Annotated in this window: 63 protein-coding genes and 1 tRNA gene (2 of these 64 cut by a window edge); 19 read left to right on the forward strand and 45 right to left on the reverse strand. The window is 62.7% G+C overall.

Translation table 11 applies throughout. The features are described from left to right. Positions 1-718, reverse strand: the 5' portion of a protein-coding gene (locus ACZ51H_RS01480) for a TSUP family transporter (protein ID WP_464802227.1). The gene continues 29 nt to the left of window position 1, outside the view; only the first 718 of its 747 coding nucleotides appear in the window; the start codon lies at positions 716-718; the stop codon falls past the left edge of the window. 124 nt (positions 719-842) lie between these two features. Beyond that, the gene (locus ACZ51H_RS01485) at positions 843-1,883 is read right to left on the reverse strand and encodes a polyprenyl synthetase family protein (protein WP_464802228.1); all 1,041 of its coding nucleotides are present in this window, start codon (positions 1,881-1,883) and stop codon (positions 843-845) included. Between the two features lie 96 nt (positions 1,884-1,979). On the opposite strand from ACZ51H_RS01485, the gene ACZ51H_RS01490 reads away from it, so the two are divergent. Then, on the forward strand, positions 1,980-2,264 hold the full coding sequence (locus ACZ51H_RS01490; protein WP_196225472.1) for a chorismate mutase: 285 nt from the start codon (positions 1,980-1,982) through the stop codon (positions 2,262-2,264). 159 nt (positions 2,265-2,423) lie between these two features. Here the strand turns inward: ACZ51H_RS01490 and ACZ51H_RS01495 are convergent, their stop codons facing one another. From ACZ51H_RS01495 to ACZ51H_RS01510, 4 genes are read right to left on the reverse strand one after another with little or no spacing between them, the layout of a single operon-like run. After that, entirely contained in the window at positions 2,424-3,314 is an 891-nt protein-coding gene (locus ACZ51H_RS01495) for a DMT family transporter (protein WP_464802229.1), read from the reverse strand. Further along, positions 3,311-3,958 carry a heme exporter protein CcmB gene (locus tag ACZ51H_RS01500; RefSeq protein ID WP_464802230.1) on the reverse strand — a complete coding sequence of 216 codons (648 nt, stop codon included), beginning with the start codon at positions 3,956-3,958 and terminating at the stop codon, positions 3,311-3,313. The genes ACZ51H_RS01495 and ACZ51H_RS01500 overlap by 4 nt, the downstream gene beginning before the upstream one ends. After that, positions 3,955-4,557, reverse strand: coding sequence for a heme ABC exporter ATP-binding protein CcmA (gene ccmA / locus ACZ51H_RS01505; RefSeq protein ID WP_464802231.1), 603 nt, complete (start codon positions 4,555-4,557; stop codon positions 3,955-3,957). The genes ACZ51H_RS01500 and ccmA overlap by 4 nt, the downstream gene beginning before the upstream one ends. Then, a complete protein-coding gene (locus ACZ51H_RS01510) occupies positions 4,554-4,961 on the reverse strand; it encodes a metallopeptidase family protein (RefSeq protein WP_464771958.1) in 408 nt (135 codons plus the stop codon). The genes ccmA and ACZ51H_RS01510 overlap by 4 nt, the downstream gene beginning before the upstream one ends. 40 nt (positions 4,962-5,001) lie before the next feature. On the opposite strand from ACZ51H_RS01510, the gene ACZ51H_RS01515 reads away from it, so the two are divergent. Next, a complete protein-coding gene (locus ACZ51H_RS01515) occupies positions 5,002-5,295 on the forward strand; it encodes a 4a-hydroxytetrahydrobiopterin dehydratase (protein WP_464802232.1) in 294 nt (97 codons plus the stop codon). A gap of 13 nt (positions 5,296-5,308) precedes the next feature. Here the strand turns inward: ACZ51H_RS01515 and ACZ51H_RS01520 are convergent, their stop codons facing one another. From ACZ51H_RS01520 to ACZ51H_RS01530, 3 genes are all read right to left on the reverse strand, one after another. Further along, positions 5,309-5,767 (reverse strand): hypothetical protein, encoded by a 459-nt coding sequence (locus tag ACZ51H_RS01520; protein ID WP_464802827.1) that lies wholly within the window; start codon positions 5,765-5,767, stop codon positions 5,309-5,311. After that, complete coding sequence (locus ACZ51H_RS01525; protein ID WP_464802233.1) at positions 5,736-8,129, reverse strand: patatin-like protein; 2,394 nt, start codon at positions 8,127-8,129, stop codon at positions 5,736-5,738. The genes ACZ51H_RS01520 and ACZ51H_RS01525 overlap by 32 nt, the downstream gene beginning before the upstream one ends. A gap of 190 nt (positions 8,130-8,319) precedes the next feature. Beyond that, the gene (locus tag ACZ51H_RS01530) at positions 8,320-9,015 is read right to left on the reverse strand and encodes an endonuclease/exonuclease/phosphatase family protein (RefSeq protein WP_196225479.1); all 696 of its coding nucleotides are present in this window, start codon (positions 9,013-9,015) and stop codon (positions 8,320-8,322) included. 147 nt (positions 9,016-9,162) lie between these two features. Between ACZ51H_RS01530 and radA the strand changes: the two genes are divergently transcribed. Both radA and ACZ51H_RS01540 read left to right on the forward strand, forming a co-directional pair. Continuing rightward, on the forward strand, positions 9,163-10,530 hold the full coding sequence (gene radA, locus ACZ51H_RS01535) for a DNA repair protein RadA (protein ID WP_460987591.1): 1,368 nt from the start codon (positions 9,163-9,165) through the stop codon (positions 10,528-10,530). A 10-nt stretch (positions 10,531-10,540) separates the two neighbouring features. Beyond that, positions 10,541-11,059, forward strand: coding sequence for a CvpA family protein (locus ACZ51H_RS01540; RefSeq protein WP_464791751.1), 519 nt, complete (start codon positions 10,541-10,543; stop codon positions 11,057-11,059). A gap of 3 nt (positions 11,060-11,062) precedes the next feature. Here the strand turns inward: ACZ51H_RS01540 and ACZ51H_RS01545 are convergent, their stop codons facing one another. The 6 genes from ACZ51H_RS01545 to rplU all read right to left on the reverse strand — a co-directional run bounded on the left by ACZ51H_RS01545 (position 11,063) and on the right by rplU (position 15,818). Continuing rightward, positions 11,063-11,977, reverse strand: a complete 915-nt coding sequence (locus tag ACZ51H_RS01545) for an NAD-dependent epimerase/dehydratase family protein (RefSeq protein ID WP_464802234.1) — start codon at positions 11,975-11,977, stop codon at positions 11,063-11,065. A gap of 5 nt (positions 11,978-11,982) precedes the next feature. Next, complete coding sequence (gene proB / locus ACZ51H_RS01550; RefSeq protein ID WP_464802235.1) at positions 11,983-13,113, reverse strand: glutamate 5-kinase; 1,131 nt, start codon at positions 13,111-13,113, stop codon at positions 11,983-11,985. A 54-nt stretch (positions 13,114-13,167) separates the two neighbouring features. Further along, positions 13,168-14,262: a GTPase ObgE gene (gene obgE, locus ACZ51H_RS01555; RefSeq protein WP_460987595.1), complete on the reverse strand. Its 1,095-nt coding sequence runs from the start codon at positions 14,260-14,262 to the stop codon at positions 13,168-13,170. A 110-nt stretch (positions 14,263-14,372) separates the two neighbouring features. Next, positions 14,373-14,948, reverse strand: coding sequence for a GNAT family N-acetyltransferase (locus ACZ51H_RS01560; protein WP_464802236.1), 576 nt, complete (start codon positions 14,946-14,948; stop codon positions 14,373-14,375). Positions 14,949-15,221: 273 nt separating this feature from the next. Further along, entirely contained in the window at positions 15,222-15,491 is a 270-nt protein-coding gene (rpmA, locus tag ACZ51H_RS01565) for a 50S ribosomal protein L27 (RefSeq protein ID WP_007683600.1), read from the reverse strand. Positions 15,492-15,521: 30 nt separating this feature from the next. After that, positions 15,522-15,818, reverse strand: a complete 297-nt coding sequence (gene rplU / locus ACZ51H_RS01570) for a 50S ribosomal protein L21 (RefSeq protein WP_340265563.1) — start codon at positions 15,816-15,818, stop codon at positions 15,522-15,524. A 239-nt stretch (positions 15,819-16,057) separates the two neighbouring features. Here rplU and ACZ51H_RS01575 point away from each other — a divergent pair, with 239 nt between their 5' ends. Beyond that, positions 16,058-16,408: a hypothetical protein gene (locus tag ACZ51H_RS01575; RefSeq protein ID WP_460987597.1), complete on the forward strand. Its 351-nt coding sequence runs from the start codon at positions 16,058-16,060 to the stop codon at positions 16,406-16,408. Between the two features lie 212 nt (positions 16,409-16,620). Beyond that, positions 16,621-18,261: a YbaL family putative K(+) efflux transporter gene (gene ybaL / locus ACZ51H_RS01580; RefSeq protein WP_460987598.1), complete on the forward strand. Its 1,641-nt coding sequence runs from the start codon at positions 16,621-16,623 to the stop codon at positions 18,259-18,261. A gap of 74 nt (positions 18,262-18,335) precedes the next feature. On the opposite strand, the gene ACZ51H_RS01585 is transcribed toward ybaL, so the two are convergent. From ACZ51H_RS01585 to ACZ51H_RS01620, 8 genes are all read right to left on the reverse strand, one after another. Next, positions 18,336-20,084: a DEAD/DEAH box helicase gene (locus tag ACZ51H_RS01585; protein ID WP_460987599.1), complete on the reverse strand. Its 1,749-nt coding sequence runs from the start codon at positions 20,082-20,084 to the stop codon at positions 18,336-18,338. Positions 20,085-20,314: 230 nt separating this feature from the next. Continuing rightward, positions 20,315-21,013: a 50S ribosomal protein L1 gene (gene rplA, locus ACZ51H_RS01590; RefSeq protein WP_196225489.1), complete on the reverse strand. Its 699-nt coding sequence runs from the start codon at positions 21,011-21,013 to the stop codon at positions 20,315-20,317. Between the two features lie 4 nt (positions 21,014-21,017). Further along, the gene (gene rplK, locus ACZ51H_RS01595) at positions 21,018-21,449 is read right to left on the reverse strand and encodes a 50S ribosomal protein L11 (protein ID WP_037464038.1); all 432 of its coding nucleotides are present in this window, start codon (positions 21,447-21,449) and stop codon (positions 21,018-21,020) included. A gap of 215 nt (positions 21,450-21,664) precedes the next feature. Then, on the reverse strand, positions 21,665-22,201 hold the full coding sequence (nusG, locus tag ACZ51H_RS01600) for a transcription termination/antitermination protein NusG (RefSeq protein WP_449471400.1): 537 nt from the start codon (positions 22,199-22,201) through the stop codon (positions 21,665-21,667). 58 nt (positions 22,202-22,259) lie between these two features. Further along, entirely contained in the window at positions 22,260-22,466 is a 207-nt protein-coding gene (gene secE, locus ACZ51H_RS01605; protein ID WP_449471402.1) for a preprotein translocase subunit SecE, read from the reverse strand. A 168-nt stretch (positions 22,467-22,634) separates the two neighbouring features. Beyond that, positions 22,635-22,710: transfer RNA gene (locus ACZ51H_RS01610), tRNA-Trp, on the reverse strand. A gap of 57 nt (positions 22,711-22,767) precedes the next feature. Continuing rightward, positions 22,768-23,991 (reverse strand): dihydroorotase, encoded by a 1,224-nt coding sequence (locus ACZ51H_RS01615; RefSeq protein ID WP_464771966.1) that lies wholly within the window; start codon positions 23,989-23,991, stop codon positions 22,768-22,770. Beyond that, positions 23,988-24,983 (reverse strand): aspartate carbamoyltransferase catalytic subunit, encoded by a 996-nt coding sequence (locus ACZ51H_RS01620; RefSeq protein ID WP_449471404.1) that lies wholly within the window; start codon positions 24,981-24,983, stop codon positions 23,988-23,990. Before ACZ51H_RS01620 ends, ACZ51H_RS01615 begins: the two co-directional genes overlap by 4 nt. 81 nt (positions 24,984-25,064) lie before the next feature. On the opposite strand from ACZ51H_RS01620, the gene ACZ51H_RS01625 reads away from it, so the two are divergent. After that, entirely contained in the window at positions 25,065-25,496 is a 432-nt protein-coding gene (locus ACZ51H_RS01625; RefSeq protein ID WP_464794363.1) for a DUF488 domain-containing protein, read from the forward strand. Positions 25,497-25,500: 4 nt separating this feature from the next. Here the strand turns inward: ACZ51H_RS01625 and ACZ51H_RS01630 are convergent, their stop codons facing one another. The 4 genes from ACZ51H_RS01630 to ACZ51H_RS01645 form a co-directional block, all read right to left on the reverse strand. Further along, on the reverse strand, positions 25,501-26,259 hold the full coding sequence (locus ACZ51H_RS01630; RefSeq protein ID WP_464795035.1) for a TIGR02186 family protein: 759 nt from the start codon (positions 26,257-26,259) through the stop codon (positions 25,501-25,503). 2 nt (positions 26,260-26,261) lie between these two features. Continuing rightward, entirely contained in the window at positions 26,262-27,176 is a 915-nt protein-coding gene (locus tag ACZ51H_RS01635) for a sulfite exporter TauE/SafE family protein (protein WP_464802237.1), read from the reverse strand. Positions 27,177-27,236: 60 nt separating this feature from the next. Then, complete coding sequence (locus ACZ51H_RS01640; RefSeq protein WP_464802238.1) at positions 27,237-28,010, reverse strand: hypothetical protein; 774 nt, start codon at positions 28,008-28,010, stop codon at positions 27,237-27,239. A gap of 293 nt (positions 28,011-28,303) precedes the next feature. Next, positions 28,304-29,689, reverse strand: coding sequence for a glycosyl transferase family protein (locus ACZ51H_RS01645; RefSeq protein WP_464802239.1), 1,386 nt, complete (start codon positions 29,687-29,689; stop codon positions 28,304-28,306). Positions 29,690-29,962: 273 nt separating this feature from the next. On the opposite strand from ACZ51H_RS01645, the gene ACZ51H_RS01650 reads away from it, so the two are divergent. Beyond that, positions 29,963-30,142 (forward strand): hypothetical protein, encoded by a 180-nt coding sequence (locus ACZ51H_RS01650; protein WP_464802240.1) that lies wholly within the window; start codon positions 29,963-29,965, stop codon positions 30,140-30,142. A gap of 13 nt (positions 30,143-30,155) precedes the next feature. Here ACZ51H_RS01650 and ACZ51H_RS01655 read toward each other — a convergent pair whose 3' ends face one another. Next, on the reverse strand, positions 30,156-30,554 hold the full coding sequence (locus tag ACZ51H_RS01655; RefSeq protein ID WP_449471410.1) for a low affinity iron permease family protein: 399 nt from the start codon (positions 30,552-30,554) through the stop codon (positions 30,156-30,158). Positions 30,555-30,615: 61 nt separating this feature from the next. Between ACZ51H_RS01655 and ACZ51H_RS01660 the strand changes: the two genes are divergently transcribed. The 4 genes from ACZ51H_RS01660 (at position 30,616) to ACZ51H_RS01675 (ending at position 34,076) form a co-directional block, all read left to right on the forward strand. After that, positions 30,616-30,948 carry a hypothetical protein gene (locus tag ACZ51H_RS01660; protein ID WP_464802241.1) on the forward strand — a complete coding sequence of 111 codons (333 nt, stop codon included), beginning with the start codon at positions 30,616-30,618 and terminating at the stop codon, positions 30,946-30,948. 142 nt (positions 30,949-31,090) lie between these two features. Then, positions 31,091-32,290 (forward strand): ADP-forming succinate--CoA ligase subunit beta, encoded by a 1,200-nt coding sequence (sucC, locus tag ACZ51H_RS01665; RefSeq protein ID WP_464802242.1) that lies wholly within the window; start codon positions 31,091-31,093, stop codon positions 32,288-32,290. A gap of 110 nt (positions 32,291-32,400) precedes the next feature. Continuing rightward, positions 32,401-33,150: an electron transfer flavoprotein subunit beta/FixA family protein gene (locus ACZ51H_RS01670; protein WP_464802243.1), complete on the forward strand. Its 750-nt coding sequence runs from the start codon at positions 32,401-32,403 to the stop codon at positions 33,148-33,150. After that, a complete protein-coding gene (locus ACZ51H_RS01675) occupies positions 33,147-34,076 on the forward strand; it encodes an electron transfer flavoprotein subunit alpha/FixB family protein (RefSeq protein ID WP_464802244.1) in 930 nt (309 codons plus the stop codon). The genes ACZ51H_RS01670 and ACZ51H_RS01675 overlap by 4 nt, the downstream gene beginning before the upstream one ends. A 62-nt stretch (positions 34,077-34,138) precedes the next feature. Here the strand turns inward: ACZ51H_RS01675 and ACZ51H_RS01680 are convergent, their stop codons facing one another. From ACZ51H_RS01680 to uvrA, 10 genes are all read right to left on the reverse strand, one after another. Beyond that, positions 34,139-34,477 carry a glycine zipper 2TM domain-containing protein gene (locus ACZ51H_RS01680; protein WP_449471418.1) on the reverse strand — a complete coding sequence of 113 codons (339 nt, stop codon included), beginning with the start codon at positions 34,475-34,477 and terminating at the stop codon, positions 34,139-34,141. 222 nt (positions 34,478-34,699) lie between these two features. Next, positions 34,700-34,939: a hypothetical protein gene (locus ACZ51H_RS01685; protein WP_464802245.1), complete on the reverse strand. Its 240-nt coding sequence runs from the start codon at positions 34,937-34,939 to the stop codon at positions 34,700-34,702. A gap of 258 nt (positions 34,940-35,197) precedes the next feature. Continuing rightward, on the reverse strand, positions 35,198-35,407 hold the full coding sequence (locus tag ACZ51H_RS01690; protein ID WP_464802246.1) for a hypothetical protein: 210 nt from the start codon (positions 35,405-35,407) through the stop codon (positions 35,198-35,200). Between the two features lie 64 nt (positions 35,408-35,471). Further along, the gene (locus ACZ51H_RS01695; protein ID WP_449471421.1) at positions 35,472-35,684 is read right to left on the reverse strand and encodes a cold-shock protein; all 213 of its coding nucleotides are present in this window, start codon (positions 35,682-35,684) and stop codon (positions 35,472-35,474) included. A gap of 290 nt (positions 35,685-35,974) precedes the next feature. Next, positions 35,975-37,003, reverse strand: coding sequence for a hypothetical protein (locus ACZ51H_RS01700; RefSeq protein ID WP_464802247.1), 1,029 nt, complete (start codon positions 37,001-37,003; stop codon positions 35,975-35,977). Between the two features lie 295 nt (positions 37,004-37,298). Next, a complete protein-coding gene (locus tag ACZ51H_RS01705; protein WP_464802248.1) occupies positions 37,299-37,571 on the reverse strand; it encodes a type II toxin-antitoxin system RelE/ParE family toxin in 273 nt (90 codons plus the stop codon). Continuing rightward, positions 37,571-37,747: a type II toxin-antitoxin system RelB family antitoxin gene (gene relB / locus ACZ51H_RS01710; protein WP_464802249.1), complete on the reverse strand. Its 177-nt coding sequence runs from the start codon at positions 37,745-37,747 to the stop codon at positions 37,571-37,573. Before relB ends, ACZ51H_RS01705 begins: the two co-directional genes overlap by 1 nt. Before the next feature lie 39 nt (positions 37,748-37,786). Beyond that, positions 37,787-38,344 carry a TIGR02391 family protein gene (locus tag ACZ51H_RS01715; protein WP_464802250.1) on the reverse strand — a complete coding sequence of 186 codons (558 nt, stop codon included), beginning with the start codon at positions 38,342-38,344 and terminating at the stop codon, positions 37,787-37,789. Then, complete coding sequence (locus tag ACZ51H_RS01720) at positions 38,325-39,017, reverse strand: hypothetical protein (RefSeq protein ID WP_464802251.1); 693 nt, start codon at positions 39,015-39,017, stop codon at positions 38,325-38,327. Before ACZ51H_RS01720 ends, ACZ51H_RS01715 begins: the two co-directional genes overlap by 20 nt. Before the next feature lie 149 nt (positions 39,018-39,166). After that, positions 39,167-42,103 carry an excinuclease ABC subunit UvrA gene (uvrA, locus tag ACZ51H_RS01725; RefSeq protein WP_464802252.1) on the reverse strand — a complete coding sequence of 979 codons (2,937 nt, stop codon included), beginning with the start codon at positions 42,101-42,103 and terminating at the stop codon, positions 39,167-39,169. A 480-nt stretch (positions 42,104-42,583) separates the two neighbouring features. On the opposite strand from uvrA, the gene ACZ51H_RS01730 reads away from it, so the two are divergent. The 6 genes from ACZ51H_RS01730 to ACZ51H_RS01755 all read left to right on the forward strand — a co-directional run bounded on the left by ACZ51H_RS01730 (position 42,584) and on the right by ACZ51H_RS01755 (position 45,864). Next, positions 42,584-42,949: a UrcA family protein gene (locus tag ACZ51H_RS01730; protein ID WP_464802253.1), complete on the forward strand. Its 366-nt coding sequence runs from the start codon at positions 42,584-42,586 to the stop codon at positions 42,947-42,949. 190 nt (positions 42,950-43,139) lie between these two features. After that, the gene (locus tag ACZ51H_RS01735; protein ID WP_449471427.1) at positions 43,140-43,373 is read left to right on the forward strand and encodes a hypothetical protein; all 234 of its coding nucleotides are present in this window, start codon (positions 43,140-43,142) and stop codon (positions 43,371-43,373) included. Between the two features lie 107 nt (positions 43,374-43,480). Beyond that, complete coding sequence (locus ACZ51H_RS01740) at positions 43,481-43,729, forward strand: hypothetical protein (RefSeq protein WP_196225513.1); 249 nt, start codon at positions 43,481-43,483, stop codon at positions 43,727-43,729. A 43-nt stretch (positions 43,730-43,772) separates the two neighbouring features. Beyond that, positions 43,773-44,138, forward strand: coding sequence for a winged helix-turn-helix domain-containing protein (locus tag ACZ51H_RS01745; RefSeq protein ID WP_464802254.1), 366 nt, complete (start codon positions 43,773-43,775; stop codon positions 44,136-44,138). Positions 44,139-44,646: 508 nt separating this feature from the next. Continuing rightward, complete coding sequence (locus ACZ51H_RS01750) at positions 44,647-45,195, forward strand: hypothetical protein (protein ID WP_449471430.1); 549 nt, start codon at positions 44,647-44,649, stop codon at positions 45,193-45,195. 159 nt (positions 45,196-45,354) lie between these two features. After that, a complete protein-coding gene (locus ACZ51H_RS01755; RefSeq protein WP_464802255.1) occupies positions 45,355-45,864 on the forward strand; it encodes a DUF1993 family protein in 510 nt (169 codons plus the stop codon). A 52-nt stretch (positions 45,865-45,916) separates the two neighbouring features. Here ACZ51H_RS01755 and ACZ51H_RS01760 read toward each other — a convergent pair whose 3' ends face one another. Beyond that, positions 45,917-46,783 carry an SDR family oxidoreductase gene (locus ACZ51H_RS01760; protein WP_460987619.1) on the reverse strand — a complete coding sequence of 289 codons (867 nt, stop codon included), beginning with the start codon at positions 46,781-46,783 and terminating at the stop codon, positions 45,917-45,919. Between the two features lie 71 nt (positions 46,784-46,854). Next, entirely contained in the window at positions 46,855-47,721 is an 867-nt protein-coding gene (locus ACZ51H_RS01765) for a hypothetical protein (protein ID WP_464802256.1), read from the reverse strand. Positions 47,722-47,824: 103 nt separating this feature from the next. On the opposite strand from ACZ51H_RS01765, the gene ACZ51H_RS01770 reads away from it, so the two are divergent. Beyond that, positions 47,825-49,135 (forward strand): SLC13 family permease, encoded by a 1,311-nt coding sequence (locus ACZ51H_RS01770; RefSeq protein ID WP_464802257.1) that lies wholly within the window; start codon positions 47,825-47,827, stop codon positions 49,133-49,135. Here the strand turns inward: ACZ51H_RS01770 and nhaA are convergent. The 5 genes from nhaA to metK all read right to left on the reverse strand — a co-directional run. Beyond that, complete coding sequence (gene nhaA, locus ACZ51H_RS01775) at positions 49,113-50,309, reverse strand: Na+/H+ antiporter NhaA (protein ID WP_464802258.1); 1,197 nt, start codon at positions 50,307-50,309, stop codon at positions 49,113-49,115. The genes ACZ51H_RS01770 and nhaA overlap by 23 nt on opposite strands. Before the next feature lie 53 nt (positions 50,310-50,362). Continuing rightward, positions 50,363-50,620, reverse strand: coding sequence for a hypothetical protein (locus tag ACZ51H_RS01780; protein ID WP_449471437.1), 258 nt, complete (start codon positions 50,618-50,620; stop codon positions 50,363-50,365). Beyond that, positions 50,621-51,316, reverse strand: a complete 696-nt coding sequence (gene trmB, locus ACZ51H_RS01785) for a tRNA (guanine(46)-N(7))-methyltransferase TrmB (protein ID WP_464802259.1) — start codon at positions 51,314-51,316, stop codon at positions 50,621-50,623. A gap of 321 nt (positions 51,317-51,637) precedes the next feature. After that, on the reverse strand, positions 51,638-51,817 hold the full coding sequence (locus tag ACZ51H_RS01790) for a hypothetical protein (RefSeq protein WP_449471440.1): 180 nt from the start codon (positions 51,815-51,817) through the stop codon (positions 51,638-51,640). A gap of 182 nt (positions 51,818-51,999) precedes the next feature. Next, positions 52,000-53,142: the 3' portion of a methionine adenosyltransferase gene (gene metK, locus ACZ51H_RS01795; RefSeq protein ID WP_464802260.1), read on the reverse strand. The gene runs 63 nt beyond the window's last position; only the last 1,143 of its 1,206 coding nucleotides appear in the window; its start codon lies beyond the right edge, outside the window; it ends in the stop codon at positions 52,000-52,002.

Here is a 53,142-nt window from a genome sequence, read left to right on the forward strand (position 1 = left end):
TTCCCGGATCGAGCAGCATCTTCGCCGTCAGCCCCAGAGACATGATGATCAGCAGGGGCCGTATCAGCTTGCTGCCGAATCGCATGGCCAGACGCGATCCAATTTGGCTGCCAGTGATGCTGCCGACGGCCATGGTCAGTCCCGCAATCCACATGACATGGCCGCCGAGCATCATCGTCAACAGGCCCGCCACATTGCTAGCCAAATTGGCGGCCTTTGTCTGAGCCGTCGCGCGGACGAGGCCGAGGCCCCCCAGCACGAGGAAAATGGTCGCGTAAAATGCTCCGGCACCGGGTCCGAAGAAGCCATCATAAAAGCCGATAGCGCCGATCAACAGGCTCAGTCCCGCCAGTCCCACCCGGCTGTGCCGGTCCATTTCGCTGATTCGGGGGGAGAAGGTGAAATAGCCCGCCAGCGCGATCAGCAGCGCGGGCATCAATCCGGCCAAAATGGCAGGGTCCACCCGCTGGATCAGCCAGGCGCCACCCACTGACCCTATAAATGCCGCAATAATGGGCCAGCGATAGGCTTTAAGGTCCATGTGCCCGGCGCGTGCATAAGCGACGCAGGCGCCAAAGGTGCCTAGCGATGATTGCAGCTTGTTGGTGCCCACCGCCGCAACGGGCGGCACGCCCGCCGCCAGCAATGCGGGCAGGGAGATCAGCCCGCCGCCGCCCGCCATGGCGTCGATGCACCCGGATATCAAAGCCGCAGCCATCAGGAAGGCTAGCGTCTCGGGAGAAAGGATTAAGTCCAACGGCGCCTCACCTCAGCTATCCGCCGCGCCACTTGGCGTCGATGCGCGTCGAGCCTGCTGCCTCTGGAACAGGAGGCGGCGTGGCTCAATAAGCGCGGGCGATAGCGAACTCGACGGCTTCGGTCAGCGCTGCCTTCGCCTTGCCGGTATCGAACCGGCCCAAAGCATCGATGGCGCGCTGGCCATAGAGGCGCGCCCGTGCGAGCGTATCGTCAATCGCGCCGGTCTTGCGAAGCAGCAGCGTCGCATGCGCCAAATCCTCGTCGCTCACCCGATTGCCTGCGATCGCCTGCTTCCAGAAAGCGCGATCCTCTTCCGATCCGCGCGCATAGGCCAGGATCACCGGCAGCGTCACCTTGCCGTCGCGGAAGTCGTCGCCTGCATCCTTACCCATCGTCGCGCCGTCGGATTCATAATCGATGGCGTCATCGATCAGCTGGAATGCGATGCCCAGGTTCCGGCCATAGACGTCTAGCGCCTTTTCCTCGGCCTCGTCCCGATCCGCGACCACGGCGGATATGCGGCAGGCGGCGGCGAACAGGGCGGCAGTCTTGGCGCCGATAATGTCCAGATATTGCTCTTCGCTCGTGTCGATACGGCGCTGGGCGGTCAACTGATTGACCTCGCCCTCGGCGATGACCGCCGAAGCGTTGGACAGGATCTTCAGGATCTTGAGCGACTCGGCCTCGACCATCAGCTCAAAAGCGCGGGAGAACAGGAAGTCGCCCACCAATACGCTGGCGCTGTTGCCCCAGATGATGTTCGCTGTCTTGCGGCCCCGGCGCAGACCAGACCCATCGACCACATCATCATGCAGCAGGGTCGCGGTGTGAATGAACTCAACCGCCGCCGCCAGCTTGTAATGGCGGCTGCCCGCATAGCCGACCAGCTGCGCGCAGGCGAGGGTCAGCATCGGCCGCATCCGCTTGCCGCCGCCCGCGATCAGATGGCCTGCCAATTCCGGGATCAGCGGAATGCGCGACTGCATCCGGTCCAGAATCACCGCATTGACCTGGTTCATGCCGTCGGCAACCAGCGTCATCATGGGGGTGAGCGACGGCGCGCCGTTGGCGCGGCCGATGGGGTGGACGTTCCCGGAGATGGGGCCGGAGGCAGGTGCGGTCATGACCCGGCCCATGTGGCGGTGCAAAATGCAGTTGGCAAGCGGGAATAGCTTGCACGGAGCGACGGATGGAGCAAAAAGCGCGCGGATATTTGGAGGATGAGCGTGGACGACACTTTGAAGCGGTATCGCGAGAGCATCGACAACATCGACGCTGCCCTCGTGTTCATGCTCGCCGAGCGCTTCAAGATCACGCAGGCTGTCGGCGAATATAAGGCGACGCACGCACTGCCACCCGCCGATCCGGGCCGGGAGGAACGACAGATCAGCCGCCTGCGCCAGCTCGCGACGGACGCCAATCTCGATCCCGACTTTACCGAGAAATTTCTGCGCTTCATCATCGATGAGGTGATCCGCCATCACGAACGGTTGCGGGACGCCTAAGGGAATTTTTTTCTCCCCGTTCGCCCTGAGCTTGTCGAGCCGGAGGCCGGCGAAGCCAACGGTCTTACTTCTCTTCGGGAGCAAGTAAGGCCCTCATGCCGAATGCAAGGGCTCTGTTGGAACCTCACTGTTGATCCGACGCCCGAAAGGCGCCGTGCCTCAAGCCGGTTCGCTGACCGTTTCCCGCTTCCCTTGCGATCGCCCCAGCAGCACGCCCGTCAGCGCCAGCGCAAAGCCTGCCAACTGAACCGGCACCAGCTTTTCGCCGAACAGCAGCCAAGCCTCCACCGCGGCAAGCGGCGGCACCAGCAGCAACAGCATCGACATCCGCGTCGGTCCCTGCGTCCGCACCAGCCAAATCAGCAGCGACAGGCCGCCTGCCGACAGGCCCAGCACTGACCAGGCCAAGCCCAGCCATAATAAGGGCGCGCCATCCCAACGGGCCTCCCCCATAATAAGCGCCGCCGCAATCGGGACAATCGCACCGCCTGCATTTTGCACCGCGCCGGAAATCCAGATGCCGTCACCTGCTATGGAGCCGCGTTGCACCAGCGTACCCGCAGCCATGGCGACCACCGCAAGCATTCCAGCGATCGCAGGCAAAATCGGCACCGCCCCCGCGCCCGACTTCTCGATGGCAGGCAGCAGCACGCAAACCACGCCCGCAATGGCGATCGCCAATCCCGTCCATCCGCGCGCCAGCAGCCGATCGCCGAGCAGGAACGCGCCCGCCACCGCCACCATCAATGGTTGCAGCGCGCCGAGCAGCGACATGATGCCTGCAGGCATGCCGTTATACACCGCCCACCAACTGACGGTCAGGTAAACGCCATGCAGCATCGCGCCCGCCGCCAGGTGCAGCATCAGCCGCTTGCCCCGTGGCAACCTCTGACCCGCCCGCCAGGCAACGAAGCCCAACAACAGCGCCGTCAGCGTCATGCGCACGCTCAGGATCAGTTCCGGCGCGCCATGGGGCACTGTCCCACGCGCGACGATGAACCCTGTCGACCAGATCAGGACGAACAGCAGCGAAGCGCCGAAACCGATCATTCCCGCCCGGCCCGTATCGCCGCCCCCGCTGCAAAGGGCGTGATCGCGACGAGCAGCAGCGACGCAGCGCCCAGGAACTTCAGCGCCGCTCCGCTCCCATCGCCCAGCGTCCCCGCGCCAAATATCAGCAACGGCACCGCCAACGGCAGCGCCAGCAATCCGGCCAGCGCCCCGCTCGACCGCAGCCCCGCCGTCAAACTCGCCACCAGCAGCCCCAGCGCCGCCAGCGCTGGCGTGCCGATCAGCAGCCCCAGTTCCAGCATCCCGACCGTCGCGCCATCCAGCTTCAGCAGCGCGCCAGCGGGCAACGTCGCGATCATCAGCGCAGGGCCAAAGCCAAGCCAATGCGCGATCAGCCGCGCCAGCATCACCATTTCATCACCCACGCCGCGCAAGGCTATCTGGTCAAGCACCCCCGCATCCCGATCAGGCGCGACCAGCCGGTCCACCGGCAGCAGGCTCGCCAGCAGCGCCGCGATCCACAACATCCCGCCACCCGACCGCCGCAGCAGCGCAGCGTCCGGCCCCACTGCAAAAGGATAAAGGCTCGCCACCAGCAGCAGGAAAGCCACCGGCAGCCACAGTCCCGCCGACTGCCACGCCTGCCTCAAGTCCCGCGCAACCAGCAGCGCCACCACCCTCACGCCGCCTCCTCCGCGACATAAGCGCAAAGGTCGATCACCACGGGCGAAGCCATCGGCAACGGCTGGTGCGACGCCGCAACCACGATCCCGCCTCCCGCCAGATGCGCCGCCACTGCCGCGCCAAGCAGCCCGAGCGACGCATCGTCCAGCCCATTGCCCGGCTCGTCCAGCAGCCACAGCCTAGCACCACTAGCAATCACCCGCGCCAGCGCCGCCCGTTTGCGCTGCCCGGTCGAGAGCATCCGCACCGGAATCCCGCCAAGCGGCCCCAGTGCCATCGCCTCCAATGCCCCATCCAGCGCACGCGCATCCGTTCCATCCAGCCGCGCCCAAAAGCCCAGCGCCTCGCGCAAAGGCTCTTCCAGATCCAGCGCCAGCCGCTCATCGGCCAGCGCGATCCTGCCCCGCCGCTCGATCGTCCCTGCCATCGGCCGCAGTAGCCCCGCGCAAATGCGCATCAGGCTCGACTTGCCGATCCCGTTCGGCCCACGCAGCAGGGCGCTGCCCCCCGGCTCCAGCGTCAGGTCGACGCCCCTGAACAACAGCCGCCCGCCACGCGCGCAGGCGATGCCCGACAGGCGCAGCGCCGCGTCGCTCATGGCGCGACCATGTCCTCCAACACGTGCATATCGATATCGGAAAGGCCGAAATGATGGCCGATCTCATGCACCACCACATGGGTGATCAGCGCGTCGAGCGGCACGCCCGTTTCCACCCATTCGTCCAGTAACGGCCGCCGGAAAAGATGCACCATGGGTGGGCCGTCGCCCGTCTGCTCGGGCTCCCCCACCGGCCGCCCGGTATAAAGCCCGGTCAGACCGAACGGGTCGTCAATCTCCATCTCTTTCAATATCCGTTCGTCGGCAAAATCCTCGACGAACAGGACCACGTTGGACAGATGGGACCGGAAAGGATCGGGCAAGCGCCCCAGCGCCTCGAGCGCCAGTCTTTCAATCTGCGCTACGGTTGGCGCGAAAAGAGGGGGTTGACCGGCGTCTGACATGGCTGCGACATAGGCGAAACAATATTATGAGGATAGAGCCATGATTGGTAAACTGTCCGGCGACGAACGGGCGCAGGAGCTTGCTTCTCTTGCCGATTGGACGCTGGTGAATAACCCTGAAGGCATCAAGCGGCGCTTCACCTTCGCGGACTTCAATGCCGCGTTCGGCTTCATGACCCGCGTCGCGCTTCTGGCTGAGCAGGCGAACCACCATCCCGAATGGTTCAACGTCTATAACCGGGTGGACATCACCCTGACGACGCATGACGCCGACGGCCTGTCGCGCCGTGACATAGATCTCGCAAAGGCGATCGACGCGCTGCTCACCGCCTGAGCGGACGGCTCGATCAGGGTTGCGCTTCGATACGATCCTCATAACCATGCAGCGCAGCGGTCACTGCCGGGTCACCGGCATAGAGGCGGCGCAGCATGGCGAGTTTCGCATCGGTCCCGGTGCATAGTTCGGCGATGCTTTCCATCAGGAACACGCGCCTTTCCCCATCATAGGGTTTCTCGCCCCGGAAATGGTCGCAACTGTCCCGATCGACCATGAAGCTGGTGACTTCTTGCGGGAAGGGCGTCGCCAGCGCAGCGTCGGGAGAGGGAGGGAGATCCAGCGATCCACGCGGTGCGGGCTGCGCCTGCACGGTTACCTCGGCCGAGGGGCGCTGCGGCGCCGCGACCACCTCGATCGGCTCACCCTCGATAGCGTTGGCGGAAAGCACGGGCTCTGGGGCAGTCGCATTGTCCGCAGACGCGGCATCGCCAGACGCGTCACGGCAAGCCGCGGTCAGCGCCAGAATCATCACCAATGGAACCAGCCCCACCCGTGCGCCCACCGATTTCCTCCCGCAAAATGGCAATGAGATCAGCGACATGCGGCAGCCGCTGTTCCTCCTCATCGAGAATCGCCATGAATGCGGCTTGCCTATAATCGCGCACGCGTTCTTCCGAAAGGCGGCTTGCCGCGGGTAATGCGGAAATTACGATATCCAGCAGCCGTTCGACACCATGAAGGCGTCCCCACAAATAGTCATTCTCCCGATAGGCTCTGCTGAAAAATGCACCGAAATTATTGAATTCAATACCTTTTAACGTGGCTTCGGCCCCGCCTGACCGGATGGCGCTGCAATCCTCCGGGGAAATCCGGTCCACCTTCACCGGATCATATTCTTCCATGGCGTGGCCCTGGAGCAACGGTAGGGTGGCGATGTCGTAAAAGGGGAAGCCGAGATAGGAGAGCAGCATGATCCGCCGCTCCGCCTTGGGAAGTCCCGCGAGCGCGTCGGCCAGCATCATCTCCGCCACATCATCCCGCGCCTTCAGGTCGCGTGCCTGTGCGATCGCGTCCAGCGCCGCCGCCGGGTCGGACGGCACTTCCCTGGCAGCGGCCCGGATCGCGCCATTGTAGAAATCCGTGCCTTCGCATTCGGTATAATGCGCCATCGATTCATAGATGGCGTCGTGCATCTTCTGGATCGCGGCGTCGCCAGCCTCAGAATCGACCTCCAGCGTGTCTGCCAGCCGCCGGGCCAGAAAGCGCAGGCGGCGGATGCGAAAACTCAGGTCATGGGTGCGGAAGAAGGCGACCGGCGGGGATCCCGGCCCGACATCCTCGATCAGCTTGTCCGCGCCGATCGTCCGGACATGCGACCACAGCGCCTGCCGGAAATTTTCCCGCATCAACGGGCTGTCCTCATCACTCAGGCGGAACAGCAAACCGGCCAGATCCTCGACGATGCCCGACAGCTTCAGATGACCATAGGCCGGAAAGGCGAAGCCTGCCGAGTTCGCGGCCCGCAGCTGCGCCTTCGCACGCCAGGCGGACAGCCGCGCGGGCGTCGGACGGTCCAGGAACAGCATGCCGCCAATCGTGTTTTCGACCTCCGCCTCAATCCCCGGCCTTAAGGCATTCAGAATGCGTACCATCCGGCGAATGCGCGAAGAATGGCGATCGATCGCTTCCAGATTGTCGCGGATCGGTTGCTCGCGCGGAATGTCGCTGAGCGCGCCGAAAATCGTGCGGAAAAAACCGGGCAGCTGAGCCTTGTCCTCTGGCGTTGCGTCTTCCTGCTCGCCCTCCCGGTTCAGCCGGATCGATCGACGGCCCGGCTTCGGATCAATATAGACGAAGCGCCGATCGACCTCGCGCCGCGACGGACGGTTGCGGAGAGCGCCGATCGCCTGTGCGAAGGGTGCGTTGGCCAGCACCGATCCGTCGATCAGTATCGCGTCCTCTGCGTTGCCGCGCGCCCAATGACGGGGCAGGGCATGGGCCAGAAACGCGTCCCGGGTCGGCCATGCGCGGTGCCGCTGTTTCAGCACCCGATCCAGTTCGCGCACCGTGAAGGGGGGGAATGCGCCGGGGAAGCTCGCCGTCGCCCGCGCGGCGAATACCAACTCGGCCGGGTCGGCGAACAGCCGGTCGCCACGCCCCCGCGCGTGGAAACCGATGGAAAGGCGATGTTCGGTCTCCACAACCTGAGGAGGGCTATTGAGGTTCAGGCTTTGCGGATGGCCTTCGAAATCCGTGACGGTGACGAACAGGTCCAACGGGTGCCCCTCGGGCAACAGCGGCGGCCCGCGCTCGGCCGCTTCCATCGCATCGAAGGCGTCAAGCATCATCGCCGTGAAGATTTCGCCACCAAAGGGCGGTTCAAACCATCTGGACCGGATGAAATTCGACAGCTTGTGCCGCACCTCCTCGCGCGTATCGGGTGCGACGGTTCTCTCCACTGTGTCGCCGGGCCGCCGCGCGGCCATCCACACCAGCGGCGTTGCCCAGAATTTGCTGATCCGCCGCGCTGGACGCGCATCCGGGTCCAGCAACTGCTCCACATCGGCATTTTCCAGCCACAGATCGGTCAATGGCTCGAGCGACTGCCCGGTTTCGATCGCCTGCGCCAGAAATATGCCGTTGATGCCGCCCGCGCTCGCCCCGGCGATGATGTCGGGCATTACGCGCAACCGGATGCCGCTTGCCGCTTCCAAGTCTTCCAGCAGCTTCCTGTAAACCGCTTCGCTGCCCTTGCTGCTCGGGGTGCCGTCATGGAAACCCCGGCTTGCCCGCGCCAACCGCCAGATTTCCTTGGTGATACCGTGCATATAGACGGCCAGACTGATCCCCCCATAGCAGACCAGCGCCAGTCGAAGTTCGCGCTCCTTCATACGGCGCGCCTCCCAGCCGCCGGACCATAATCTGCCCCGATCAGCCCCAAACCTCTCCCCCGTTCGCCCTGAGCCTGTCGAAGCCTGTCCTGAGCGCCTGCTGCAAGCAGGCAGTCGAAGGGGGCTTCACTTGTCCTTGATACCACAGGCAAAGGCTTCGTCAGGTCCAGTCCGAACGAAAACACCGAACTCACAACCGAAACTCCGCCCAGATTGGCAAATGATCCGAAGCCTTGCGCGACGCCGCACTGTCATGCACGCCGCTGTCCACCAGCTTCAATTGCCCGCAATGCATGATCCGGTCGAGATGCGCCACGGGCCGCCGCGCGTGAAAGCTCCGTCCGCAAGGCGCGAAACTATAATGGCGCGCAAAGTCCGCCAGACACCCCCGATTGGCGCTCCATTCGTTGAGATCGCCCATCAGCACGGTCGGCATAGCGTCGCGTTGCGCCGCCGCGTGTATGACCGCCGCCGCCTGCTTGCGTCGCCACAGGCCCGACAGGTCCAGATGCATGCCAAATACGCGCAGCTTCGCCTTGCCCAGTTCAACCTCCGCCATCGTCGCGCCACGCGGTTCCAGGCAGGGCAGGTGCAGCACGTCATGGGTGCGGATATCCGCCTCCTTCCGCACCAATATCGCGTTGCCATGCCAGCCCATCGAATCGACATGCACGTTCAACGGCACCGGCTTATACTGGCTCATCGATTCCAGCAGCCACGGCGGGATGGCGGCCGATCGAACGCCAAATCGGCGATCCGCTTCCTGCAACGCGATCACGTCCGCGTCCAACTCTCCCAGCACCTCCAGCACTCGTTCGGGGCTGCGGCGGCGGTCGGTGCCAATGGCTTTGCGGATATTATAGCTGGCAACGCGTAACGACTTCATGGCGAGACAATGCGCCACATCCGCATGAGTTTCCAGCGCTCTTGGACGGTATCCAAACTTCTTCGCCATAAGGCGGGAGGGGAGAGGGGGTCGATCCATCCGTTCTTTGTTCTTGAAACGTTCACCGTGGCAAGTCATAGCTCCCGCATGGCCAAGGCAAAGCGCAAATTCGTCTGTCAGCAGTGCGGCACGCTCTCTTCTCGCTGGCAGGGGCAATGCGATGACTGCGGCGAATGGAACAGCATTGTAGAGGAAGCGTCCGAAACCATCTTTTCCGCGCGCCATGATCTGCAAAGCGGCGGACGCGCCCTGACACTGGTAGGCCTGAACAGTCAGGTTGAACTGCCTCAGCGTACCAGCACCGGCATCGCGGAGTTCGACCGCGCCTTGGGAGGCGGCATCGTTCCGGGCTCCGCCACGTTGATCGGCGGCGATCCGGGGATCGGCAAGTCCACCCTGTTGCTTCAGGCGGCCGCCCGCATTGCCGCGCGCGGCCTTTCCGTTGCTTACATCAGCGGTGAAGAAGCGGCGGATCAGGTTCGCTTGCGGGCGCAGCGCCTCGGCCTTGGCGACGCGCCCGTGCAACTCGCCAGCGCAACCTCCGTCCGCGACATCCTGACCACGCTGGGGGAGGGGGAGCCGCCCGCGCTGCTCGTCATCGACTCCATCCAGACGATGCACAGCGACCTTATCGAAGGCGCGCCGGGCACCGTCAGTCAGGTGCGCGCATCCAGCCAGGAACTCATCCGCTTCGCCAAGCAGCGCGGCACAGCCGTCATCCTCGTCGGCCATGTGACCAAGGATGGCAGCATCGCCGGGCCGCGCGTTCTTGAGCATATGGTCGACACGGTGCTGAGCTTCGAAGGCGAGCGCAGCCATCAATATCGTATCCTGCGCGCTATCAAGAACCGCTTCGGCGGCACCGACGAGATCGGCGTATTCGCGATGGTAGCGGAGGGGCTGGAGGAAGTTTCCAATCCCTCCGCTCTGTTCCTCACCCATCGCGACGAAACAGTGACCGGCGCGACCGTCTTCCCTGCCTTGGAGGGCACGCGGCCCGTGCTGGTGGAGATACAGGCGCTTGTCGTCCGCCTTTCCAGCGGCGCCACACCACGGCGCGCGGTGGTGGGCTGGGACAGCGGCCGCCTCGCCATGGTCCTCGCCGTACTGGAAGCGCGCTGCGGCCTCAGCTTCTCCACCTGCGAAGTCTATCTGAACGTCGCTGGCGGCTACCGCCTGTCCGATCCCGCCGCCGACTTGGCGGTTGCCGCCGCGCTCATATCGGCGCTCGCGGAACGGCCGGTGCCTGCCGATCTGGTCCTCTTCGGCGAAATCGCGCTTTCGGGGGAAATACGCCCCGTCGCTCATGCCCCGCTGCGCCTGCGCGAATCGGCCAAGCTTGGCTTTGAACGCGCCTATGTTCCCTCAGCAGTCGCTGACGGGGTGAAGGGAATAGCGGTCAGCGGCTACCGCGCGTTAAGCCAACTGGTTGACCAGATGCTCGGCCGCGGATAGCCCGGCGCTCATGAACGCCGTCGATATCCTCGTCCTTCTCGCCATCGGCGGGTGCGCCGTATTGGGCTTGCTTCGTGGTTTCGTTCTTGAAACCCTCTCGCTCATCGCCTGGGTCCTCGGCATCTTCGCCATCCGCCTCTTCCACCCCTCCGCCACCGAACTTCTCACCCCTCTGGTCGGAACCACCGGAGGCGCGTCAATTCTCGCATTCCTTCTTGTTTTCGGCATCACCTTCGGCGCAGGAAAACTCCTCGCCCACGCCATCGGCCGCCGCACCCGCCAGTCGATTCTTGGCCCCATCGACCGCGTCCTCGGCGGCGGCTTCGGCGCCATCAAGGGATTGATCGGCGCAACGCTGGTCTTCCTCGCATTCAGCCTGACCTACGACACCTTCTACGGCAGCGGAGAGCGTCGCCCCGATTGGTTGTCCGACGCCCGCACTTATCCGCTACTGAACGCCAGCGGCCAGGCGATCAGCGAATTCGTGGCCGAACGCCGCGCCAGAAAGCCGGACGCCGAAAGCGATTGATCGCTACAGCCAGCCCTTTGCGCGGTAAGCGTCCGCTGTTGCTTTCAATCCCTCTTCGGTAGCAACTTCGGGCACCCACAATTTTTTGGGAGGTTGCTTGCGCTTTGTGACCACCCAATCGGGATGGCAGAAATAGCTGACCCTATCCTGCGTGAGTTTCGCGCCTTTGCCCCGCAGCATGCGATCCAGCCGCGCGCCGAGGCCCAGTGCCCAGTTGGGCGTGGAAAAAGTCCGCACGGGCCTTCCGACCGCTCGTCCGATCGCCTGTCCAAAGTCCAGATGGTCCCATCCGCCCGGCGTGCCGTCGTCCGCTTCATAACTGTGAGCAAGGCTCATCTCCGTCTCGCCGGCAAGCCGCAGCAGCAACCGACTGAGGTCGCTGACCTCGATCAGGGATAGCCGTCCACCCGGGGGTAGTAGCATGATGCCCCGCTTGGCCATCCGGAACAGCTCCAGCATTTCCCGATCACCCGGCCCATAGATCGCAGGCGGGCGCACGATCGTCCAATCCAGTCCGCTCGCCTTGACGTGACGTTCGGCGAGCGCTTTGGACCAGCCATAGTCGGACAGTTTCGGTTCCCGCGCGGCAAGCGAGGACACATGGATCAACCGCCGCACCCCGCGCTGCCGCATGGCGTCGATGACCGCCATCGTCCCACGCGCGTTCCCGGCCTCGAACCCGTCGCGATCGGCCGCGTTTACGACGCCTGCAATATGGACCACCACGTCGGCGTCGCGTATCAGTGTGTTCAGCGCCGCACGGTCCTCAAGCGATCCGGGCACCCACTTCAGCCGGGCGCGAGGCGGCTGCGCCTTTCGTGTGATGGCTGTCACATGATGCCCAGCGTCCAAAGCCTGATTGAGCGTTTCGGCGCCGACAAAACCTGTCGCGCCGGTCATGGCAATGCGTAATTTCATGGGGATCAGACCATGGCCATCTGGTCGCGATGAACGAGTACGGATCGGGGCAGGTGGCCCAGCAAAGCCGCAATATCCTCACTGCGTTTGCCTGCGACCCTCGCCGCTTCCTCGCTGTCATACTCGCTTAGCCCACGCGCGATCACCCGGCCATCCGGCGCGACGATATCAACGACATCACCTCGCACGAATGCGCCTTCTATCTTCGCCACACCCGCAGGCAGCAAGCTGTTCCCGCGTCCCAATGCTTTTTCCGCACCGGCATCGACGATGATGCGCCCGCGAACGGTCAAACGCCCGGCAAGCCATCCCTTCCGCGCCCGCTTGGCAGGGGCCGCGAGGAAGATCGATCCTTTTCCGCCATTGATCCAATGTGACAGCGGAGCATCGACCTTGCCGGAAATGATGGCGAGATGCGCTCCAGCCCCTGTCGCGATCCGTGCCGCCTCGATCTTGGAGGTCATGCCCCCCGACCCCATTCCGGACGCAGATCCGCTGTCCGCCATATTTGCGATTCGCGCGTCAATGCGCTCGATTGTGTCTACCAACATGGCGCTCGCATCGACATGCGGATTGGCGGTGTAAAGCCCATCGACGTCGGAAAGCAGCACGACCGCGTCGGCCCGTGCTGCCTGTCCGATACGTGCCGCCAGCCGATCGTTATCGCCAAAACGGATCTCCGCTGTGGCGACGCTGTCATTCTCATTTACCACCGGCACCACATTGAGTGTGATCAGGCGTTCCAAAGTCGCAGACGCATTCAGATAGCGCCGCCGATGCTCAAGATCGTCCAGCGTCACCAGCATCTGCGCGGCGGTGATCCCCTTGTCCTGCAACAACCGAGCCCAACATTGCGACAGTGCGATCTGTCCCGTTGCCGCTGCGGCCTGAGCGTCTTCCAGACTGCCACGCCCACCCTTTGGCAGCTTCAATCGACGTGCGCCCAGCGCAATTGCGCCTGATGAAACGATAATGATCTGCTGCCCGGCTGCCTTGCGGTCAGCGACATCTTCGACCAAGGTTCGGAGCCACGCTTCGCGAACCTCGCCATTCCCATCGACCAGCAGGGCTGAGCCGATCTTGATGACCAGTCGCCGAACTTGAGAGGGGGGGAAGCCTGAAAGAGAGGAAGTCACGGGATCAGTTCCGTTCGCCTGGAACGTGAAGAATAAGTGGCGATTGATGAATGTTCAGATCGGCGACCATGAAGCGTCGCCTTCGTCACTGGCCTCTTCCTCCATCGGTCTGCCGTCCGCAAGCAATGGCAGGACAGCATCCAGCAGCGGTTGCACACCTTCGCCAGTCGCGCCCGAGATGATGAATATCTTCTCCACGCCAGCCTCGCGCCGGAGCTGGGCGGCGATGTCCTCCATCAATTCCGGCCCGAGCAGATCGCCCTTGTTAAGCGCGACGATCTGCGGTTTGTCGGCTAGCCCCTCGCCATAGGCTTCCAATTCATCCTGCACGATCCGGAACTGTTCGACCGGATCGTCCCCAGTGGCATCAACGAGGTGCAGCAGCACGCGGCAGCGCTCGATATGACCAAGGAATCGGTCGCCGATGCCAGCACCTTCGGCTGCACCCTCGATCAAGCCGGGAATATCTGCCAGGACGAATTCCTTGTCACGGTGTGTGACGACCCCGAGCTGCGGTTTGGTGGTAGTAAAGGCATAGGCCCCCACTTTGGCCTTGGTATTGGTCACCTGATTGATGAAGGTCGACTTGCCAGCGTTCGGCATGCCGACCAAGCCGACGTCGGCAAGCAATTTAAGCCGCAGCCAGACCCACATTTCCTGTCCCGGCCAGCCCGTTCCATGCTGTCGCGGCGCACGGTTGGTGCTTGTCTTGTAAGACAGGTTGCCCCGGCCGCCATCGCCGCCGCGCAACAGGACCAAGCGTTGCCCTACCTCTGTGAAGTCGGCGAGAAGCTCCTGATCTTCATAGTCGGGATAACCATCCTCGTCCTCGGTGCCCTCGATAGGCTGGGGATCGGACAGGATCTGCGTTCCCACGGGCACCTTGACGACGAGGTCGTTTCCGCCTGCGCCGTAACGATTCTTTCCCGCACCCGGCATCCCACGCTGCGCCTTGAAATGCTGGGTGTAGCGGAAGTCGATGAGGGTATTGAGGCCAGCTACGGCTTCGAAGATGATATCTCCGCCCTTGCCGCCATTGCCGCCATCAGGGCCGCCGTATTCGACATATTTTTCACGCCGGAAACTAACCGCGCCGGGGCCACCCCAGCCGGATTTTATGTATATTTTCGCCTGATCCAGAAAATGCATGGGCTGGCCCATAGCCGCTTATGACGCGGAATTAAACCTCGCCGTCTGCTATCGCTCGAAACTCACCTTTTCCATGCGGGACGGCGTCTGCCGACGCCGTCCTTCTTCGTTCAGGCCGCGAGCGCGGGCATGGCGTCGTGATAAAGGTCCATTGCAGGATCAATCATCATGCGCCCGGGCACGCCTTCTTCAAAAATCAGGCATTCAGCCGCATTTCCACGCGCCGGACTGTAACGTTGCTCCGCCCGGCCGGTGTAACGAAAGCCGATTTTCCGAAGCACATTGCCTGATGCCGGATTGTCAGCGAAATGCGCCGCGCGAATCCCGCTGACGCCCGCTGCTCGGGCCATGCCGTACACCGCGCTGGCGGCCTCCGTCGCAAAGCCCAGCCCCCAATAGGGACGCGCTATCCAATAGCCGAGTTCAGGCGTGCTATCCTCGGTCAAATGGATGCCGCACCCGCCGACCAGACGTGGGGCACCGCGAGTGCGGGAAAAAGCCAGAAGACGCGGCAGGCGTGTGTCCTGCGGAAGGGCAAGGAAGCTGCGCGCGTCATCAATGCCATAGGGCGCAGGCACGCGGACAAGGTTGCGCAGGACCGCCGGATCGCCAATCGCTTCGGCCAGCGCGGACGCGTCTTCCATCCAGCCGGGTCTCAGAAGCAGGCGGGGGGTACGGGCGAACATTTGAAAATCTCTCCTCTGATCGACACGCCAATGGCCGTAAAAAGTTACGGCTTGACGACTTCTTTCCTCTGGCTGTGCCCCGCCCGCATGACGCGTGAGAAGGCTCAGGGTTCCAGAGGTTTGAGGGAAAATGAGGGGAGGTGTCGCCGAACGGAAAAAGGGGCGCTCCCGGATGGGGCGCCCCTTTTTCCCTCGGATTATCAGAGATGGTCCAAGACCATCTTCCGGAAGGATCGCCCCAATGATGAGGGACGATCCGTCATTGATCGTCCGTTATTCGGCTGCTTCAGCCATGGCATCGACCGACACATATTTACGGCCGAGCTTGCCAGTATGGAATACCACACGACCTTCGCCCAGGGCGAAGAGGGTGTGATCCTTGCCCATGCCAACATTGCGGCCGGGATATACGCGCGTGCCGCGCTGGCGAATGATGATGTTGCCGCCGATCACTTCCTGACCGCCGAACTTCTTCACGCCAAGGCGCTTCGATTCCGAATCGCGACCGTTACGCGATGAACCGCCAGCTTTCTTATGTGCCATGACTCAAACTCCTCGAAACTGGACTGCGGCTCAGGCGATCGACACGATCTTCAGGATCGTGTGGTTCTGGCGATGGCCGTTCTTGCGACGGTAATTGTGACGACGGCGCTTCTTGAAAACGATAACCTTTTCGCCCTTCGCCTGCGCGATGATTTCGGCGGCGACGGTCAGCTTGCTGGCGTCCTTCACGTCGCTGCCTTCGCCGGCGAACAGGACGTCATCCAGCGTCACCTTGTCACCAGCCTCACCGGCCAGCTTCTCGACGACGATCTTGTCTCCGGCGGCGACGCGATACTGCTTGCCGCCCGTGCGCACGACTGCGAACATGGCTCTTCTCTTCTTGTTCAAATCTGCTTTACGCAAATCGCCGAGGACATGACGTCCTGTTGACCCGCGCGGGAATGTGGCCCGGTAGTGGACTGACTCGCTTATGTCAACCGGGAAGCCCCCTTCTTAGGGGTGGTTTTTGCGCAGGTCAGTGCCTATCTTCCCGTCTCGAAGGGAACCCGACGCGCATGATGCCGACATCGTATAGTACTGGCAGCATGAGAGGCAGGCTTCTCTTCATGCTGACCCTGTGGATGGCGATCGGTGTTGCGTTATTAAGTGCCCTGACGCCATTGGGGCCGCCGTCCAGCATAGCAACGGGCTCGGCGTTCAATCCCGCCACCACAGGCGTGGTGCTGAAGGCCCGGACCCAATCGGCACCGGCCGACTACCGCCTGACCCAGCCCGATGGTTCGGGCGACAACCCCTTGTTATCGCCATTGATGCCATGGTTGGTATCTGTAGCGGGCCTGTTGGCCGTCGTGGGGTGGTCGCGATCTAATCCCTCATATGTCCGCACCCGCCCCTCGCTCTTGCGCGGGGGTATTTCACACGCCTTTCACGCTCGCGCTCCGCCTGCCCTGACTTAACGCCCACTCCGTTAATCGTCAGGCAGGAGAGATCCATGACCCGCAGACAGTCACGCCGCAGCAACCGACGGCCGCCATGGTGGTTCATACCCGCCGTGTTCACTGGGCTGGGTGCTGCCGTCAGCCGCTATGCTAGCGGTCGCAGAATGAAAATATGATAGGCTGCCGGTGAAGGTTCAGAGGGCCGCACCGGCAGACAGGGAAGGACGTCCATGCCTCATCACACGCCCCTGATCGGAACAATCGTCGCGGGCCTCGTTGTTGCTTTCATAATGGGTGCCATTGCCCATCGTCTCAAACTTTCGCCGCTTGTCGGTTACCTTATCGCGGGGATCATGGTTGGTCCTTTCACCCCAGGCTTTGTCGCCAACACCAGTCTGGCCAACGAATTGGCCGAAATCGGTGTCATTCTGCTGATGTTCGGGGTGGGACTTCATTTTTCGCTGCGTGACTTGCTGTCGGTGAAGAATATCGCCGTACCCGGCGCCATTGGGCAGATCGCGGTGGCAACGCTGCTCGGCATGGGACTGTCGCACTATATGGGCTGGCCAGTGATGGGCGGCATTGTGTTCGGCCTCGCTCTTTCGGTCGCGAGTACGGTCGTCTTGCTGCGCGCCTTGCAGGGGGCGGATCTTGTGGAGACGCGGCGGGGGCGCATAGCTGTTGGCTGGCTGATCGTCGAGGATCTGGTGATGGTGCTGGCGTTGGTACTGCTACCCGCGTTGGCGAAGGTTATGAACAATGCAGACGCATCGGCCGGGATGGGTGACCTGCTGGCACCGCTGCTGAGTACCCTGCTGAAGGTGGCCGGTTTTGTCGCCCTGATGCTTGTGGTGGGCCGACGGGTCATTCCTTGGGCGTTGCACTGGGTAGTTCACACCGGATCGCGGGAGTTGTTTCGCCTGGCTGTGCTTGCCATCGCCCTTGGCGTGGCTTTCGGCGCGGCCGTGGCGTTCGATGTGTCATTTGCCTTGGGCGCCTTCTTCGCGGGCATGATCCTGGGCGAGACGCCGCTTAGCCGCCGCGCGACGGAGGAAACGCTGCCGCTGCGCGACGCATTCGCTGTGTTGTTCTTCGTGTCGGTGGGCATGTTGTTCAATCCGTCAGTGCTCGTCGAACAGCCGTTACCATTGCTGGCCACTGTAGCGATCATCATCGTCGGTAAGTCTATCGCCGCGTTCGCGATCGTGCGCGCCTTCGGCCATCCGGGAGATACTGCGCTGACGATCGCGGCGAGCCTGGCGCAGATCGGCGAGTTTTCCTTCATCCTCGCCACATTGGGCACTGGCTTGGGCGTGCTGCCTGCGGAAGGACGCGACTTGATCCTTGCGGGCGCGATTGTGTCGATCTTTTTGAATCCGTTCATCTTCTCGATGATCGTGCGGGCGCATAAGAAGGAGGAGATTGAGGAAGAAGCAGAAGCGGAAAAGGCGCGCCAGCGTCCGCACATCGGACATGTGATCCTGGTCGGATATGGCCGGGTCGGCAAGATGATTGCGGAGCGCCTGTCCGAACGCAATGCCCATTTCGTTGTGCTGGAGACGGACCCGGAACGAGCAGAGGAGGCCGCGGAGGCGGGCCATCCGGTAGTGCGGGGAAGTGCACTGGAGGACCGTTATTTGATGGCTGCTGGCATTTGCGAGGCTCGACGGTTGCTGATCGCGGTGCCGGAAGGGTTTGAAGGTGGTGCGATCCATGAGCATGCGCGTCACCTCAATCCCAACCTGCAGGTGATTGCGCGAGCGCATAGTGATGCAGAGGTCGCGCATCTGGAAGGGATTGGCGTGCCCCATGTCGTCATGGGAGAGCGTGAGCTGGCAGCGCGGATGCTTCAGTTATCCGGCGCGGGCTGAACGTCGGTTGAGGCTGTCTCAGTCAACAATGTGCTCCTGTAAAGCCAGGAGCACATTGTTTTGGGAGCGGTGTCTTATCCGCGTGGCTTGCGAGGCGGGCCTTTGCGGGGGCCGCCCTTGAAAGGCCGGGCGCCATAAGCTGGCTTCGGACCACGACCTTCATTCGGGCGGCCCTTGCCACGTGGCGGCCCTTCGCGGCGGTTCTCGCGCGCTGTGTCCCGAGGTGTTCCCTCAATCTGTTCGAACTGGACTTCAGCGCCCTCGTCGCTCGCCTCGCCCGTCCGCTTCACCGAGCCGACGAAGCGGGATACGATGGCGCTGGGGATTTCGAACAGCGTCTCGTTGGCGGCGATCCGGATCGCGCCGATGTCCTGGCGTGACACATGGCCTCGGCGGCAGATCAGCGGCAGGATCCAACGCGGGTCGGCATTGTGACGGCGGCCGATGTCCATGCGGAACCAGACGGTATCCTCAAAGCCCGGACGAGGCCCATCGCGGCGCGGCGGGGCTTCGCTGGCGTCGAGCAGTTCTTCGGGCGCGGGGAGGGCGGCGCGGGCGCTTTTCACCAGCATCGCCGCGATCTCCTTGGCGGACTTGGTTTCCAGCAACTCGGCGCCCAGTGTCCAATCCAGCTCGTCCAGCTCGGCGCGCTCCATCAGCTTTTCGCGCAGGCGAGAATTGTCCTGCTCCTGGATCGCTTCCTTGCTCGGCGGAGTGCCCCATTCGACCGGGATTTTGGCGCCACGCAGCATGGATTCGACACGGCGGCGGCGGGGGTAGGGGACGATGAGGACAGCCGTGCCCTTCTTGCCTGCGCGCCCGGTGCGGCCGGAACGGTGCTGCATCGTTTCTGCATCGCGCGGGATTTCGACGTGCACGACGAGGCTGAGGTTGGGAAGGTCGATACCGCGCGCTGCGACGTCGGTGGCCACGCACACACGAGCGCGGCGGTCGCGGAGGGCTTGCAGCGCATGATTGCGCTCATTCTGGCTATGCTCACCCGACAGCGCCACGGCGGCGAAACCGCGTTCAGTGAGGCTGGCATGGAGGTGGCGGACATTGTCGCGGGTGGCGCAGAAGAGGATCGCGGTTTCTGCCTCATGATAGCGCAGCAGATTGACCACCGCGTTCTCGATGTCGGCGGGGGCGACCGTCACGGCCTGATAGGTGATATCGCCATGGCCGCGTTCGTCGCTGACAGTGGAGATGCGCAGCGCGTCCTGCTGGTAGCGCTTGGCGAGCGCAACGATCGGCTTCGGCATGGTGGCGGAGAAGAGGAGGGTGCGGCGGCCTTCGGGCGTGCCGTCGAGGATCTCTTCCAGATCTTCGCGGAAGCCCATGTCGAGCATTTCGTCAGCTTCATCGAGGACGACGGTCTTGAGTCCCGACAGGTCCAGTGCGCCGCGTTCGAGATGGTCGCGCAGGCGGCCGGGGGTGCCGACGACGATGTGTGCGCCGTGGGAAAGTGCACGCCGTTCCTTGGCGGCGTCCATACCGCCGACGCAGGTAGCGATGCGGGCGCGGGCTTCGCCGTAGAGCCACTCCAGTTCGCGGCTGACTTGCAGTGCCAGTTCGCGGGTGGGGGCGATAGCGAGGGCGAGCGGTTTTCCTGCTACGGGCAGGCGCATCTCTTCGCCCAGCAATTCGCCCGCCATGGCAAGGCCAAAAGCGACTGTCTTGCCCGAGCCGGTCTGTGCCGAGACGATGAGGTCGCGGCCTTCCGCTTCGGGCTGGGTGACTTCGGCCTGAACGGGGGTCAGGCTTTCATAGCCTTTTCGCGTCAGGGCGTCCGAGAGGAGGGGCGGGAGATGTTCAAAAGACATTATATTTTCCGTCGGTAAAGCGACCCGCCATTCCCGACGGATACATGATGACCTGATGTGCTTCGGCCGCTGCCGGAGCCCGGGATGCAAGGTCACACACCCCGAAGTTCACACCGTCCCTGAGGGACTTCTGCTCAAGGCAGAAATGGGTGCCGGAAGGCACCCAAATAAGAAGGCCGCCTTCCCCCGCAAAGAGGGAAGGCGGCCCCTATATTAACTATTGCGAGGGATCAGACCGAAGCGACTTCCGCCACATCGACCTTCACGCCCGGACCCATCGACGACGACAGGGCGATCTTGCGGACGTACTTGCCCTTCGAACCCGACGGCTTCGCCTTGACGATGGCGTCAACGAAAGCGTCGAAATTCTTGCGCAGGTCTTCGGCCGAGAAGCTCGCCTTGCCGAGACCGGCGTGGATGATGCCAGCCTTTTCGACGCGGAATTCGATCTGACCACCCTTGGCGGCCTTCACGGCTTCGGCGACGTTCGGGGTGACGGTGCCGAGCTTCGGGTTCGGCATCAGGCCCTTGGGACCCAGAACCTTACCGAGACGACCGACCAGACCCATCATGTCAGGCGTGGCGATCACGCGCTGGAAGTCGATGTTGCCAGCCTGGATGCTGTCCAGCAGGTCTTCGGCGCCCACGATGTCGGCGCCAGCGGCGGTCGCGGCTTCAGCCTTGTCGCCACGGGCGAACACGGCGACGCGAACGTCCTTGCCGGTGCCCGCGGGCAGGGTGACGACGCCACGGACCATCTGGTCGGCGTGACGCGGATCGACGCCCAGATTGATCGCGATTTCGACGCTTTCGTCGAACTTGGCGGTCGCGTGGGTCTTGATCAGGCCCAGCGCTTCGTCAACGCCGTGCAGCTTTTCGCGGTCAACCGCGGTGGCGAGAGCCTTCGCCTTCTTCGTCAGCTTTGCCATGGTCTTAGCCCTCCACCACTTCGAGGCCCATCGCGCGAGCGGAGCCTTCGATGATCTTCGTCGCTGCGTCGATGTCGTTCGCGTTCAGGTCAACCATCTTGGCCTGGGCGATTTCGGCGAGCTGGGCGCGGGTGATCTTGCCAGCGACAACCTTGCCCGGTTCCTTGGAACCCGACTTCAGGTTGACGGCCTTCTTGATCAGGTAGGTGGCGGGCGGCTGCTTCGTGACGAAGCTGAACGAACGGTCCGCATAGACGGTGATGATGGTCGGCAGCGGGGTGCCCTTGTCCATCTTTTCCGTCGAGGCGTTGAACGCCTTGCAGAATTCCATGATGTTCACACCGCGCTGACCCAGTGCCGGACCGATCGGCGGCGAGGGGTTGGCGGCTCCAGCGGGCACCTGGAGCTTGATATAGCCCGTAATCTTCTTGGCCATTTTCACTCTCTTTCAAGTTTAGCGGTCAGACAGCGGACTTAACATCCGCCTCCCGCACTGTATTATCCTTGCCCCTTTAGGGGAGAGGATAGGAGGTCTCAGCGGCTCGCCGCTTAGACCGATTTGGAGAGGAGGCTGTGCCCTCTCCCGCTGCGACTAGACGGCAAAGCCGCCAAGTCTCGCTGCCCTCTCCCGCTTGCGGGAGAGGGGAATTCTTACTTCGACAGTTCGACCTGTTCGAAGTCCAGTTCGACCGGCGTGGCGCGGCCGAAGATCGACACGGACACCTTGACCCGGTTCTTTTCGAAATCGAGTTCCTCGACGGTGCCGTTGAAGCTCGCGAAGGGGCCGTCCAGCACCTTGACGCTGTCGCCGATTTCGTAATCGACACTGACCTTGTGCTTGGGCGCGGCTTCGGCGGCCTTCTGCGCGCCGAAATAGCGGGCGGCTTCGCCTTCGCTGATCGCCTGGGGCTTACCCGACGAACCGAGGAAGCCGGTGACCTTCGGCGTGTTCTTGACGAGGTGGTAGATGTCGTCGTTCATCGCCAGCTTCGCAAGGACGTAGCCCGGCATGAACTTGCGTTCGACCTGCACCTTCTTGCCGCGTTTCACTTCGGTCACGGTCTCGGTGGGCACTTCCACCTGTTCGACCAGCTGGGAGAGGCCCATGCGCTCGGCTTCGGACAGGATCGATTCCTTGACCTTGTTTTCGAAGCCCGAATAGGCGTGGATGATGTACCAGCGCGCCATGTTACCGTCTCAAACTCCTACCAGGCGATTTACTGGGAAATCGCGGTAATCCAAAACTTCAAGCCTGTCCGGCGGCGAACGCCAGCAGCCAGCGAACGATCGCCCCGAAAAAGGTGTCGATGCCGAAGAAGAAGAGGCCGAGCAGCGTGGTCATGATACCGACCATCACCGCAGTCATGACCGTTTCACGGCCCGTGGGCCACACGATCTTCGACGCTTCGGTCTTCACCTGATTGACGAATTCGCCCGGAGAAACCTTCGCCATCACTGCCTCAACAACTTTCGAACAAACACCAAAGCGCGAAGCAACAGTCCGCCCTCCGGACCCCGCCATGTCGGCGTCCCGGGGTGCGGCCGCTGGCTCCGCGACCCATCTTCGCTGGGGCAACTAACCGCGAACCTTTGAAAAATCAAGGATCAGCGCTCAGCGACCTGGCAGGAGTGGAGGGACTCGAACCCCCGGCATTCGGTTTTGGAGACCGACGCTCTACCAGCTGAGCTACACTCCTGTACCGGCGAAGGAGGGCGCTTTAGCGTGGCCTGCGGGGGAGAGCAAGCAGGAAACTTTAGAGGAAAATGCCGCCTTTCATCACGCGACGGGTGCGGCCCTGTACCGGCATCCGATCGAAGGGCGTGTTGCCCGCCTGCGCTGCCATTTTCGTGGAATCTATGATCCATGGCGCATCGGGATCGATGAAGATGAGGTCGGCGGCGCTACCGGCGGCGAAGCTTCCTGCATCGACCCCCAATATGCGGGCCGGATTGGCGCTGAGCAGCATCATCAGGCGCGTCATCGACAGATGGCCTTCGCGCACGAGATTCAGCGACAGGGCTAGCAACGTCTCGGCTCCAGCCATGCCGGGAGAAGCGTCGGCGAAGGGTAACCTCTTATCCTCGGGGCCACGGGGATCATGACTGGAGGTGATCACATCCACCGTCCCGTCGGCGACCGCGACGATCGAGGCCCTGCGGTCATCCTCCGACCTTAGCGGAGGCGACAGGCGCGCGAAGGTGCGGAAGTTGGTGACGGCATTGTCGGCAAGGTAAAGATAGGCCGGGCTGATCCCGCAGGTGACCTTTACGCCTTCGGCCTTTGCCGCGCGTATGAGGTCAAAGCCCGCCTTTGTCGTCACGAGCCGGAAGTGGATGGCGGCGCCCGTTTCCTTCGCCAGCATGAGGTCGCGCGCGATCGCGATTGCTTCGGCGCATGCAGGTGCGTGGGGCAGGCCCAACCGGGTCGCCGTTTCACCGCTGGTTGCGACTGCCTTGCCCGCGAGGCCGCTGTCTTCGGCATGCGTGATGACTGTCAGGCCAAGGCCCGACGCATAGGCGAGTACCCGCATCATCACGCCTGAATCCGCGATCCATTGCCGACCAGTAGCCACCGCCTTGGCGCCCGCTGCCTGCATCATGCCGATTTCCGCCAGCTCGCCCCCTTTGAGGCCCCGTGTGGCGGCAGCGATTGGATGCACCCAGAAATCGGGCTTACCCGCGCGCGCGGCCTGACGGATGAGGCCAGCCTCATCCAGCGGGGAGGACTGGTCGGGCATCAGGGCGGCCCGCGTGATCCCGCCGAAGTGGAAGGCAGGCTTGTCGGTAGCGAACACGCCCAGATCGATGAGGCCCGGAGCCACCACCAGCCCGGCGGCGTCGATCGTTTCGGCGTCGTCCGGCACATCGACATTGCCCGAGGCGATGATCTGATCGCCTTCGATCAGGATCGCGCCAGTGCGGACGTCGCGGGCAGCGGGGTCGGCCAGCTTCGCGTTGATGATGGCAAGCTTGCTCATGCCCAACCCTCCACGCCGCGCGCGCCACGGGTCAGCACATCCAGACAGGCCATGCGGATTGCGACGCCCATTTCCACCTGTTCAGTGATGGCGGAGCGATCCGGATCATCCGCCACCACGCTCGATATCTCGACGCCGCGGTTCATGGGGCCAGGGTGCATGACCAATGCGTCGGGCTTGGCAATGGCAAGCCGTTCGGGCGTCAGGCCGTAAAGCATGTGATATTCGCGAGGCGAGGGGATGAAGGCGCCGTCCATCCGTTCATTCTGAAGGCGCAGCATCATCACGACATCGGCGCCATCCAACCCCTCGTCCATCCGATTATAGGGCGTGGCGCCCAGCATCTCCACCTCGGGTGGCATCAAGGTCGGCGGCGCGACGGCGCGAACCTGCGCGCCCAGAGCCGCGAGGCAGAGCATGTTCGACCGCGCGACGCGGCTATGCAGCACATCCCCGCAAATCGCGACGATAAGGCCCTCAAAACCTCCCTTGCGGCGGCGGATGGTGAGGGCGTCGAGCAGGGCTTGCGTTGGATGCTGGTGCCAGCCGTCCCCAGCATTGAGGACCGGGCAGTCCACCATGTCCGAAATCAGGGCAACGGCGCCCGAACTCGCATGACGAATGACGATCACGTCGGCGGCCATCGCGTTGAGGGTCATGGCGGTGTCGATCAGGGTCTCCCCCTTCTTCACGCTCGACTGCCCCGCGTGCATGTTCACGACGTCGGCGCCCAGACGTTTGCCCGCGATTTCGAACGACAGCAGGGTGCGGGTGCTGTTTTCGAAGAAGGCATTGATTTGCGTCATACCGGCTAGGCGGTCGTCATGCTTGCGCGCATTGTCCCGGTTGGTCCGCGCCCAATGTTCTGCCTCATCCAGCAGGAAACGGATTTCCCAAGGCTTCAGGTCGGCGATGGAGAGAAGATGCCGATGCGGGAACAACGCCCGGCCGGTCAGGTCGGACGAGGTGGGGGGAACGGTTATGTCGGGCATGAACGGACCCTTTAGGCGAGGGCAGGAAAGAGGGCAAGACGGGATGCTTGGAAGTTCCGTCCGCTTTCCTATCTGCATGGGATGCGGATTTTCACGATCGGGTATGAAGGGGCTACGCAGGGCGAGCTGATAGCGGCGTTGCAGAAGGCAGGCGTCAAGCTGCTGGCGGACATCAGGGCGGTTCCGCTTTCGCGGCGGCCGGGATTTTCCAAGAACATTCTGGCGGCGGGGCTGAAGGAGGCCGGGATCGACTATGTCGGGCTGAAGGCGCTGGGTACGCCCGCCGAGGGCCGGGAGGCGGCTCGCAAGGGCAATCATGCGAAACTTCGGGAGATTTATTCGGGCCAACTCGACCTGCCGGAAGCGATCGTCCAGGCGGAACAGTTGCGCGACTTGGCGCGAGAGCGGCCCACGGCTTTGCTGTGCTTTGAGCGGGAGGCGGACGGATGCCATCGCTCCTTATTGCTGGAGTATCTTTTCCCAGACGACGAGCGTGTGGACCTGAAGCCCTGAACCGTTAGAAGCGCCGCGCGACGGCTCCGGCGGTCCAGCCCATACCCACCGCCAGCAAAATGGCGGTAAGGCCGTATAAGAAGGACCATCGTTCGGCGGCGACCGCCATGAAGCGTTCGAACCCCGACTTGCGGATGGTGATGTCGCGGACGGCGGCGGCAACGACCCGCCCATCCTGCACGAGGAAGGTTTCCGCTGTATAATCGCCGACGATGACGCGCGCGGGCAGCGGGATGCGTGCTCGGTATAACACCCCGTCGGTGATTTCCACGGAGCCGGGCCGTTCGGCGAACAATCCCGATCGTTCGCGCAGATCGATCAACCCGGCCTGGAAACGATCAAGCTCTGCGCTGTCATTGAGAGAGGATGGGGACAGTTGCAGCTTGTCCACGCCCAGCTCGTAAATCGCGGCCGTTCGTTCATCGACTACGTTGGCGATCGGACGGGAAGAGGCGACCGCATAAAAGCTGGGTGCGGAGCGGAAGCGGGCGCTGTCCGCATTGACCCAGATGCCAGCGACCTTTTGTTTCTCGCGCATGGTGATGGATTGGTCGGGGCCTTTCAGCACGACCAATATGTCCGCGGGTTTGCTGGGCCGTCGGCCGTCGGGATAGACGATCGCTCCAAACAGCAGGAGGTCGGCGCCGGTGAAGCTGTACTGGATTTCCACTTCCCGTTGCGAGACGTCGGGGACGAGCATCGGCTCTCCTGCCGCGCCGAGCAGTGTCGAGAGGGGGAGGAGCAGTGCGAGACGGGCGCGCAGGTTCAACGCACTTCCACCGTGTAAATCTCATCCGGGCGGAAGCCGAGACCCAACGCCATGCGCGCGGCGACCAGCAGCACGATCACCGACAATAATATGCGCAGATATTCAGGGCGAACGGTCATCGAGATTCGGGCGCCGATCTGTGCCCCCGTCACGCTGCCGATCAGAAGCAGCATGGCAAGGACGAGGTCGACTGCCTTCGTGGTCATGGCGTGCATCATCGTCGTTGCCATGGTGACGAACAATATCTGAAACAGCGAAGTGCCCACCACCGACTGGGTGGTCATGCCGAGCAGATACAGCATGGCGGGCACAAGAATGAAGCCGCCGCCGACGCCCAGGAGGGTTGTCAGTATCCCCGTCGCAACACCGAGCAGCAACGGCGCGAGGGGAGAGATATAAAGCCCCGAGCGATAGAAGCGCCACCGCATCGGCAGCGCGGCGACCAGGGGGTGATGGCGGCGCTTGCGGGCCTGCATGCGTTTGCCCGTCTTCAACAGGATCAGCGCCTGGACGGACTCCTTCGCCATCAACATGCCGATGCCGCCGAGCATCAGGACATAAAGGATGCCGATAGCCGTATCGATCTGCCCTATGGACTGGAGCAGCCGGAACAACAGCACGCCGATGCCTGCTCCAATGATGCCGCCGCCGATCAGGACGCCGCCCATCCGGAAATCGACGGTGCCCCTCGCCATGTGGGTGACGACGCCCGATACGCTGGCGCCGGTGACCTGGGACGCGGCGGACGCGGCCGCCACGGTGGGTGGAATGCCGTAGAAGATCAGCAGGGGCGTGGTCAGGAAGCCGCCGCCGACGCCGAACATGCCGGAGAGAAGGCCGACCACACCGCCCAGGGCAATGATCACCAGCGCGTTCACCGACAGATTGGCGATGGGCAGGTAGAGATCCATGTGCCTACAGGGTTAGGCCGAATGGATGGCAAGATAAAGGCGCTGCGCGTCCGCCCCGCGTTAAAAATCCGCGCCGAGGGTAAGGGTGAGCCCGGATGAGGGCGATGCCTCTCCAGCTACGCGCTGCCGCCATTCAATGCTGAGCCGCGATGCAAGGTGGGGGAGGGGCAGGCGAAACTGAACCTCCGGACCGATATCAACGCGCTCCACCCGCGGTTGCGCGCCTCCCGATACGCTGAGGCCGGTGCGTACGGGCGTCCCCGCTATAGGCTTAAGCAGGGAAAGTTTGCCGTCAGCGAACAGATCGCGCCGGTTGAACCCGACCAGGCCCGCCTGTCCATAAGCCTCCGCTTCCAATTTGCCCAGAACTGGAGTGGGGCCGAAGCCGCCCACGGCAAACAGCGCGTTGGCATTGCGCGCGCCATCTCCCAGAGAGATCCGCCGTTCCGCCGCGATGGAGATCGGAATTGATCGGGCAGGTTGCCAGGCTATCCCGGCGGCAGCCTCAGGTGAAGCGGGGCGATTGAAGGCGCGGCTCACGCGGCCATAAAGGGCGGCGCGGCCGGTGCTGGCTGGCGTCAGATCATAATCGAGCCGGAGTCCCGCTTGCGACCCGCCGAGCCTGCCGCCTGTGACAAGATCCTGCGGATTTGCGCTGCCGTCGCGCCAGAGGAGCCACGCGCTGCCGCGCCAGCGGCGCACTTTGGTGCCGTCCGAGGGCGTTGGCGGCCAAGCGGGCGAGGCGGGCTGAGCAAAGTTGGATGGCCTGCTGGCCTTAGCGGCTTCTTCGATTTCCGGATCGAAGGGCGCCTGGCCGTCCTCGGATTTGCCCATGGCACTTTGAAAGTTAAAGGCTGGGGTAATCCCCCTTCTCGGTCCTGCAGCGCGTATCCTGCTCATCGGCCAATTGGCGACGAGCAATGGGGTTGGCGTGGCCGCAATCGGAACAATCTTTGGCGGAGAATTCGCGGTCAGGCGGGCGGCGGCAACCGGGATCGGTCGTGGCAGCAAGGGCGCGACGGTACCTCCAAACATGGCGCTCGCGACCCGAATGATCACCCAGCCGGTCATAAGCACAAGGAAAAAGCGGACAGGCCGTCCGCTGGCGCTGTTGGTCATGTTGATCTTTAAAGCGGGGGGAAGCGATGCTGTGTCTTGTCCCAGACCAGCGGCTTTCCGAACAGGGAGTGAAGGTAGAGGAAGACCGCGCGGCGGGCCGCAAGCATCGCGATCAGATTGGCGAGAATGGAACGGGGGATCGCGCCGATCCCATAAATCCATCCGTAGCTGCGGCCGACGAAAATGGCCCGCATCGCGGCGCGCCAGGTCATGAAGGCAAAGTTCAGCCAGAGCAGCAGTTCGACGAACGGGGAAGGCTGGTGAGCGGTTTCGAGGCCGAACCAGCTTGCCATGAGAAGCAAGCCCCAAAGCAGAAAGGCGACATAAGCAGCGAAGAGAACGAAGGCGGCAATGGCCGCGCGCCGGTCACGGATGCGCATCCACCATTCGGTGGGGCCGCCCTGCCAGCCCATGCGGTCCCAACCAGCAAGCGAGATTCCGACCATCCAGCGTGCTTTCTGGCGGACGGCGCCGTCCAGGCTGTCCGGAAAATATTCACGCGTAGCGACAAGCTCGCCTGCGGCATCGCGCATCCGCACGAAAACGCCGCGCCCGCCCATATTCTTGATCCGGAGACCAACTTCATAATCTTCCGTGAGGGAAGCGGGGTCGAACGGACCTCCGTTCGCCGGATTGACGAGCCGTTCGAGTGTCAGTCGTTCGAATGCGCAGGCAACTCCGGCGGACGGAACCGACGCACCCACAGCTTCGCGGATCGTCAAATATTTCCCATGGCTCTCTGCAAACTCGTCGCAATAATGATTGGCGATCGAGCGTGCCCACCAGCCGCCTTCGCCGGTGAGTGGAAGAACCGGCAACTGAACCAGTTGGAAGCGATCGATCATCACATCGAATAGCCGGACTTCGTCGACGTGGACGACATCTTCGGCGTCGTGCAAGACTACGGCCTTGAACATTCTGCCGGTGCGCGCCTCCTCTTCCTGCATGGCGCGCCAGAGGAGGTTGAGACAGTCCGCCTTGGTCGTAGGACCCGGCCGGTCGTTGATACAGACGACGAGACGGTCGTCCTGGTCCGCGATCGGGTTGACGGCCGCCAAGGTGGCAAGATCATTGGGATAGACGCCGACGAAAATGCGATAGTTGCCGACGGACCATTGGTTGAGTGCATTGCGCAACATCGGGCCGATCACATCGGCTTCACCCCAGGCGGGAACGAAGACGCCTATCTTGCCAGGCTTTGAAGAGGCGGGCAGCGTCGCCGTCGTCATGCGCCTATGGCGAGAATAGACCGCGATGTTTCGCCACCAGCGGCGGCCCAGGAACATGACATCCACGAGAAAATCGTCGATCCCCCCAATGGCCAGTCCCACCACGGCGAACAACAAAATCTCATGATAAATGATCGCCAGAACCGCCGTCAGCGATTGCGCCATGTTGAAATGCCCCCTGCAAGCCGAGGCGCATTGGCAAATTACTTTGGGATTTCATAGTCCTTGCGCATATTTTTTGCACAGGGCGAAAAGCTTTGACTATTTCATTGAAGGCTCCGACCGAGCGTGATTTCCGTCAAGTTGCTCCAACGGCGCGTTGGATGGAATGGCCTCGCTGACGCGGCAGTGCTAACGTCTCCACTGCCGGAAAGACGACTCGTCTAAAGAGTCGCGGCACCCCAACCAGTCTCATCAGCGATAGGTAGGAGGGCGTGAATGACCGGAGAGATGGATGTCAATTACCTACTGCACAGGCAGCAGGTGTCGTTGATACGAGCGCAGATGAGCCATTCCAAAAAAGGGCGTGCTGCTTATGAGGGGTTGGCTCGTGGATATGGTGATCAGATCGATGCATATCGTGAGGAAAATATGCGGTTAGTGAATTCCGCACACTGATGGTGGGCGTCCGTTACCGCCGCTGGATCAACCGCTCTATTGATCGGTGGTGACTTTCTTCGCTGTCATATTCCCTTTCCAGCATAGCTTTCAGACGTTCAAGATCGGTTTCGGTCAGATGTTCGATGCCGATGAATTCGTTTCGGGCATCGGTGACGGCGCGGATGAGTTCGTCAAGCTTTGCCTGGATCGCGGACCCGTCGCGATTCTGAGCGTTCTGGATCAGGAAGACCATGAGAAAGGTCACGATCGTCGTGCCCGTGTTGATGATGAGCTGCCAGGTGTCGGAATAATGGAAGATCGGCCCGGTCAATATCCAGCCGATGATCGTGGCCGACGCCAATATGAACGCCAGGGGCTGCCCGGACCAGCTGGCGACGCGATGCGCGAAGGCTCCGAAAATTTTGTCCATGTCTTGTCCCCGTGGCGGCCCATTTACCCTGTGTTCAGGCTCTGATTGCCATGAAGCGCGCATGACGACCATATCCATTCGCGCCTTTGCGCTCGCTTTGCCTGCCGCTGCTTTGCTGTTGTCTTCCTGCGCGACGGTGTCGCCCGAATCGAAAGCGCGGGCGGGGCTGATTGAAGCGGGGCTTTCGCCGCGAATGGCCGGGTGCATGGCGGAGCGGATGGTCGATCGGTTGAGCCTGATGCAGCTGCGGCGGCTCCAGTCGCTGGCGTCGCTCCGCAAGTCGCACATGGGGGAGATGACGGTTGATCGATTCCTCTACAAGGTGCGGGCGCTGGAGGATCCGGAGATATTCATGGTGACGAGCAAGGCGGCGATCGTCTGCGCGATTGAATGAAGGAAGTGGTGAATTGAACGCGATTCAAGGAAGTGATTTTGCAATTTTGCAAAGTTGGTTTGCGAAATGAGTCTGGCGTAGCTTCGGCGCCTGTGCTTTAGCCCCTCCAACAGCTTTTCAGGCGAAAGGACGGGCCAGGCCCATGAACATTCACGAATATCAGGCGAAGGAACTGCTGGCGAAATATGGCGCGCCGATCGCCGCCGGTTACGCCGCTTTTTCGGTCGATGAAGCCGTCGAAGCCGCCAAGAAGCTGCCCGGGCCGCTCTATGTCGTGAAGTCGCAGATCCACGCTGGTGGCCGTGGCAAGGGCAAGTTCAAGGAGCTGGCCCCCGAAGCGAAGGGCGGCGTCCGCCTGGCCTTCAATCTGGATGAGGTGAAAGCCCACGCCACTGACATGCTCGGCAATACGCTGGTCACCATCCAGACTGGCGAAGCGGGCAAGCAGGTCAACCGCCTCTACATCACTGATGGCGCCGACATCGCGAAGGAATTCTACCTCGCATTGCTGGTCGATCGTGGCAGCAGCCGCATCGCGTTCGTCGTATCGACCGAAGGCGGCATGGACATTGAAGAGGTCGCCCATTCGACCCCCGAAAAGATCCACACCTTCACCGTCGATCCCGCAGCCGGTTTCCAGCCGCACCACGGCCGTTCCATCGCTGCCGCTCTGGGCCTGACCGGTGATCAGGCGAAGCAGGCCGCCAAGGTCGCCTCGTCGCTCTACGCCGCGTTCCTCGACACCGACGCCGAGCAGATCGAAGTCAATCCGCTGGCGCTGACCGAGCAGGGCAATCTGCTGGTGCTGGACGCCAAGGTCGGTTTCGACGGCAACGCCATGTTCCGTCACAAGGACATCGCGGAACTGCGCGACCTGACCGAGGAAGACCCGGCGGAAGTCGAAGCGAGCGAATATGATCTCGCCTACATCAAGCTGGACGGCAATATCGGCTGCATGGTGAACGGCGCGGGCCTGGCCATGGCGACGATGGACATCATCAAGCTGAACGGCGAATTCCCCGCCAACTTCCTGGACGTCGGTGGCGGCGCCAACAAGGAAAAGGTGACCGCGGCCTTCAAGATCATCCTGAAGGACCCGGCGGTGAAGGGCATTCTCGTCAACATCTTCGGTGGCATCATGAAGTGCGACATCATTGCCGAGGGCATCGTCGCCGCCGCCAAGGAAGTTGACCTGTCGGTTCCTCTGGTCGTTCGCCTGGAAGGCACGAACGTCCAGCAGGGCAAGGACATTCTGGCTTCGTCCGGCCTGGCCATCGTCCCGGCGGACGATCTGGGCGACGCGGCCAAGAAGATCGTGGCGGAAGTGAGGAAGGCAGCCTGAGGCACTTTCCAGCCATTTGAACAGACACCATGGGGCGCAGGCGGTCTTTTAGGCCGCCTGCGTCCTTGTCCGCATATGCGGGCTGTGGCGTGAAACGAAAGGATGTTGCGATGAAGATCCTTGTGCCCGTGAAGCGGGTCATTGACTATAATGTGAAGCCGCGTGTGAAGGCGGATGGGACGGGCGTTGATCTGGCGAACGTCAAGATGAGCATGAATCCGTTCGACGAGATCGCGGTTGAGGAAGCCATCCGCCTGAAGGAAAAGGGCGTGGCGACCGAGGTCGTGGCGGTGTCGATCGGCGTTGCGAAGGCGCAAGAGACGCTGCGCACAGCGCTTGCCATGGGCGCGGATCGTGCGATCCTGATCCAGACGGATGACGAGGTCGAACCGCTGGGCGTCGCCAAGCTGCTCGCCAAGGTTCAGGAAGAGGAAGGCGCTGGCCTGATCATCCTGGGCAAGCAGGCGATCGACGATGACAGCAACCAGACCGGCCAGATGCTGGCCGCGCTGCTCAATCTGCCGCAGGGCACCTTTGCGTCGAAGGTCGAGGTTGAGGGCGACAAGGTCAGGGTGACCCGCGAAGTCGATGGCGGTTTGGAGACGGTGAAGCTCAACGTCCCTGCGATCGTCACCACCGACCTGCGTTTGAACGAGCCGCGCTATGCTTCGTTGCCCAACATCATGAAGGCGAAGAGCAAGCCCCTCGCGGCCAAGACGCCTGCTGACTATGGCGTGGACATCAGCGCCCGTCTGGAGACGCTGAAGGTCACCGAGCCCGCCAAGCGTTCGGCTGGCGTCAAGGTGGCCGATGTCGATGAACTGGTCGCGAAGCTCAAGGCTCTGGGAGTTGCAGCATGAAGACGCTCGTTTGGGTTGAACATGAGGGCGGCGCCGTCAAGGACGCGACCCTTTCCGCCGTCACCGCTGCTGGCAAGCTGGGTGAAGTGCATCTGCTGGTCGCTGGCGCTGGCGTCGGTGGCGTGGGTGAAGCTGCTGCGAAGATCGCTGGCGTGGGCAAGGTCCATGTCGCCGACGACGCGGCATTTGGTCATGCGCTGGCCGAGAATGTCGCGCCGCTGGTCGTTGAACTGATGGGCAGCCATGACGCGTTCGTCGCGCCTGCCACCAGCAATGGCAAAAATATCGCGCCTCGCGTCGCGGCTCTGCTGGACGTGATGCAGATCAGCGACATCCTGTCGGTCGAGAGCGAGGACACGTTCACGCGCCCGATCTATGCGGGCAACGCGATCGCGACCGTCAAGTCGAAGGACGCGAAGAAGGTCATCACCGTGCGCGGCACCGCTTTCGAGAAAGCGGCTCGTGAGGGTGGTTCGGGCGCGGTGGAAGCTGTGTCCTCGACGGGTGACAAGGGCCTCAGCAGCTTCGTTGGTGCCGAAATCGCCAAGCAGGAGCGTCCGGAGCTGACTTCGGCCAAGATCATCGTGTCGGGTGGCCGTGCGCTGAAGGATGGCGAAACGTTTGAGCAGGTCATCTTCCCGCTGGCGGACAAGCTGGGTGCGGCGGTTGGTGCTTCGCGCGCCGCTGTTGATGCTGGCTATGTGCCGAACGATTATCAGGTTGGGCAGACTGGCAAGATCGTGGCGCCGGAAGTCTATATTGCCGTGGGTATCTCCGGCGCGATCCAGCATCTGGCGGGGATGAAGGACAGCAAGACCATCATCGCCATCAACAAGGACGAGGATGCGCCGATCTTCCAGGTCGCGGACATCGGCCTGGTGGGCGACTTGTTCAAGGTTGTGCCGGAGCTTACTGGTAAGCTGTAAGTAACTTCCTTATCCCGTAAGGGTAGTGAAGAGGGCGCGGCCGATGGTCGCGCCCTTTTTTCTTATTCGCAGCGGACGCTGCTGCGGTCGATCGCGTTGCCGGCGATTGCGCCGCCGCCTGCGCCGAGGATGGTGCCGAGCGTCTTTGAGCCGCCGGGGGCGATGATGTTCCCCAGGACGCCGCCCGCGATCGCGCCGACTATCGTGCCAGTGGTGCCGTCGTTGCGCTTGCAATAATAGCGGCCGTCATTGTCGCGGTAGATATAGTCATCGTCGGTAATCACTCGGCCGGAATAGCTTCCTGCGGGGTGATTGTAGCCATAGCGGTCGCTGTAGCGATCCGTGGTGCAGGCCGCCAGCGGCAGGGCCAGCAAGGCGGCGGCGATTATCGGGGTGCGCATCAGTCACTCTCCTATCTTTCTTTGGCCCCCGGCTGCGTAACAACCCTTCAAATCCGGGTAAGTTGCGTGGGCGGAACGGCTTTATGGGGAGAGGGACAGGCGGACATTAGTCCACCCGCCACGGCGCCGCGAAAGGGGGGAAACGCGGGCCGGGCGGGCGGTGGCCAGCGGCCAGAGGGATAAGCCGCCGGAATGAGTATTTTTTAAAGTGTCAGCCGCGTGTCAGCTGGCGAGGGTTGAGCCCGGCGCTGTATGGCGCGGTTGGGTGGGCGTGATCGCCGGGGACATGTTGCTACCGCCGAGGCTGCTGCTGGTGGAGTTGCCCGTGCGGTTCGAGAGGTCGTCGCGGGCCTTATTGTAGCGAGTGACGAGGTCTTCCTTGAACTCGGTCAGCTTGCCTTCGTCGTACAGTTTTTTGCCGACATAACCTGCGATGGCGCCGAAAATCAGAGTGCGGATCATTGCGTCTAGCTCCTTACCGGGTGTTCCTGTCAGGGTCGCGGAGATAACCGGTCAGGAGGCGTCGAGTTCCGGACGCTTTGGAGTATTCGACAAGATGAGCGGCTGTGGCGATTGCCGGAGGGGCGGGCCGTCGGGGCGGTGATGTCACAGGGCGGAGCCGCAGGAATCCGCGCGTTTTTTCTCGGTGCGTATTTCCCGGCCTGGTCGACCGATCGCATCGGCGGGGGGCATGACCGGGTGTGCCCGGCCAGCAATGCTTCAGGCGTTGACGGCGCTGCTTTGTGCGAGCGCGGCGGCTGAGGCAGCTTCGCGGCGGGCGCGGTTGCGGTCGGCGAGGTCCTGGCGTTCGGCCATGGCGAGGAAGGTCGCTTCCGAACGGAGGCAGCGGTCGCGGACGTTGGCGAGGGTGGCGGCCTGGGCTTCGTTGCGAGCCTGGGCGGCGAGGGCGCGATAGTCGGGGTGCGTCATATGCGCTCCTTTGTCAGATAGTGCCCGGGCGCCGTGGAAACGGCGCCCGGACGGTCAGCATGGCTTATTCAGCGTGCTGAAGATTTACGGCCGCCATCTTGCCGCGACGATCCTGTTCCAGATCATAGGTCACGCGGTCCTTTTCGCGCAGCGTGGCCAGGCCAGCGCGCTCGACAGCGGTGATGTGGACGAACGCGTCGGGGGTGCCGTCGTCAGGGGCGATGAAGCCATAGCCCTTGTCGGCGTTGAAGAATTTGACGGTTCCGGTGATGCTCATGGTAGTTCCTTCGTTCGTACGGTCTGTCCAGCGTGGACGGACCGGTCGCTAGAGGGGCAGGGAAAGAAGGAAGTTTGGTGCCGCAAAGCGCCGAAAGACCGTCGATTTGCGACTATAGCCTGTCCTATGTGGGGCTTTTGGGAGAAAATTGCAAGGGCGGGGCGGTTTTGGCCCTATCCTGCGCAGGGCGATCGGTCTGCGCATGTGGCCTGGGATAGCCCAGCGAGGCCGGTCGGAACTGGGTTCCTGCCTTCGCAGGAACACGGGGCTGAGCGGGTTGAATTCCGATCCTATCCCACCGCCTGTTCCAGCGCCGCGAAGCCGAAGAAGGCGTCGCGGGCCAGTGCGGCGGCGGCTTCGTAGGGGCGGCGTTGGGCTTCCTCCAGTAGGCTCAAGGCTTCGCTTTCCTGTGGGGTCAGGTCGCGCTCATAAGCGTCTATGTCGTAGATGTCGCCGCTCTCTTCGCCGTCGAAGCCGGGCGGGGCGGGATAGTCGGTGCGCCAGGCTTCCCGCTCCTCATCCCACCATGCGCCGCGCAGGCGGGCGGCGGCTTCGTCGGGCGGGAGGGTGGCGCGATCGACCAGCGGAGGGCGAAGTTCACAGTGTTCATGGAAGGGGTGGGCTTCAGCCTTTTTGCCCTCATGCAGCGCCATGCGCGCGGCGATGAAAAGCGCGGCGGAGGCTCCGGGAGAGAGGGCGGTGGCGGTGGCTTCGATGCTGGCGGGGAGGGTGGGATCGGACGGGTCTGCGTTGGGCAGGGCGGCTTTGTCGCTGTCCGGGGTGAGGGCGGGGTGGTTTTCCGCTGTTGGGGTTTGGGCGGGCGCGGCTTGCTCTGGCGCTTGTTCCTGCGGGCAGAGCATGTCGAGATAGGCGGCGAAATCCTGCGCGACGACGCGGGCGAGCGCGGCGTCACTGCCTTCGGGCGGGTTGTCGGCCATGCGGTCGAGGCGGGAGAGCATCGACATGGCGAGGCGGTTGTCGTGGCGGTGGCGGGTGATTTCGCCTGCGTCGGCGTCCTTGCGGATCACTTCCTCATGGCCGTTAAGCGCACGGGCGAGCAGATCGTCGGCGAGGCGCGCGCGGGCGATGAGGATGGCCGCGTCCCAGCCGAGGCGAAAGGCCGCGCCGTCGCGGCGGATGCGCAAGGCATAGGCGGCGCGGGGCGAGATGTGGACGGCGTCGCAGGCCGTGGTGATGACGCCGGTGGCGGCGAGGGTTTCAAGGAAGTGCCGCTGCCGCGCGGGGCTCCAGCCGTCGACGCGGCTTTGCTGCGCGGGGGTGGGGAGGCCATGAGGGAGAGAGGCGAAGTGGTAGGACATGGGCAAAGCTCCTTTTTATGGGAGGGTTTGCCGGGACGGTATAACAGGTTGGGGGTTGTAGGACAGAACAAAATGGGAACGTCGGTGGAAGGGCTACCAGTTGCCGCCTGCGTCCTTGATGGCTTTGAGCAGCGCCTATTTGGAAGCGGTGCGGCGGGTGCCGCTGTTGCGGGGTAGGTCGGCGTCGGTAATGCCGAGTTAGGCGCGGCGGCGGGCGATGCGTGCGCCGAGTTCGGCCATGTCGATGACGGGGCGCTCGTATTGGTCGGCCATCGGTGCGCCCCTTTCTGTCAGTTCAGGGATATTGCTGGCGGGTGTGAAGGACGGCCAGCACCTCTATGGCATCAGTGACGCGATAGACGAGGACGTAATTGGGCGTGACCAAGGCTTCGCGGGTTCCGGGCACTCGGCCAGTGCGGTACATATAGGGATGGGCAGGCAGGCGTTCGGCGGTGTCGCGAATGGCGTTGCCGAGGCGCTCTGCGGCGACCGGGTTGTGCATTTCTATGAAGTCGATGATGGCTTCGAGATCATCCAGCGCACCTTCGTCCCAAATCAATGGGAGCATCAGGCGCTCTTGCGCCGGTCTATGATCTTTTGCATCCGGGCCATGACCTCATCATGCGGGATGCGGGGGCTTTTGGATGCCAGTCTTGCCTCAACCTTCGCGCGAAACCAGGCGTCATAGGCCTCGGCTTCCTCGGTCGTCGCGAACTCGGACTCGATGGGGGTGAGTTTGGTCATAAGTGGAAAATAGCAGCTCTGCGGTTGATGGCCAGCCCCTTAAGCGGCCTTGGACTTCCCAGAGCTCAATGCAGCGATTTTGGCCTTCTTAAGAAGGTGCTGTGCGAACACGATGAGTTCAAGAGCCAATTCTGGTTCATCAACCCAGCCAAACTCGTGAGTGGTTGGGTTCCGTATTCCGAGCATAGCGCCAGCAAATAACCGATGATAACCCTTCTGCTCGTCAATCTCGGAAGGTGTTTCCATAGCGGACCAACGAAGATGTGGAGCCGAAGGAGAAAATACTTGATCCATCAAGGTAGTGCCGCTTTGCGAGACTACCGGAACGCGTTGGGCGATATATTTGTCTACGGCTTTATACGCTTCTGAAACGGCGAGGTTGTAGTGGCCCGACACAAACAAGTCGGAAGAAACGCCGTGGATTTCGGGCTCGGTTATCATGTGGGCGAAAACGCTCGCAGGTTCGGAACCTTCTGACGTCGGAGACGGCAAAGCCAACATTCTCGGAGCAGGAAGCGCAAGAACTGACCTCGCGACTCCCAACTCAAAGAGATGTTCTTGAAGCCTCCGGATACCATCAAGGATGCGGAGCGTCATATAGATACTTCCTCATAGCCTGAAAAATAGAATTGATTTGTTCAGATCCAGCATCAGCACTAATATGTATTTGAACATTCACATTTAACGGGAATGTTTCGTTGCTTGATTTGCCTTGGCCAACAGCATTATTTCCGGAAGTTGCAGGCGTTGAGGTAACTATTCTTGCTCTTTCTTCGCCCTTGATTGGCTTTGGTGAGGGCCGACTCCGGCTATTGCCATCGTTAGAAGGACTTTTTGAACCAGTTCTAGCCGCCTCGTTCGGAGTTGGCGTCGACAGCAATAAATAGGTTGCGGCCTTGTTTCCTGCTGCCCCTGTTCCCAGTCCCTCCTTCTGGAACCATGACACAACCTTTTGCCGTTCTGCCTCACCGGGCGGCGCTAAATGAATGAGCCCTTCTGGATATACTGCCTTAATGAGTTCTTCGACGGCCTCCGAATAGGTCTCGTCTAACCGCCACTTGTTGGCGAGCGGTGTCGCTTTTCCCTCTTCAGTGAGAATCCCCACAGCACGAAGATCATTGATATAAGCCCGTGCGGCTGCTTCTTGAACGCCGAGCTGGACTCCCAAAAAGCGATCATCGATAGCTGCGGTGGGCGTTCTCTGAAAAATGGAACGAACCCCCCACCATACGGTGCTTGGTATTTGAGGGTAGCGATTCTTCTCTGCCATGTGGAACTCCTTCATGTAAGAAATGCCACAAAGTTTATTACGGATAAAGAAGTATTAAATCATCTGATATCAGTGAATTAACATTTATATAGGATAAAACCGTCATAGTCCGTGGCCGTGTCAACGAGAAAACTTCAACCAAACTAAACCTACTCCGCTGCCACAGCCTCCATCCCCAACAACGGCGCGAGATAGCGCCCGGTAAAGCTCCGGGCATTCTTCGCGACCTTTTCCGGCGTGCCTTCGGCGACGACTTCGCCGCCCTTGACGCCACCCTCTGGTCCCATGTCGATGATCCAATCGGCGGTCTTGATGACGTCCAGATTATGCTCGATCACGACCACGCTGTTGCCCTGTTCGACCAGGGCGTGGAGGACTTCGAGGAGTTTGCGGACGTCTTCGAAATGCAGGCCGGTGGTGGGCTCGTCCAATATGTAGAGCGTCTGGCCGGTGGCTCTGCGGGCGAGTTCCTTGGCGAGTTTGACGCGCTGGGCTTCGCCGCCTGAGAGGGTCGTGGCCTGCTGGCCGACCTTTATGTAGCCGAGGCCGACTTCGGCGAGCATCGCCATCTTGTCGCGGATCGGCGGGACGGCCTTGAAGAATTCCACCGCATCCTCGACGGTCATGTCGAGCACGTCGGCGATGCTGTGGCCCTTGAACTTTACCTCCAGGGTTTCGCGATTGTAGCGCGCGCCGTGGCAGACGTCGCAGGTGACATAGACGTCGGGGAGGAAGTGCATCTCTATCTTGAGCAGGCCGTCGCCGGTGCAGGCTTCGCAGCGGCCACCCTTTACATTGAAGCTGAAGCGACCGGGTTTGTAGCCGCGCGCCTGGCTTTCGGGGAGGCCCGCGAACCAGTCGCGGATGTTGGTGAAGGCCCCGGTATAGGTGGCCGGGTTGGATCGGGGGGTGCGGCCGATGGGCGACTGGTCGATGTCGATCACCTTGTCGCAATGTTCGAGGCCGGTGACCTTGTCATGCGGGCCGGCGACGATGCGCGCGCCGTTCAGCTGGCGCGCTGACGATGCGTAAAGGGTGTCGATGGTGAAGCTGGACTTGCCCGATCCCGATACGCCGGTGATGCAGGTGAAGGTGCCGAGCGGGATCGACGCGGTGACATTTTGCAGATTGTTGGCGCGGGCGTTGTGGACGGTGAGTTTCTTGCCGGTGCCCTTGCGGCGCTTTGTCGGGACTTCGATGCGGCGGGTGCCGTTGAGATAGTCCGCGGTCAGGCTGTCGCGGTGGGCGAGCAGTTCGTTGAGGGAGCCTTGCGCGACGATGGTGCCGCCGTGGACGCCTGCGCCCGGACCCATGTCGACGATATAGTCGGCCATGCGGATCGCGTCCTCGTCATGCTCGACGACGATGACGGTGTTGCCGAGGTCACGCAGGCGTTTGAGGGTGATGAGCAGGCGGTCATTGTCGCGCTGGTGCAGGCCGATGCTGGGCTCGTCGAGGACGTAGAGGACGCCCGACAGGCCGCTGCCGATCTGGCTGGCGAGGCGGATGCGCTGGGACTCGCCGCCCGACAGGGTGCCGCTGGTGCGGTCGAGGTTCAGATAGTCGAGGCCGACATTGTTGAGGAAGCCGAGGCGCTCGACAATTTCCTTGAGGATGGCCTTGGCGATCTGGTTCTGCTGGTCGGTGAGGTGCGCGGGGAGGGTGGAGAAGAAGCCGAGCGCGTCCACCACCGAGCGGCGGGTGGACATGGAGATGTCCTCGCCCGCGATCTTGACCGCGCGGGCTTCGGGTTTGAGGCGGGCGCCGTGGCATGTCTCACACGGCATGGCGGTTTGGTATTTGCTCAGTTCCTCGCGCATCCAGGCGGATTCCGTCTGGAGGAGGCGGCGGTTGAGGTTGCCGATGACGCCTTCGAAGGGTTTTTTGACCTCGTAGCTCTTCTTGCCGTCGACGAAGCGCAGGGTGACAGGCTTGCCGCCGGTGCCGTGGAGGATGAGGATTTTTACCTCTGGGGGGAGGTCTTGCCAGGGGGTTTCGAGGTTGAAGCCGAATTCCTTGGCCAGGGAGCCTAGGACTTGCATGTAGTAGGGGCTGGGCGGGTTGGACTTAGCCCAGGGGACTATGGCGCCCTTTTTGAGGGTGAGGTGCTCGTTGGGGACTACGAGTTCGGGGTCGAACTCCTGGCGTTCTCCGAGGCCGTCGCAGGCGGGGCAGGCGCCTTGGGGGGCGTTGAAGGAGAAGAGGCGGGGTTCGATTTCCGGGATGGTGAAGCCGGAGACGGGGCAGGCGAATTTTTCAGAGAAGACTATGCGGTTGTCCGGGATGCCTGCGTTTTTCATTTTTCCGGGGGTTGCTCCCCTCTCCCCGGCCCTCTCCCCTGAAGGGGAGAGGGAGTCGATGGTGCCGTCAGCCAAATCCACATAGGCTAGGCCGTCGGCGAGCTTTAGGGCCTGTTCGAAGCTGTCAGCTAGGCGGGTGGACATGTCCGGGTCCACGGCTAGGCGATCGACCACGACTTCGATGTCATGCTTGTATTTCTTGTCGAGGGCGGGGGCGTCTTCGATCAGATACATTTCGCCATCGATGCGGACGCGGGTGTAGCCCGCCTTCTGCCACTCCAGCAGTTCCTTCTTATATTCGCCCTTGCGGCCGCGCACGACGGGGGCGAGGAGGTAGAAGCGCGTGCCTTCCGGCAATTGCATCACGCGGTCGACCATCTGGCTGACGGTCTGGGCGCTGATCGGCTCCCCGGTCGCGGGGGAATAGGGGATGCCGACGCGCGCCCAGAGGAGGCGCATATAGTCGTAGATTTCGGTGACCGTCGCGACGGTGGAGCGCGGGTTGCGGCTGGTCGTCTTCTGTTCGATCGAGATGGCGGGGGAGAGGCCGTCAATATGTTCGACGTCCGGCTTCTGCATCATCTCCAGGAACTGGCGGGCGTAGGCGGAGAGGGACTCCACATAGCGGCGCTGACCCTCGGCATAGATGGTGTCGAAGGCGAGGGAGGATTTGCCCGAGCCGGACAGGCCGGTGATGACGATCAGGCTGTCGCGGGGGAGATCGACGTCCACGCCCTTGAGGTTGTGCTCACGCGCGCCGCGTACGGAAATTGTGGTCAGACTCATGGGGCGTGTTGTTCCAGATTTGTTCTTTGGGGGCAAGGCCGTTGCCGGGCTATGGGCGCGGATATGGGATAGCAGGCGGCGGCTCGCAAGCGGCCCATGCTTTCCAGCGCGAGCAGGCGGCGGGTCACCGAAAGGTAGAGCGATATTAACCGATCAGGTGTATAAGGGCCGCGACGGGAAAGCTGCGGCGGTGGCGTCTCGACTTCTGTAGATATGAGAGATCCCGGATAGCCCGACAGCATCCCGGATACGCCCCCGGCCGTCCCTTGCGCCGGGGGCGTTTTCTTGTTCGGCCATTTTAGACGAGTGGTGTTTTACGCTACGACAACAAGGCTTTTGGGGATCGACAGAGACCGCTGGCCTGTTTAAATCTGCGCCCTGCCGGAAGGACTGACGGGTCCCAGCCTTCGCGGCTTTATCGCGGACCAGGTCGCCTGAAGAGCGACGAGTCCCAAGCAGTTCAATCGAAGGGGGACCATCATGACATTTTTTATCAATCGCACCGGCGGTGCCATGCTGGCGGCACTGTCTGCCACCGTGTTGATGGGCGCGGCGGCGCAGGCGAGCGTTATTCCGTTTGAATCCAACGGCCGTACGATCGATGTGCGCTATGACGATCTGGACCTGTCGAAGAAGTCGGGTCAGCAGGAATTGAATGCCTGCATCCGCCGTGCTGCGGTGAAGGTGTGTCCGGGCCGGACCATGCAGGATTTGCGGTCGTGCCAGATCGCGGCGGTGGATCATGTCGGTGAGCCGGTCGCCATCGCGATCGCCAAGGCGCAGGGTCAGGATGCGAGCCGCTTTGCCGAGGTGGGCAAGGATAAGGTGCCTGGCGCGGGGAATTGAGGCTTTGCGTTTGAGGGGGGAGGAGTGATCGGCTCTTCATCGCTGGCGTTGCGCTGGCCCACCCCCTAACCCCCTCCCGCTTGCGGGAGGGGGGACATTGAGCGCTGGAGGATGCTTGCTGGGAACCGGCCATCGGGACTGGCCGTTGATCCTGCGTGGCGCGCGACATTCGTGCGCTGAGGAGAGCAAGATGAGCGACAAGACCGATATTCGTCCCAACAGCCGTGAAGAAGCGCATGATGAGCGTCCCACCGATGCGCAGGACCATGCCGTCACCCCCGAGGAGCAGCTGGAGGAAGGGTTGATGGACAGTATGGATGCGTCCGATCCGCCGTCGGCCACCAAGCCGGGCGACCATGGCGATCCGGTTCCTTCTTCGGGATTTCACGAAGAAGAAGATGAGGATGAGAAGGCTGGGCGATAGACGGCGGCGATATTGGTGATATGATCCATGGGCGAGGCGAACCGGATCGGCGGTGGCCGGGCGGTTCGCCAAGCGCACGACGCTGCAAGGTGAGAGGAGCCTTATTGATGCCGACTTCCGCTACTCCCGCGATCGAACGCATTGCCCGGGTGCTGGCCGGACGCCAGCTGAGCCTGAATGGCGAGGGCGATGATCCCCATGCGGCGGGCGCGGTGGATGCGAGTTGGCAAAACTATCTGGATGATGCCTATGCTATCCTGCACACGCTGCGGGAGCCCGATGAGCAGATGGCGCAGGCGGGTGATGTCGCGGTGTGGCGCAGCATGATTGGCGCTGTGTTGGAGCGGCGAGCCTGACGCCGCGATTGGCGGGGCGGCCTGCCCATGCCATAATGGGCGGATGAGCGGCCCTGCACTGAAGATCAAGATACAGCTTTATTGTGGCGACCAGATCGCCATGGGGCCGGGCAAGGCCGACCTGCTGGACGCGATCGCAAGCGAGGGGTCGATCTCGGCGGCTGGGCGGAAGCTGAAGATGAGCTATCGGCGCTGCTGGATGCTGGTGGATGTGATGAACCGATGCTGGTCTGCGCCGCTGGTGGCGACGTCGAGTGAGGGCGCGGTGCTGACGGAGCTGGGGCTTGGCGTGCTTGCCCAATATCGCGGGTTGCAGAAGGCGGCGGCGAGTGCGGCCGGACGGTCGCATTGGCCCGACCTTGCACGCGAGTTGCGGGGCGAGCCGTTGCCGGTTCAGGCGGACGAGTGAGGAGGATGCGGCGGCACTTGGGCATCGCGTAGGATGCCGGGGGTGGCGTGGTTTCGCGGGTTCTCAACGGGATGTTGCTTAGGGTTTTGCGTTTTGGGGCGTGGCTGGTGGCCGCGCCCTATTTTGGTTCACGCGGAGGCGCGGAGGGGTCAGGCGTCAGCTTTGTCCTTGAGGCGAGGCTTGGGAGCTGGATAGAGGTTAAGTCTGGGGCGCTCGCTTCGCCTTCTGATTGTGCTTCCGTATCGCTGCCGTTCCGCGTGATATATTTTCGCGCGGAGAACGCAGAAGGCGCAGAGGGAGGGTTTGCGGCTTGCCGTTGCTTAAGGACCCGATGCTCTTTTGTAAGGGGGCTTTGCTGCCTCCTTTTGTCGCTTTCACAAAAATTACATGTTGCGACGCACAAGGAAAAGTGATTCCCTGTAGTTGTCGGCAGAACCGGCGCTTAAGCTTACAGTAACCATGTTGGGCGCATGTTCTGCTGATCGACTTGAAGTCGGAGGGCAAGAGCATGGGCACTAATGCAAGACCGGCTGACGGGGCAATCACCCTGGCTGAATTGCGCGAATTCGCCAGTTTCCCGTCTGCCACGCAGCGCTATATCCGCCGGTCGCTGGACATCGGCCTACACCGCCGCGACGCCATGAAGCTATGGTCGCGCGACATGGTGGAGGAAGCGAGCATCCGCGCGCAGGCCCGCATCTACGGGCGGCTGGATGAGATCAAGGCGCGGGTGCCCGATGATAGCGGGCTGGACCAGATGGAGCCGTTCATGGCGCCGCTGGTGACGATTTCGGCTTTCGATTTGGGGCAGGACAGGCTGAGCAGCTTTTCGGCCTACCGGTTTTTGTATGAACGGCTGTTGGGGGCGGGGGCCAGGCCGTGGTTGCCGGGCGCGTTCTGCGCGGCGGCGAGCTTGCCGCATCTGCATCCTGAGAAGCGGCGGGCGCTGTTGCAGTCGATCAGCGAGGCGGCGGCGACGGCGGTGGGGTGGTCTAACCGGGAGCCGACCTTCTATCCGGAGTGGGTGGAGAAGGTGGATATGAGCAAGGCGAATTGAGCTTTTGCTGGCGTTCCTCCGGGGGAGGGGCGATATGATTGAAGCGAGGCGGTGGCGGCCGTGAGGATTGCCGCGCCTTTGAAATGTTATGCTTCGATCGCCGCTTGACCGCAGAGGCGAATGCCATAGCTTTGCACCGGCTTTTTTTGAGGGTCTGCGATGTCCTACGCTCTGTCCGCCCGGATGACCTTCGACAACATGCTCGGCAGCCTCGATCACCTTGTCGAGAAAGCTATCGATTCTGGGATGACGGATGATGTGCTCGCGGCGAGACTGACCGACGACATGTTTCCGCTGGAGATGCAGTTTCGCGTGGCTCTGAACCAAGTACTGCTGGCACTGAATCAAGTCGCCGGGCAGAGCGTCCCACTCGAAGTTGTATCGTATAAATCACTCGCGGAGGTTGCCGAACGCATTGCGGTGGTTCGATCGCTAAACGATCAAGCAGTCCCCGCTGGTTGGGCAGACGCCGACACAGTCGTCGATCTCACATTGCCCAATGGCATCCGCTTCCTTATGTCGTCGGAGGAGGATATTCGCGACTGGATAATGCCGAACTTCTACTTTCACGTAACAATGGCATATGCATTGCTGCGCAACGCGGGATTGGACATCGGCAAGATGGATTTTCTGCCGCATATGGAGCGCCATAAAGCTTTGCCTGCGTAGCAGAAGCGGTTCCTCTGGCGGTTCAGCCGACTTTCGACGGTTTCTGGACCAGTTATCCATTCACGATCGTACCGCCGTTGGGGTGGAGGACCTGGCCGGACATGTAGCTGCCGTCCTCGCACGCCAGAAAGAGGAATGCGGGGGCTACTTCGTTGGGTTGGCCGGGGCGGCCCATGGGGACTGACTCGCCGAAATGTTCGAGCTTTTCCGGGCTCGCGCCGCCCGAGGGGTTGAGCGGGGTCCAGATCGGGCCGGGGGCTACGGCGTTGACGCGGATGCCGTCTTTTACGAGATTTTCCGACAGGCTACGGGTGAAGGCGGTGATGGCGCCTTTCGTGCTGGAATAGTCGAGCAGTTCCGACGAGCCCTGATACATGGTGACGCTGGTGCAGTTGACGATGGCGGCGCCTTTTTGGAGGTACGGGCGTGCTGCTTGCGTCAGGAAGAACATGCCGAAGATGTTGGTCTGGAAAGTGCGGCGCAGCTGTTCTTCGGTGATGTCGGTGATGTCCTGATCGGGATGTTGTTCGCCCGCGTTATTGACCAGGATGTCGAGGCGGCCGAAGCGGTCGATTACCTGTTTGACGGCGTCGTCGCAGAAGGATTTTTCGCCAATGTCTCCGGCGATGGTGAGGGCCTGTTGGCCTTCGGCCTCGACGATCTGGGCAGTCTTCTTCGCGTCGTCATGTTCGCAGAGGTAGAGGATGGCGACGTCGGCGCCTTCGCGGGCGTAGAGGGCGGCGACGGCTCGGCCGATGCCGCTGTCCGCGCCGGTGATGAGAGCGACTTTTCCGGCGAGGCGGCCGGAGCCGGGATAGCGGGGTTCCCATTCGGGCTTGGGTTCGAGCTTGCTTTCGTGGCCGGGCAAGCCGTCTTCGTGGATCATCTCTTCATGATTGTCGGATTGGGTGTCGGACATGGCGCATCTCCTTTCCTCGGCCAACACTTGGGTTGGGGGATGGTTCATGCGCTTGCGGCAGGGCGGGTCGCCTAGCCGCCCGTGCTGCGATTTTCCCAGATGGCGATCGGGGCGTCCGCACCCGGTATTTCCATGCGGACTTCGCGCAGGGTGACAGCGAGGACGCATACGGGCCGCTGTTCGATCCCTAGCGGCTGGGCGCAGTGGACCGGGCCGTTTCCGGGCACCCGTTCAATGCGGCCGATAAGCCTGAGCCTCAGCCCGCGCGAGGGGGTGAAATCTTCAGGGGCGAGGCGCAGTACTTTTTCGAAGGGGCGGCCGTGGCGCCACAGGTCGTTGCCGTCATTCTGGCCGAATTGGGCGAGGGCCAGGCTTTGGTCGGGCGTGGGCGCGGTTCCGTCCGGTTCGGGCGCGGTGGCTTTTGCAGGGGCGGGGCATTCGTCGTTGGTGGACCAGGGCCGCTGCATCCAGAAACCCTCGGCATCATAGCTGTCGCCTTGCGCGGGGAGTCCGAGATCAGCGGCTTTCCACGAAATCGGCCTGACATGGACGCGGAGCACGCCAGCCGCTTCATCATAGCGCCAGCGCATGGGGGCGCCACTGTCCTTATCCGCAGCGCCCGAGCAACCGAAGGGGAGGGAGAGATCGAACCGCTGGCCCACGGCCCCTGCGATGTCGTCCGGCAACGGCTTGCCCGATGACAGGGCGTCGGTGGCGCGGCGGGCGAGGTCGGCTATCTCCGCGCGGCCCCAGAGGCGGGGGGATTGCGGCTGTACCGGGAATGGCGGTGGGATGACCGTGACGGGGGCAGGCGCGGGCGGCGGAGCCTTGGGCGCTGTGCCGCGTCCAAGAAGGAAACCGCCCGCCCCGACCGCGATAAAAGCTGCAAGCCCTGCGGCTATGGCGAGCCGACTGGTCCTGGCACTGGGTTCACGCATAAGCCATTGATAGCAAATCGAGCATCATCCTCCAGAAGATAATCATCTTTTTTCCGCCTTGCTGCGTTGACAGGGGCGGCAGCAGGCACGAGGCAGGGGGCGCATGACGATTGACCAAGTTCTGACGCTGCTGGTGCTGGCCGCCGTCGTCGCGGCGCTGATCTGGGACAAGGTGCGCGCCGATGTCGTCGCGCTGTCCGGGGCGGCGGTGCTGTTGATGACGGGCGTCGTGCGGCCGGTCGATGTGCAGGGCGCCTTTGCAAGTCCTGCGATCATCGCGCTCGCGTCGTTGTTCGTCATTGCCTATGCGCTGGAGCTGTCGGGGCTGCTCGACCGGGCGATCGCGATGGCGGTGGCGATGTGCAGGCGGATGGGCGCGACGGGCATGTGGCTGCTGCTGTCGATGATCGGCGCGGCGTCCTGCTTCCTCAATTCGACGCCGATCGTGGTGCTGGGCGCGCCGGTCGTTCGCGACGTTGCCAATACGTTGGGCCTTTCGCCCAAGCGGTTCCTGATGCCGTTGTCCTATATCACCATCCTGACCGGCTGCTGTACGTTGATCGGCACATCGACCAACCTGCTGGTGGACGACATGGCGAGCGTGGCGGGGCAGCCGCGCTTTGGCATTTTCGAGATTACGCCGGTGGGGTTGCCGATGGCGCTGGCGGGCGGGCTGTACCTGTTCCTGTTCAGCAAGAAGCTGCTCGGCGGCCGTCATGAGGCGGACGAGCGGGAGGGGGAAGCGCAGCCGATCGATACCATGCATGTGTACAGCGCGCAGGTGGGCGACCCGGCGGTCTTCGCCGAGCCCCGGCCGCTGAAGCCCGCCAAGGCGGCGATTGCGCTGGGGGTGTTTGCGGCGGCGGTGGGGCTGGCGGCGATCGACGTCGCGCCGATCGCGGCGAGCGCCTTTGCCGGGGCGGTGGTACTGATCCTGCTGCGGGTGATCAGCGCGGACGAGGCCTATAGCGGGCTGCGGCCGCAGATATTGATCCTGATCGCGGGCATGGTGGTGATCGGCATCGCGATGGAGCAGAGCGGGCTGGCGGCGGATGCTTCGCGGATGCTGATCGGCAGCGTGCATGGGTTGAGCCCGCTGATCGCGCTGGTCGTGTTGTATCTGGTGACGATGGTGCTGACGGAGTTGCTGTCGAATGCGACGGTCGCGGTGCTGGTGACGCCGGTTGCGGTGGCGCTGGCCGATAGTCTGGCGGTTAGTCCCCGGCCATTTCTGGTCGCGGTGATGATGGCGGCGAGCGCGGCCTTTGCGACGCCCTTTGGCTATCAGACCAATGTCATCGTCTATCAGATGGGCGGCTATCGCTACATGGATTTCGTGCGGGTGGGGTTGCCCTTGAACCTGATCACCTGCGTGGTCGCGGTGGCGGCGATCAGTATGTTCTTTCCGTTCTGATCAGGCCGGGCGCGAGCCGCAGGATAAGGAAACCGGCGGTGGCGGAGGCGAGTGAGCCGAGCAGGATGCCGAGCTTTGCCGCATCGCCTGTATCCGGATGGGGCGCGAAGGCGAGGCCGCCGATGAAGAGGCTCATGGTGAAGCCGATGCCGCAGAGGAGCGCCACGCCATAGACCTGCGCCCATGTGGAGTGGGCCGGGCGGCTGGCCCAGCCGAGGCGGGACAGGAGCCAGACGGTGCCGAATATGCCGAGTTGCTTGCCTGCGAAAAGGCCGAGCGCGATGCCGAGCGGTACGGGCTGAGCCAGGTCGGATAGCGCGACCCCGCTTAAGGACACGCCCGCATTGGCGAAACCGAACAGCGGCACGATGGCATAGGCGACCCAAGGGTGGAGGCCATGTTCGAGACGGGACAGCGGCGAATGCTGGTCGTCGGGGGCGGCTGGGGTTTTTCGCAAGGGGATGGTCATCGCCACGGCGACCCCGGCCAGCGTGGCGTGGATGCCGGATTGCAGCACGCAGAACCAGACGAAGACGCCGATGAGTATATAGGGCCACAGGCTGTTGACCCCCGCCCGATTGCAGAGCGCGAGGCAGGCCAGACCTGCGACGGCCAGCGCGAGGGGCAGCAGGTTGAGCTGTCCGCTGTAGAAGAGGGCGATGATGAGAACGGCGATCAGATCGTCGATGATCGCCACCGCCGCGAGGAATATCTTGAGCGATCCCGGTACGCGTGGGCCGAGGAGGGCGAGCACGCCGAGGGCAAAGGCGATGTCGGTTGCGGCGGGGATCGCCCAGCCGCGAAGGCCGGTGGCGTCCCCCCGGTTGATGGCGACATAGATGAGGGCGGGCATGATCACGCCCGCCGCTGCTGCAAGGCCGGGCAGCAGGCGATCAGGCCATCGGGCGAGTTGCCCGTCCAGCACCTCCCGCTTGATTTCGAGGCCCACGATCAGGAAGAACAGCGCCATCAGGCCGTCGTTGATCCAGTGGAGCAGGCTGAGCCCCGCCAGGTCGATGTGGAGGGTGTGGAAATAGTCGGCCGACAGGGCGGAGTTGGCGACGAACATCCCCAGAGCCGCAGCCACGATCAGGATGATACCGCCTGCCGCTTCCGCCGCGAGGAAGGCGCGCATCATTGAGACGGGGCGGGTGATCAGGGGAGAAACGCTCATCCCGCTGTTCTAACGGCCAATTCGGCGCAGGGCCACTGCTTCCGGTCGGTGGATCAGTGCGTTTCCATGCGGAGCCGGTCGGCGAGTTGTTCGATTTCGAAGGGTTCCAGAATCCAGGTGCGGGTCTTGCGCCCCGCCCGGTGAATGGGTTGCGTCAGGAGGACGCGCGCCTGTTCGCGGGCGTGCGGCTTGAAGACCGCGAAATGTTGGGCGCAGTCACGGATCGTGCCGATGACCGGGGCGCGGCCTTCGAGGTCGATCAGGGTAGCGGGCTGATCCCAGGGGATTGCGGATGTCGGATGATCGTTCATTCACTTGCGCCTGTAACGGAAATACCAGACTTCATGGCCGAGGCGGCGGGCCTTTGCCTCATAGCGGGTTTCGGGCCAGCCGCCGGGACGGTTCAGGAAGTCCTTGGGTTCGCTGGCCAGCCAGTCGAAATCGGGGTGACCGTTCATCACCATCATCGCCCAGCGCAGATAGACGGGGTGATCGGTGCCGAAGCGGAACTCGCCGCCGGGCTTCAGCTTGCGGGCGATCATTTCGACCGGGCCGGGGTTCATCATGCGGCGCTTGGCGTGGCGGGCCTTGGGCCAAGGGTCGGGATGGAGGAGGTAGACGAAGCTCAATGCGCCATCGGGGATGCGGGCGAGGACCTGGAGCGCGTCGCCCATATGGAGGCGAATGTTGCCGAGCGCCTGATCGCGGACATGGCCGAGCGCGGTGACCACGCCGTTCAGGAAAGGCTCGCAGCCGATGAAGCCATGGTCGGGCAGCATATCGGCGCGATAGGCGAGATGTTCGCCGCCGCCGAAGCCGATTTCAAAGTGGAGGGGGCGGTCGTATCCGAAGAGGTTGACGGCGGTGATTTCCCCTTCTTCCGGGATGGAGAGGGCCGGGAGCAGCGTATCGACCAGCTCCTGCTGACCGGCGCGGAGCTTGTGGCCCGACTGGCGGCCATAGAGGCGGTTGAGCGTGGTGGGGTCGCCGGATTTGTGCGCGGTCATGGGCGCGCGCTTAGCCGCGTGGCGCAGCGGGAGCAAGCGGGTTGCTGTTGTGCCTCCCGCACCCGTGGTGAGGAGCGGTACGAGTGCGGGAGGCACAGTAGGGTGTGTGGGGCTTCAGCCCATGACGGGCTGCAAATGGCGACTTTCTGCGCTTCCGGTGCTCACGTACTGAAGTACGCTGCGCGCCAGTTCTCGAAATTCACCATTTTCGCCGCGTCCTGAACTGAATCCCCACACACCCTAGGCCACGGCTGGGTCCTGCGGCCGGGCTTTGGGTTGCCGGGAGAAAGAGGAGAAAAGACCGGAAGCCGGTCTTTCAGCTCAATGGCATTTCATGAAGCGGCCCTTGGCGTCCTTGCACGGGCCTTTTTTGGCGACCGGCTTGGGCGGGCATTTGATGAATTTGCCTTTCGCGTCCTTGCAGGGGGCGGCGAGCGCGGGGGTGGCGCTGGCGCCCAGGAGCGCGAGGCAGGCAAGAGCGGAGGTCAAAAACCGGGTCATCGCCTGTTCTCCTTGGGAGGAGGGGTTGCCGGACCCGACAGGGGGCCAAGTCCGGCAAGGCATGTATGTGCCGGGATTGGGCGGAAACCTAGTGAACTTTTCGTCATGTTGCGCCCATGAAAAAGCGGCGCGTAAGGCCTTTGCCCGCGCGCCGCTCTTTCATCTGTGGCGGGGTAAAGCGCTTAGAGCGCGGCCTTCAGCTTTTCGACCAGATCGGTGCGTTCCCAAGGGAAGAAGTCGCCTTCCGCCTTGCGGCCGAAGTGGCCGTAGGCGGCCGTCGGGCGATAGATGGGCTTGTTGAGGCCGAGATGGGTGCGGATGCCGCGCGGGGTGAGGCCGCCCAGTTCCTTGATCGACTTGATCGCTTCCTCGATCTTTGCATCATCGACGCTGCCGGTGCCGTGGGTGTCGACATAGAGCGACAGCGGTTCCGACACGCCGATGGCGTAAGCGAGCTGGATCGTACAGCGGCGGGCGAGGCCAGCGGCGACGATGTTCTTGGCGAGATAGCGGGTGATGTAGGCCGCCGAGCGATCGACCTTGGTCGGGTCCTTGCCCGAGAAGGCGCCGCCGCCATGGGGCGATGCGCCGCCATAGGTGTCGACGATGATCTTGCGGCCGGTGAGGCCCGCGTCGCCGTCAGGGCCGCCGATTTCGAAGCTGCCGGTGGGATTGATGTGATAGACGGTCTCGTCGGAGAGCAGATCGCCGGGAAGGACTTCGGCGATGACGCCCTTCACATATTCCTTCAGTTCCGCTTCGTTGGCGCCTTCGTCATAGCCCTTGGCATGCTGGGTCGAGACGACGATGGCGGTCGCGGCGGCGGGCTTGCCATTTTCGAAGCGCAGCGTGACCTGGCTCTTGGCGTCTGGCTCAAGGAAGGGTGCGCGGCCGGAGTGGCGGTCATGCGCCATCTTTGCCAGGATCTTGTGGCTGTAGTCCAGCGTCGCGGGCATAAGGTCGGGCGTTTCGTCGCAGGCGAAGCCGAACATGATGCCCTGGTCGCCAGCGCCTTCGTCCTTGTTACCGGCGGCGTCGACGCCCTGCGCGATGTGGGCGGATTGGGCGTGGAGGTTGTTTTCGAAGCGGAAGCTTTCCCAGTGGAAGCCGTCCTGTTCGTAGCCGATGCGCTTTACGGTTTCGCGGACGGCACGTTCGATCTCTTCCTGTGCGCCCGGAGCCCACTGGTCATTTTCATAGATGCCCTTGCAGCGGATTTCGCCAGCCAGCACCACGAGTTGCGTCGTGGTCAGCGTTTCGCAGGCGATGCGGGCTTCCGGGTCCTTCGACAGGAACAGATCGACGATGGCGTCGGAAATCTGGTC

It is taken from the genome of Sphingobium sp. TomMM15, from assembly GCF_055397045.1.

Excerpts from the sequence above, each read along its gene's own strand:
- ACZ51H_RS01485 (WP_464802228.1), bottom strand. The coding sequence starts at position 1,883 with ATGACCGCACCTGCCTCCGGCCCCATCTCCGGGAACGTCCACCCCATC.
- ACZ51H_RS01490 (WP_196225472.1), top strand. The coding sequence starts at position 1,980 with ATGAGCGTGGACGACACTTTGAAGCGGTATCGCGAGAGCATCGACAAC.
- ACZ51H_RS01495 (WP_464802229.1), bottom strand. The coding sequence starts at position 3,314 with ATGATCGGTTTCGGCGCTTCGCTGCTGTTCGTCCTGATCTGGTCGACA.
- ccmA (WP_464802231.1), bottom strand. The coding sequence starts at position 4,557 with ATGAGCGACGCGGCGCTGCGCCTGTCGGGCATCGCCTGCGCGCGTGGC.
- ACZ51H_RS01510 (WP_464771958.1), bottom strand. The coding sequence starts at position 4,961 with ATGTCAGACGCCGGTCAACCCCCTCTTTTCGCGCCAACCGTAGCGCAG.
- ACZ51H_RS01515 (WP_464802232.1), top strand. The coding sequence starts at position 5,002 with ATGATTGGTAAACTGTCCGGCGACGAACGGGCGCAGGAGCTTGCTTCT.
- ACZ51H_RS01520 (WP_464802827.1), bottom strand. The coding sequence starts at position 5,767 with ATGATTCTGGCGCTGACCGCGGCTTGCCGTGACGCGTCTGGCGATGCC.
- ACZ51H_RS01525 (WP_464802233.1), bottom strand. The coding sequence starts at position 8,129 with ATGAAGGAGCGCGAACTTCGACTGGCGCTGGTCTGCTATGGGGGGATC.
- ACZ51H_RS01530 (WP_196225479.1), bottom strand. The coding sequence starts at position 9,015 with ATGAAGTCGTTACGCGTTGCCAGCTATAATATCCGCAAAGCCATTGGC.
- radA (WP_460987591.1), top strand. The coding sequence starts at position 9,163 with ATGGCCAAGGCAAAGCGCAAATTCGTCTGTCAGCAGTGCGGCACGCTC.
- ACZ51H_RS01540 (WP_464791751.1), top strand. The coding sequence starts at position 10,541 with ATGAACGCCGTCGATATCCTCGTCCTTCTCGCCATCGGCGGGTGCGCC.
- ACZ51H_RS01545 (WP_464802234.1), bottom strand. The coding sequence starts at position 11,977 with ATGAAATTACGCATTGCCATGACCGGCGCGACAGGTTTTGTCGGCGCC.
- obgE (WP_460987595.1), bottom strand. The coding sequence starts at position 14,262 with ATGCATTTTCTGGATCAGGCGAAAATATACATAAAATCCGGCTGGGGT.
- ACZ51H_RS01560 (WP_464802236.1), bottom strand. The coding sequence starts at position 14,948 with ATGTTCGCCCGTACCCCCCGCCTGCTTCTGAGACCCGGCTGGATGGAA.
- rpmA (WP_007683600.1), bottom strand. The coding sequence starts at position 15,491 with ATGGCACATAAGAAAGCTGGCGGTTCATCGCGTAACGGTCGCGATTCG.
- rplU (WP_340265563.1), bottom strand. The coding sequence starts at position 15,818 with ATGTTCGCAGTCGTGCGCACGGGCGGCAAGCAGTATCGCGTCGCCGCC.
- ACZ51H_RS01575 (WP_460987597.1), top strand. The coding sequence starts at position 16,058 with ATGCTGACCCTGTGGATGGCGATCGGTGTTGCGTTATTAAGTGCCCTG.
- ybaL (WP_460987598.1), top strand. The coding sequence starts at position 16,621 with ATGCCTCATCACACGCCCCTGATCGGAACAATCGTCGCGGGCCTCGTT.
- ACZ51H_RS01585 (WP_460987599.1), bottom strand. The coding sequence starts at position 20,084 with ATGTCTTTTGAACATCTCCCGCCCCTCCTCTCGGACGCCCTGACGCGA.
- rplA (WP_196225489.1), bottom strand. The coding sequence starts at position 21,013 with ATGGCAAAGCTGACGAAGAAGGCGAAGGCTCTCGCCACCGCGGTTGAC.
- rplK (WP_037464038.1), bottom strand. The coding sequence starts at position 21,449 with ATGGCCAAGAAGATTACGGGCTATATCAAGCTCCAGGTGCCCGCTGGA.
- nusG (WP_449471400.1), bottom strand. The coding sequence starts at position 22,201 with ATGGCGCGCTGGTACATCATCCACGCCTATTCGGGCTTCGAAAACAAG.
- secE (WP_449471402.1), bottom strand. The coding sequence starts at position 22,466 with ATGGCGAAGGTTTCTCCGGGCGAATTCGTCAATCAGGTGAAGACCGAA.
- ACZ51H_RS01615 (WP_464771966.1), bottom strand. The coding sequence starts at position 23,991 with ATGAGCAAGCTTGCCATCATCAACGCGAAGCTGGCCGACCCCGCTGCC.
- ACZ51H_RS01620 (WP_449471404.1), bottom strand. The coding sequence starts at position 24,983 with ATGCCCGACATAACCGTTCCCCCCACCTCGTCCGACCTGACCGGCCGG.
- ACZ51H_RS01625 (WP_464794363.1), top strand. The coding sequence starts at position 25,065 with ATGCGGATTTTCACGATCGGGTATGAAGGGGCTACGCAGGGCGAGCTG.
- ACZ51H_RS01635 (WP_464802237.1), bottom strand. The coding sequence starts at position 27,176 with ATGGATCTCTACCTGCCCATCGCCAATCTGTCGGTGAACGCGCTGGTG.
- ACZ51H_RS01640 (WP_464802238.1), bottom strand. The coding sequence starts at position 28,010 with ATGGGCAAATCCGAGGACGGCCAGGCGCCCTTCGATCCGGAAATCGAA.
- ACZ51H_RS01645 (WP_464802239.1), bottom strand. The coding sequence starts at position 29,689 with ATGGCGCAATCGCTGACGGCGGTTCTGGCGATCATTTATCATGAGATT.
- ACZ51H_RS01650 (WP_464802240.1), top strand. The coding sequence starts at position 29,963 with ATGACCGGAGAGATGGATGTCAATTACCTACTGCACAGGCAGCAGGTG.
- ACZ51H_RS01655 (WP_449471410.1), bottom strand. The coding sequence starts at position 30,554 with ATGGACAAAATTTTCGGAGCCTTCGCGCATCGCGTCGCCAGCTGGTCC.
- ACZ51H_RS01660 (WP_464802241.1), top strand. The coding sequence starts at position 30,616 with ATGACGACCATATCCATTCGCGCCTTTGCGCTCGCTTTGCCTGCCGCT.
- sucC (WP_464802242.1), top strand. The coding sequence starts at position 31,091 with ATGAACATTCACGAATATCAGGCGAAGGAACTGCTGGCGAAATATGGC.
- ACZ51H_RS01670 (WP_464802243.1), top strand. The coding sequence starts at position 32,401 with ATGAAGATCCTTGTGCCCGTGAAGCGGGTCATTGACTATAATGTGAAG.
- ACZ51H_RS01675 (WP_464802244.1), top strand. The coding sequence starts at position 33,147 with ATGAAGACGCTCGTTTGGGTTGAACATGAGGGCGGCGCCGTCAAGGAC.
- ACZ51H_RS01680 (WP_449471418.1), bottom strand. The coding sequence starts at position 34,477 with ATGCGCACCCCGATAATCGCCGCCGCCTTGCTGGCCCTGCCGCTGGCG.
- ACZ51H_RS01685 (WP_464802245.1), bottom strand. The coding sequence starts at position 34,939 with ATGATCCGCACTCTGATTTTCGGCGCCATCGCAGGTTATGTCGGCAAA.
- ACZ51H_RS01690 (WP_464802246.1), bottom strand. The coding sequence starts at position 35,407 with ATGACGCACCCCGACTATCGCGCCCTCGCCGCCCAGGCTCGCAACGAA.
- ACZ51H_RS01695 (WP_449471421.1), bottom strand. The coding sequence starts at position 35,684 with ATGAGCATCACCGGAACCGTCAAATTCTTCAACGCCGACAAGGGCTAT.
- ACZ51H_RS01700 (WP_464802247.1), bottom strand. The coding sequence starts at position 37,003 with ATGTCCTACCACTTCGCCTCTCTCCCTCATGGCCTCCCCACCCCCGCG.
- ACZ51H_RS01705 (WP_464802248.1), bottom strand. The coding sequence starts at position 37,571 with ATGCTCCCATTGATTTGGGACGAAGGTGCGCTGGATGATCTCGAAGCC.
- relB (WP_464802249.1), bottom strand. The coding sequence starts at position 37,747 with ATGACCAAACTCACCCCCATCGAGTCCGAGTTCGCGACGACCGAGGAA.
- ACZ51H_RS01715 (WP_464802250.1), bottom strand. The coding sequence starts at position 38,344 with ATGACGCTCCGCATCCTTGATGGTATCCGGAGGCTTCAAGAACATCTC.
- ACZ51H_RS01720 (WP_464802251.1), bottom strand. The coding sequence starts at position 39,017 with ATGGCAGAGAAGAATCGCTACCCTCAAATACCAAGCACCGTATGGTGG.
- uvrA (WP_464802252.1), bottom strand. The coding sequence starts at position 42,103 with ATGAGTCTGACCACAATTTCCGTACGCGGCGCGCGTGAGCACAACCTC.
- ACZ51H_RS01730 (WP_464802253.1), top strand. The coding sequence starts at position 42,584 with ATGACATTTTTTATCAATCGCACCGGCGGTGCCATGCTGGCGGCACTG.
- ACZ51H_RS01735 (WP_449471427.1), top strand. The coding sequence starts at position 43,140 with ATGAGCGACAAGACCGATATTCGTCCCAACAGCCGTGAAGAAGCGCAT.
- ACZ51H_RS01740 (WP_196225513.1), top strand. The coding sequence starts at position 43,481 with ATGCCGACTTCCGCTACTCCCGCGATCGAACGCATTGCCCGGGTGCTG.
- ACZ51H_RS01745 (WP_464802254.1), top strand. The coding sequence starts at position 43,773 with ATGAGCGGCCCTGCACTGAAGATCAAGATACAGCTTTATTGTGGCGAC.
- ACZ51H_RS01750 (WP_449471430.1), top strand. The coding sequence starts at position 44,647 with ATGGGCACTAATGCAAGACCGGCTGACGGGGCAATCACCCTGGCTGAA.
- ACZ51H_RS01755 (WP_464802255.1), top strand. The coding sequence starts at position 45,355 with ATGTCCTACGCTCTGTCCGCCCGGATGACCTTCGACAACATGCTCGGC.
- ACZ51H_RS01760 (WP_460987619.1), bottom strand. The coding sequence starts at position 46,783 with ATGTCCGACACCCAATCCGACAATCATGAAGAGATGATCCACGAAGAC.
- ACZ51H_RS01765 (WP_464802256.1), bottom strand. The coding sequence starts at position 47,721 with ATGCGTGAACCCAGTGCCAGGACCAGTCGGCTCGCCATAGCCGCAGGG.
- ACZ51H_RS01770 (WP_464802257.1), top strand. The coding sequence starts at position 47,825 with ATGACGATTGACCAAGTTCTGACGCTGCTGGTGCTGGCCGCCGTCGTC.
- nhaA (WP_464802258.1), bottom strand. The coding sequence starts at position 50,309 with ATGAGCGTTTCTCCCCTGATCACCCGCCCCGTCTCAATGATGCGCGCC.
- ACZ51H_RS01780 (WP_449471437.1), bottom strand. The coding sequence starts at position 50,620 with ATGAACGATCATCCGACATCCGCAATCCCCTGGGATCAGCCCGCTACC.
- trmB (WP_464802259.1), bottom strand. The coding sequence starts at position 51,316 with ATGACCGCGCACAAATCCGGCGACCCCACCACGCTCAACCGCCTCTAT.
- ACZ51H_RS01790 (WP_449471440.1), bottom strand. The coding sequence starts at position 51,817 with ATGACCCGGTTTTTGACCTCCGCTCTTGCCTGCCTCGCGCTCCTGGGC.